This window comes from Pigmentiphaga sp. NML080357 (assembly GCF_002188465.1).
GTDB lineage: Bacteria > Pseudomonadota > Gammaproteobacteria > Burkholderiales > Burkholderiaceae_B > Pigmentiphaga.
This window is the reverse complement of sequence record NZ_NINW01000022.1, coordinates 226,293-281,412: the sequence shown is the minus strand read 5'-3', so window position 1 is coordinate 281,412 and position 55,120 is coordinate 226,293. Positions and strand designations below refer to the sequence as shown.

The following is a 55,120-nucleotide window of genomic DNA, read 5'->3' as shown; positions in this document are numbered from 1 at the left end:
GTCCTGCACCATGTCCATGATCCGGTCTTCGGATTGGTTGGCGAAACGCATGGCGGTCATGCCATTGCGCGCGGCCACCTTCTCGAACAGATACGGATCGGCCATCAGATCCTTGTGAGTCGTGAAGCTGTTGCTGTCGCTACGGTTGGCGCGGTCGCCAGTACCGAACTCACGGCGATCAGAGACATCACGCACGCGGGAAACTTCATCCACGTTTGTGAGGGCTGCATCGCGGCCGTGGCGGTCGTTTTGGGCCGATTGGTTGCCCGTCCCGGCCTGCTCGGTTCGTGAGCCGCGTTCAGCAAACGTGCGCTCGGTGCGCGCGGCTTCCTGGTTGCCATGAACCGTATCCACGCCCCGATCCCGGCCGTGCTCGGCGGTGTAGGTCTTCGCGCCGTTGTACCCCAGGCCCGCGTTGATGAGGCCGCCCGAAGGCTGGGCACCACCCTTGCCGCCCCGGTAGTTCTTCAGAGCTTGGTCGATCTGTTGCTGGTTCGCGCCGCCCTGCTTCATGGCGTCGGCAATGCGCTTTTCCTCGCGCGGATCAGGCGCACCGCCTGCACCGCCAGCACCAGGCGCACCGCCGCCGTTGGGGTTCCCACGGCCAACACCCAAATTCATGTGGAGCTGGTCATTGGCACCGGCCGCCGTGCGGAAGTGCGAACCCTCACGGAAGTTGCGATCCAAGTTCTGGCCGGTGGAGTGCTGGCCACCATAGCCCTGGATTAAAAAGAGGCTGGGTGAGCTGCGCAACCAGGCCCCACACTGCCGAGCCACCACCGAACAGGGTACCGGTGGTCAGCGCTTGAGAGCCAAGGTTGGCGCTCAGGTTGATCTGTGGGTAGAGCTTGGCGACAGCCACACCATAGTCTGCATTGGCCGCATGCAACAGCGCCTCTGACGCCTGGATATCCGGTCGGCGGCGCACCAGTTCTGAGGGCACGACGAGCGGCATCTCGACGGGCAGAGTGAAATCGGCCAGAGTGAAGGCCGGGATGCCACCCGTGCCTGGGGCACGACCGGCTAGCACCGCCAGTAGATGTTCGGTTTGTTGCAGTTGTTTACGCAGCGCAGGCAGTTCTGCCCGCGTTTGCTCCGCCTGAGCTTGTAGGCTCAACGCTTCATCAGGTGAGGCCTGACCGATACGCACGCGTTCATGGGCTAGGCGCAGTTGCTCATCCTGCACGCGCAAAATGGCAGTAGTGGCTTCTAGTTGCGCGGCGAGGCGTGCTCGGGTAATGGCAGCGGTTGCCATGTTGCCGGCAAGGGCCAGGCGCGCAGCATTCAGTTCGAAGCGACGGTAGTCGGCGCGAGCAGCCAAGGCTTCGAGTGCGCGCCGGTTGCCGCCAGCCAGATCGAGGTTGTAATGCGCGCCAACGCTGGCGTTGTAGAGGCTGAATTGACGTGCGTCTCCGCTCAACCCTTGGCTACTGGGACTCATTTGCTGGCGCTGAGATCCCAGTGCGACATCTACCTGTGGATATTGCGTCGAGCCCGCCTGTGCGGCAAGAAGCTCCTGCGCCTGTCGCAAATTGGCGCTGATGCTCGCCAGCGTCGGGCTGACATGGAAAGCTTCGTTGATCAGTCCGTCGAGTGTGGATGAACCCAAGCTTTGCCACCATTGCGTTTCGATCGGAAGCCCTTCGACTAGACGTTGTGTTTCGCCGAACTGCGTGGGAGCGGACGCGGTTCTATCAGCCACCGGTGTTGCAGTGTAGCGAGCCGTGGGACGCTGAAAATCAGGGCCGGCGGCGCAACCGGCCAGACCGGCGGTGACCAGACCAGCTACCAGGTAAGTTGCCGCAAGCCGTCTTTCGAGGCTGATGGGGCGCTGGCATGTTTTAGCGTGCTCCATAAAAATGCTCCACGAAAGGTTTACGGAAAGCTTGGTGGCAGCCCAAGCAGCTTTCCTGCACGTGGGCGAATGATTGGATCACCGCCTTGCCGTCGCTGCTCGCAGCAGCCAGCTTCATGGCCAGCGCCGCCTTGTGAGTCTGCGCGTCAAAGTTTCTGAACTTGGTCGCATCAGCGCCGAGGTAAGCAAGGATGCGCATTTTTTCAGTAAGCGGTGGCTCGGGGTGTGCAGCAACTTTTGGGGCGAGCTGAACGACCTGAACCCATTCCTCCTGCGAAATCGCACCGGTAATAGCCTGCATGTTGCGCCCGAGTTCCTGCATGATCTTGCGTAGCGCCAGTGGCTCAACCTGGGTAGCGTCACCAGCCCAAGCTGGCAACTGAAAACCCCATAAAAGCAGGCAGGCCGTAACGGTCAGGGTGATAGTTCCAAATGCGTGGCTGTGTTTGCGGTGGGTCATGAAATTCTCCTGTAATTCAATCGTTCTCTCATTCGAACTCCCGCCCTTCGCCAGCTTCCTCATGGGTCACACCGTCGCGGATGTGGTAGATGCGCTTGAAAGTGGGGATGATCTTTTCGTCATGGGTGACGACGATGATGGCGGTCTCGAACTTCCGAGCCATGTCATTGAGGATGCGGATTACAGCCATGGCGCGCTCACTGTCTAGTGGAGCTGTGGGCTCATCAGCCAGGATCACCGGAGGGCGATTGACCAAACCTCGCGCAATGGCGACCCGTTGCTGCTCGCCACCGGAGAGTTGCGAGGGCATGGCGCGAGCCCGGTGTTGCACATCGAGCGCGGTGAGCAGTTCCAGTGCCTTCGCGCGCGACTCCCCATTCGCGACGCCTGCGAGCATCGGCAGTAGCGCCACGTTGTCGGTGACATCGAGAAACGGAATCAGGTATGGTGCCTGGAAAACGAAACCGATCTTGTCGCGCCGCAAGGCGCGCAAGTCGCGGACTTTCCAGCCATCGTCGTAGATCACTTCATCGCCCAGCGTCATGCGACCGGCGGTCGGATCAATCACCGCGCCCAGACATTTGAGCAGCGTGCTCTTGCCGGACCCGGAAGGGCCAATCAGGCCCACCACCTCGCCGGGTGCCACCTGCATGTCCACGCCTTTCAAGGCATTGACCGCGGTATCGCCCTCGCCATAACGTTTTCTCAAACCTTCGATGCGAATGCCTTTGCCACTCATCTCAACCTCCAATGGCTTCGGCCGGGTCGACCTTGAGTGCCATGCGAATGGCGACGATGCTGGCTAGAACGCAGATCACGAGCACGGCGAAAAAACCGGCGATGGAGTCGAACGGCATCAGCAGTACGTACTTGGGAAACAGGGGCGCTGAGAAAGTGGCTGTGATCTTGCCGACCACGAAACCAATCACGCCCAGGGCGAGCGCCTGCTGCATGATCATCGCGGCGATGGTTCGGTTGCGTGTGCCGATGAGCTTCAACACCGCGATCTCGCGGATTTTGTCCATCGTCAGCGAATAGATGATGAAGGCAACGATGGCCGCGCTAACGATGGCCAGAATCACCAAGAACATGCCGATCTGCTTGGCCGACGTGGCGATCAACTTGCCGACGAGGATGTCTTCCATCTGTGCCCGTGTGTAGACCGTCAAACGTTTCCAGCGCCGGATGGATTCGGCAACCTCGTCCGGCGCATGACCAGGTTTCAGAGTGACCAGCACTGCATTGACGAACGCGTTGGTGCTCTGTGAAGCAATCACGGCATCCAGCAAACCAGTAACACCGGGTCGATTGAAGGCCGGGTTGGCTTCGGTGCGACGCCGGCTTTGCCAAATGGCGTCGTTGTCCTTGAGGAACTGAGCCTCTTGGGCATCCTTGAGCGGAATGAATACCATCGGGTCGCCGCTGGACGACACCATGCGCCGTGTCAGCCCCACGACGGTGTAATGATTTCGGCGAATGGCAAGACGATCTCCCAGTTTGAAGCCGGTGGCGATGTCGGCCACCGCCTCGTAGTGACCGCGCGTGATCTGGCGTCCAGCGACGAGATAAGGAGGCCATCCGGGTGTAGCCCCCAACGCACCGGGCGCGATGCCGACCACCATGGTGCGTACATCACTCTCGCCCTTGCGTACCTGCATGGTCAGGTAGGTCACGTTCGCTGCCTGTGAGACTCCCGGCATGGCGAGAATGGCGCGATACACGTCATCGTTGAGGCTGGACGACTCCGCATAAGGACCCAGAGTATCCTTTTGCACCACCCAAAGGTCAGCGCCACTGTTGTCGAGCAACGCCTTGCCGTCGTCCACCATGCCTCGGTACACCCCAGCCATGACCAGGGTGACGCCGATCAGCAGACCCAGACCGATGCCGGTGAAGACGAATTTTCCCCAGGCATGGAGAATGTCGCGGCCGGCCAGGCTGATCATCGTGACACTCCTGGGATATGGTCGACCACATGGATGCGGCTGCGCGCCGTCAGTGCCTTTTCGCTATAGGTCACAACCTGGTCCCCATTCTTGAGCCCTTCGCGCACCTGCACGTAACCATTGAGGTCGGAAGTGCCGAGCTTGACCGGGGAGAAATGCAGATCACCATCCACGATTTGCCAGACACCAACTTTGTCGCCCTCACGCTGGACGGCAGCGTTGGGGATCAGTGGAGCGGCCGGGAGCGCCGGCAAGTCAACCGTGACTTCGGCCAGTTCACCCACCGGTGGCAAAGGTTCTGGTTTGTTATCGAATGTCACCTTGGCAAGCGTTTCCTCGGTTACCGCGTCGGCCTTGGGTTCCACCCGCAGCACGCGACCTTTCAAGGTCTGGCCACCACGCGAACGCAGGACGATAAGAGTCGGCAACCCCCCAGCCAGCCCCGATGCGCTGATCTGGTCGAAGCGCGCATTGATCCACAAACTCTTGGGGTCGATCACTTCCACCACGGCCTGGCCCGCGACGATGGTCGTGCCGGGATCGGCATCGCGCACGGCGACTACACCGTCGACCGGCGCGATCAGGCGCAGATTGCTCCGCTGCGCGACGAGTCCTTCGCGGTCGGAGCGTGCCCGGACAATATCTTCCCGAGCGGCAGATAAGGCGGCATCGGCGATCTGCAGTTCCTGCCGCTTGGTGGTGACGATTTCCTCGCTGGTCGAGCGCACCGCAAACAATTGCTCGTAGCGGCGCGCCTGGGTTTGCGCGTAGGCTTGCCGGGCTTCTGCCTCGCGCAAAGCCGCTTCCGCACGCTTGAATGCCGACTCCTGTGAGCGCACCCGATCATCGAGGTCGACCGGCTCCATCTCGCCGAGCACCTGTCCGGCCTTGACCTGGTCGCCTACATGCACCTCCAGGCGTTTGACGCGCCCGGCAAACGTCGGCCCGATCTTGTAGGTGTAGCGCGCCTCCACCGTGCCGATGCCGAACAGCGCCGGTGTGATAGCCCGTGATTCCACGCTTGCCACCGTCACCGCGACCGGGGCGAGCGGCCCTGATCGCAGACCGACATAAATAAAAAGCACCAGCAAAGGAATGATGACGGCAAGCAGCGCCAGGGTGCGGCCTTGCAAGGGTAACTTTTTCATTGCGCACTCCTTATGCCACGCCGATAAATTGCAAAGACGCGCGGCGCATCGCCGTGCATACGTCCCACATCACCCGCCAACAGCGATTGCATGACCAAGCCCTGGATCGTGCCAATGAACAGCGTTGCCGCCGCCTCGTTGTCAAGCGAGGGAGACAACTCGCCGCTGGCCTTGCCTTTCTCGATGAGACGATGCAAACGTTCGCCGTAGCGCTGAATCAAGGTTTGCACCATGCGCTTGGCCGGTGTCGATTCGGCACGCTGAAGCTCACCAAACATCATTCTTGGCACGCCTGGGTGCTCAGCTACGAATTCGATATGACTCATGAACATCGCCTCCATGGCTGCCAAGGGCGACTCGATTCCTTGTGCGGATCGATCGATTCTGGCTAATAGGCGCTCTGCTACCCACTCCATGACCGCCTGCCAAATGGCTTCCTTGTTCGGGAAGTGCCGAAACAGCGCACCCTGGGTCAAGTTCATGTGTTTAGCGATAGCTGCAGTGGTTATCTCGCTTGGGTTTTGTGAACCGGCAAGCGCCACGACGGACTCGACAGTTACGGCACGACGTTCATCGGCCGGCAGATGCTTTGGATGGGTGTCCACGAGCACTCCTTGTAAGATAGTAATTGATTACTATCTTACCACAAGAGGCAACTCAAACAAGAGAAAACCCGACGTACTCGTCAATATCTAGCGTCTGCAATGGGCTTAACGTGCTTTATTTTCCGTTTTCTGAGACGTCCCCACGTACAAAGGTGTCGATCTGACCGGTGCAACCTATGCCACGGACATCCGGCTCTCCGACCCGGATGGCAATGAGCGCACGCTGGCGGACTTCCGAGGCAAGGCCATCCTGGTCTTCTTCGGCTTCACTCAGTGCCCAGATGTCTGCCCGACGGCCCTGGCGCGGGCGGCCGAGGTCAAGCGGCTTCTCGGCCCCGACGGCGAGCGCTTCCAGACACTGTTCGTCACGGTCGATCCCGAGCGCGACACGCCCGAGGTGCTCAAAGCCTACACGGCTGCATTCGACCCCAGCTTTATCGGTCTGTACGGCGACCTGGAACGCACCGCACAGATCGCCAAGGACTTCAAGGTCTACTACAAGAAAATGCCGACGGGATCGTCCTACACCATGGACCACACATCGCTCAGCTACGTCTACGACCCGCTAGGAAAGCTGCGCTTGGCCCTGCGCCATGAGCAACCCGCCCAAGACTATGCGGACGACATCCGCAAGCTCTTGAACCCTGCCTGACCCTCTATCCCCTCAAGGAGAACACCATGAAACTCGTCATCCGCACAGCCATCGTCGCCGCCTCGCTGCTCGCGGCCACCGCCCAGGCGCAAGTCACCGTCAAAGATGCCTGGGTGCGCGCCACCGTACCGCAACAGAAAGCCACCGGCGCCTTCATGCAGTTGAAGGCAACCAAGAATAGCAAGCTGGTCTCGGCCAGCTCGCCGCTTACGCCCGCCGTCGAGGTCCACGAGATGGCCATGCAGGACAACGTGATGAAGATGCGCCAGGTGCCGGCCGTCGAGCTGCCCGCAGGCAAGACCGTGGAACTCAAGCCCGGCGGCTACCACGTGATGCTGATGGACCTGAAGCAGCAGGTGAAGGAAGGCGACACGGTGCCTCTGACCCTCGTCATCGAGGGCCCGGACGGCAAGCGCGAATCGGTCGAAGTGAAGGCTCCCGTGCGTGCGCTCAACGCCAGCGCCCAGCCGGCTGGCCACGATGCCCAGGGCGGCCACAAGCACTGAAGCACTTGGCGGGTGGGTGAATGGCGCACCTGTAGCACACCCCACCGCTTGCAGCCCTCGAAATTCGAAGCCGCGATGCCAACTCCCGCAACCTAGGTCACGCATAGCCAAAAAGCTCACGGCGTACGGCAACCGGAGATGGTTACTCCACCAGCGTTTTGCAATGCGTGTTTACTAGCGCTGTTTCTCTGAAACCCACGGTCTCCTTGCATGAAGGCCTCTAGCATGTGCGGGATCAGCGTCGTGGCATCGACCGCTTCGCCGTACACCTGCGCGTGCAGCGCGGCGTAACGGTCGAGGTCGGCTTTCAGGCTGACCGGGCACGCAAAGGCCAGCTTGACGCTCTCGACCTTGGGCAGCGGCCCAAGCCGCAACTTCCTGGTGGTGTTCATTTCGCAATTCCACGGTTGAAGAACATAGGCTGGTACGGCCGCAGCACAAAATCGCGGTTGACGATGATCCGCACCGGCAGGCCCGGCCGCTCGGTCAGCGTCGGCTGGATGTTCATGTTGCGCCGGGTCATCTCTTGGCCGACCTGGTTGATGCTGTCCTGCGCGCTATCGCGCCCAGCGATCACGATGCGGTTGCCATCCTGCCGGTTTTCCGGTGCGGCCAACTCGGCACCCACGCCCAGCAGGGTCGTCAGCGCCGCACCCGCGAAGACGCGATCCCAATGCCAATCGACGCCATCCTCCAGGCCGGAATAGCCGGCAGGGTCAGTGCCCGCCAGGTTGTCTAGCTTCAGCGAGGACGTGTCCGGCAGGATGACGCGGTTCCACACCACCTGTACGCGGCTCTGCCCGTAGCTCACCTGGCTGTTGTACTTGCCCAGGATGCGCGATCCCTGTGGGATCAGCAGGAACTTGCCAGTGGCCGTGTCATAGACCGGCTCCGTCACCGTGGCTATCACGTCGCCCGGCAGATCGGACTTGATGCCCGTCACCAGCGCGCCCGCGATCACCGTTCCCGCCATGACCTGATACGGCGAGGCCGGCATCTGGAGATTGCCGGAATTGCGGGTTTCCGTAGAACCGCCTTTCAGGAAAGCCTCTTTCTGGTCTTGCCGGTTCTGCACGGCTGTCGGGTCGGATGGCTGGGCCGCCGTCGAGGCCGGGCCAGCGGCCAGCGGGTCGAAGCCCGCCAAGGCGCTGCCGGGCGCAGCCGCAGCGGCTTGCGCCGTGACCGGCGCGGTGGCCTTGCCTTGGTTGCCCGAGCGGAAAAACACCGACGAGTTCGCCGCCGCATCGGCCTCCTTGCGCCATGCATCCGCCGGATCATGTCCCGGCTGTGCGTAGGCCGGCGTCACCGGCTGCTGCGACTTCACGATGGCTGGGCCGAGATCACCCGGCAGCGGCGGCCCCAGCTCGGGCACCTTCGGCGGCAGCTTCGAGTAGTCGGCCGGCAGACCATCCAGCCCCTCGGACTTCGAGACGCGATCGACGTTGTAAAGCTCGGTCTGCTCGCCCGTGCCGCGCCGGTGCGGCTGCAATGACCAGATCGTGGCCCCGAGCACGGCGACCGACAGGACGCCGACGAGGATGGCCAGCGTGCGCCGGTTCAGGCGCGTGACCGGGCGCGGCTGGGCGCGCAGCGCCACCGCCTCGGGCGCGACCTTGCCCGCCTGCGCCGCAAGATCAGGGGAATCGTCCTGGCTCATGGTCAGTTCCTCCGTGTGCCGTCCGTGCGCTCAATCCGCACCACGTCGCCTTTGTCCCCGCCCAGGCGCAGTTCGGCCGCGCCGAACAGGCGATCAACGATGTAGTACGGCGCACGGAATCGGTAGTTCACCAGTTGCCCGTCGCCTTGCGCGCCGATCACGAACAGCGGCGGCAGCTCGCCCTGGGCGATGCCGGGCGGGAACTGGATGTAGACCTTCTCGCCGTCATCGAAAGCACGCAGCGGCTTCCACGGCGGATTGCTGCCGCTGATGGCATAGCGGAAACGGATCTTCTCCAGCGACAGGCCGCTATCGACCGGGGCGGCGGCGCTGGCCGCCTGCGCCTGGCGCTGCAAGGCCAGCATCTTGTCCTTCGGGTACTCCCAGGACACCGACGCCATCCACGTCTTTTCGGTCGAAGTCAGCTCCAGCAGATACGTCCGGCGGCTGGTGGTGATGACCAGATTGGTCTTCAAGCCCGAGCGGATCGGCTTGACCATCACGTTGACGCGCAGAGCCTCACCGCTGCCGCTCGACGTGTCCCCGACGATCCAGCGCACCGTGTCGCCGGCCGCGACCGTCACCAGTTCCTCGCCGGGCTGCAGCGAAACCACCGTCACGCGGCCCACGGCCGCGTAGAGCTGGTAAAGCGCGCCATCGGTAAAGGGCCAGACCTGGATCGCGTTGACGTAGCCTTCGCGCGTGGGCGCGACACGGGCCTCGGCATTGGCGCGCGAGACGCGCACTTTCTCATCCGCGGGTTCCGGCGCGGGCTTGGCCTCCTCGGTCTCTGGCAGTGGTTTCAACTGCGACGGCAGCGCGAGCGGCTGCGGCACCGTGACCACCTCCACCGGTTTTGGTGGCTCCGGCAGCGGCTGGGCCTGCACCGGCTCATCGAGCGAAATGGTCGGTGGCGGCTTGCCCTGAGTAGCGCAGCCAGAGAACAGCACGGTCGAAGCCAGAAGCATCACCGGCAAGGCGGATTTACGGAAAAGATCATTCATGGTTTTGCTCCTTCGTTAGCTTCCAGTTCGCGGCTCCACGACAGCCCGTTGACGTAGATGCCCAGGGGGTTCTTGCGCAGACGCTGCTCGGTGCGCGGGGTTTGCAGCACCGTGGAAATCACCGCGTTCCAGCGTTCGGTGCGATCCAGCGCGCCATTGACGAAGCGCGTTTCCGTCCAGCGCACGTTGAAAGACGTGTCGCTGGCGCGGGTCACGCTGGTGATCTGCACCGTCACCGACTCCTTGCCGATGCGCGCGAACGGGTCATTCGTGCGGGCGTACTCGTTGAGCACGACCGCGCCTTTGTCGGTCGTGTAGTCGTAGGCATCGAGCCAGTTCTGCCGCACCACGATGGGGTCGATGGACAGCGAGCGCACCAGGCCGATGAAGCGGCCCAGGTGGTAGGCGATCTGCGCATCGCTGGGCTTGTAGGGCGTGGCGGCCTCGCCGACAGCGCGCACCTGGCCCGCGTTGTCCACCTCAATGACGTAGGGCGTGACGATGGACTGCGCCGAGCGCCAGACTAGGCCGCCCGCCATCAGCACGGCCAGCGTGAGGCAGCCAAAGGCCATGAAACGCCAGTTTCTGGCCTGCACGCGGGCCGAGCCGATGCGCTCGTCCCAAACCTGGGCGGCGGATTGATACGGAGTAGCAGGCTGTGGCGTATCGGCGTAGCGCACCTGCGGTCGTTTGAATCGCATGGGAGTTCTCCTTGAAGATCAGGAATCGGAATCGCGCAGGCTCGGGCCTTGGCTGGAGCTGCCGCAATCGCCGCCGCGCAGCGTGTGGGCGGCGGTCGTCGCGGCATGGGTGAGCTGCTGCCTGCGATGCAGGCGCTTGGCCCAGGCGGGTTGCGCGGTGGATGGGGTTGGCTCGTTTGCAGCCTGTGCGGCACCGCCCCCTGACGCCGATCCGGCGTCATCGGGCCGGAAGGCGGCGGCGACACGCTCCTTCATCGAGCGCGCGCCCTCAGCCACCTTCTGCCCGGTCGCCTGCGCGCCGGTCTTGGCGACATTGCCGACACCAGCGGCAGCGCCCTTTAGGCCGCCGCCGGCGGATGCAGAACCCGCCTGAAACGCCGACCGCGCGCTGCTGGCGGCCCCAGTGGCGGCACGCGCTCCGCTACCGGCCAGCTTGGCGGCTGCGGGCGCCATGCGCGCCCCGGCGGCGACTGCGCCGCCGACGCCCGTAGCCGCAGCGCCCACGGCAACAGCAGCGCCGGCCGCGCCCAGCGCCGCACCGGCCATCGCACCTGCGCCGAGCTGCGGGCCGCCGGACACCAGCCCGGTTGCAATGCCCGGCCCGAAGATGCCCAAGGCCAGCAGCGTCAGCGAGGCCAGCATCACGACCACGGAGTGGTCGATGGATGGTTCGGCGGGCTGTACCTGAAACTCGGCGAACAGGCCCGAGCCGATGCCCACGATCACCGCCAGCACCAGCACCTTGATGCCGGACGACACCACGTTGCCCAGCACCTTCTCGGCGAGAAATGCGGTCTTGTTCCAGAGCGCGAACGGCACCAGCACGAAGCCGGCAAGCGTGGTCAGCTTGAACTCGATCAGCGTGATGAAAAGCTGGATCGCCAGCACGAAGAAGCACAGCAGGACGATCAGCCAAGCGAGGAACATCACGACGATGGGCGTGATGTTCACGAAGACTTCGGGGAAGCCCGCCATGTCGCCGATCTGTTTCAGGATCGGCGCACCGGCGTCGATGCCGACCTTCGCCAGCCGGCCCGGTTGCAGGAAGTTCTCCATGCTCAGGGTCGAGCCGCTGGCCGTCAGGCCCAGCCCGGCGAAGGAGCGGAACACGATGCCAGCCAACCAGTTGAAGTTGCCGATGATGTAGGCGAAGGCGCCGACGTACAGCACCTTGCGGATCAGCTTGGCGATCACGTCCTCGCCCTGGCCGGTGGCATGGCTCATCGCCCAGAACAGCCCGGCGAGCGTCATGTCGATGACGATCAGCGTGGCGGTCAGAAACGCCACTTCGCCGTGCAACAGGCCAAAGCCCGAGTCGATGTAGCGCGAGAAGGTGTCGAGGAAGCGGTCGATGACCGTCACGTCGTTCATGGCGAGTCCTCCTGCCCAGGCAGAGCGATTGCCGCGCTGCCATCGGCGGGTTCATCGAAGCTGGGCGGGATCGGCGGCAGGTCGGCCAGCGTCTGGTACTCATTCGGCCCGGCCTGGCCGGAGAGAAAGCGCCGCAGGTCGGCCTGGGCCACCTGCGCGCAAAGCGCGCCGTCGTGCTCGCCCGCGCGGCACTGCGCGCGCAGCGCGTGCAGCCGGGCCGGTTCGCTGGTGAGCGCATTCACCGGCACCTGCTGCGGCCGGTCACAGCCGGCCAGCACAAGCGCATGGACGGCGAAAGCGAACACGATGGGCGTGCGTTGCATGGCAGCCTCCATCAGCGGTTGTAGAAATTGACGGGCTGCGGCGTGTACGGCGTGCCTTCGCCCAGGAAGCGGCGCGTCACCTCGCGCCCGCGCTCCGTGGCCGCCGCTTGCCGCGCTAGCTCCAGCGAGGCCGCGCGGTCTTGCGTGATCTGAAGCCGCTGCGTCTGGATCGACTGCTTGGCCTGCAAGGCCAGCAACTGGTTCATGGCCTGCATCGCTTGCAACGCACCCTCGGCCGACTGGCTCTTGCCCACGAGGTCGGCCAGCACGCTTTCGTCGTCGCTCAGGTTCTGCGACGCCTGTGCCTGCATCTGCATGGTGGTTTGCAGGCCGTTGAGCGTGTTCTTCCAACGCTCCTGCGCATCGAGGTATATCTGATTGCCGCTCACAGTGGCGGCGTACTTCTCGGGATACAGGCGCGCGAACTCCCGGTCGATGCTCGTCACGTCATAGGCCAGGCCCTTGGCCTGCGCGATCAGCCGCTGGGTGGTCGCCAGATTGGCGCGCAATTGGCCGACCACGCTGGACGGCAGGCTGGCCAGATTGCGCGCCTGGTTGATGAGCATCTGCGCTTCGTTCTGGAGCTGGCGGATCTGGTTGTTGATCTGCTCCAGCGTGCGAACCGCCGTGAGCGTGTTCTGCACAAGATTGGTCGGGTCGAGCACGATGTCGCCGACGCCGAACAAGGCGTGCGCGGGTTGCGCGATGCCGAAGGCGAGCACACAAGCAGCGGTCAGCGCGGCGAGTTTGGAGGCATGGGTTTTCATGGCAGGTTCTCCTGGGGGTGGTCAGCGGTACGGAGGGAATCCGGCGTGAGGCCGGGGAACGAGGGCAGCAGGTCTGCCGCCCAATCGAGGCCGCGATGGCGCAGCCAGGCGCCCGCGAAGCCGGGCACGCCGGCGTCCTGCGGCACGCGGCCAAGAACTTCATCAATGGCGCGCTGGTCTTGTGGCGTGGAAGCGCCCGCGAAGGCCAGCGTCGCCGGCCCCAGGTCGAGGTCGAACACGCGGTTGCCGAGGCGGGATTGGTAGTAGTAGTCGCGCTTGGGTTGCGCAGTGGCGACGATCTCGATCTGCCGGCTGTTGAGGCCGAAGCCCTCGTAGATCGTGCGAATCTGCGGTTCGGTCGCTTGCGGGTTCGGCAAGAAAATCCGGCTCGCGCAGCTTTCGATGATGGCCGGCGCGATGGCCGAATCCTTCACGTCCGCGAGCGACTGCGTGGCGAAGATGACACTGACGTTCTTCTTGCGCAGCGTCTTGAGCCACTGGCGGATGCGCGCCGCAAACACCGGGTCATCGAGGAACAGCCAGGCTTCATCGAGGATCAGCAGCGTGGGCGCACCATCCAGCCGCTCCTCGAAGCGCGCGAACAGGTAGCGCAGCACCGCGAGCACAGCAGCCTTGCTGTGCATCAGCTCCTCCATCTCGAACGCCTGCACGTCGGATGTGCCGAGGCGGTCGTGGTCGGCATCCAGCAGCCTGCCGTGCGCGCCGCCCAGGACGTAGGGCGCGAGTGCCTGGCGCAAGGTGTTCGATTGCAGCAAGGCCGTCAGGCCCGTGAGCGTGCGCTGCTCCACCGGCGCGCTGGCCAGGCTCCCCAGCGCAGACCAGATGGCCGCCTTCTCGTCCGGGCCGACGGCCGCGCCTTCGTGCAGCAGGCGGCCTTCCACCCATTCGCTGGCCCAGGTGCGGTAGCCCTCTCGGTCGATGCGCGCCAGCGGCTGGAAGGCGATCTCGTCGTCCGCGCCCAGGTCGTAGTGCTCGCCGCCCATGCCCAGGATGGCCGCGCGGATCGAGCGCCCCATGTCGAAGGCGAAGATGCGCGAGCCGCGATAGCGGCGGAACTGCATCGCCATCGTCGCCAGCAGCACCGACTTGCCCATGCCGATGGGGCCAACCACCAGCGTGTTGCCCACGTCGCCGATGTGCGTCACCAGCCGGAACGGCGTGGCGCCGTCTGTGCGCGTGACGATCAGCGGCGGCCCATCGAGATGCGCATTGCGTTCCTGGCCGGCCCATACCGCCGACACCGGCATCATGTGCGCCAGGTTCAGCGTCGAGACGATGGGCTGGCGGACATTGGCGTATGCGTTGCCCGGAATGGACGACAGCCACGCATCCACGGCGTTGAGCGTTTCGGGGATGGTGACGAAGCCGCGCCCCTGGATGACGCGCTCCACCATGCGCAGCTTCTCGTCGGCAACGGCGGCGTCCGCGTCCATGACGGTGACGGTCGCCGTCAGGTAGCCGAAGGCGACCTGATCGCTGCCCAGCTCCTGCAAGGCAGCATCGGCGTCGGCGGCCTTGTTGTTGGCGTCGGTATCGACCAGCGGGCTTTCCTGCTGGAAGATCGTCTCGCGCAGCAACGCGATGACGTTCTTCCTTTTCGCAAACCACTGGCGGCGCAGTCGGGCGAGTTCTTTTTCCGCCTCGGCTTTGTCGAGGCACAGAAAGCGCGTACTCCAGCGATACGCGAAGCCCAGGCGGTTGAGGTCGTCCAGAATCCCCGGCCAGGTCGAGGTCGGGAAACCGCGCACCGACACCACGCGCAGGTGCTGGTCGCCCAGCATCGGCGCCAGGCCACCGACCAGCGCGGAATCGGTCAGCAGCGCGTCGATGTGGAACGGCACTTCGGGAACGCCGACGCGGTAGCGGCGCGTCGAGACGGTCGAATGCAGGTAGGTCAACGTCTGGCTGTCATCAAGCCAGGCGATCTCCGGCATCACGCCATCGAGCAGGTCGAAGATGCGATCCGTTTCAGCGACGAAGGCGTGCAGCCGCTCGCGCCAATCCACGCCTTCGGTGGGCCGGTTTTCGTACAGCAGGCCCGCGGCCCGAGCACGGGATTCCTCGGACGGCAGGTAGGCCAGCGTCAGGTGATAGCCGCTCTCGAAGTGGTTGCCCGAATCCTCGAAGGCGGCGCGGCGTTCTTCATCGACCAGCCAGGACAGCGGTTCGGGGAAATCGGAGTGCGGGTAGTCGGCGGCAGACCGGCGCTCGGCTTCGATGAACAGCGCCCAGCCCGAACCCAGGCGGCGCAGCGCGTTGTTCAAGCGCGCCGATGTGGCGATCAGCTCGCCTTGCGTCGCGCTGTCGAGGTCGGGGCCACGAAAGCGCGCCGTGCGCTGGAAACTGCCGTCCTTGTTCAAGACGACGCCCGGTGCCACCAGTCCGGCCCAGGGCAGCCAGTCGGCGAGCAAGGCCGGTCGCTGGCGGTATTCGGCGAGGTTCAGCATCGCGGCGTCCTCCCCTACACGTCCAGCAGCGGGCGGTGCTTGATGTGCCGCGCGAACACGGCCATGAACTGCGGATCGACGCGCGCGCCCCGCATCGCCAGCGAATGGCCGACGATCCAGAGCACGACACCGGGAATCCACAGTTGCAGGCCCAGCCCGACAGCGGCGGCCAAGGTGCCGTTGGCGATCGCCACGGTGCGCGGTGCGCCGCCCAGCAGGATCGGCTCGGTGAGCGAGCGATGCAGCGGCACCTCGAACCCGGCCGCGAAGGTGTCCGGGGCACTCATACGACGGCCCCGCCCGAGAAGCTGAAGAACGACAGGAAGAACGAGGACGCGGCGAAGGCGATGCTCAAGCCGAACACGATCTGGATCAGCTTGCGAAAGCCGCCCGACGTGTCACCGAACGCGAGCGCGAGGCCCGTGGCGATGATGATGATGACCGCGACGATGCGCGCCACCGGCCCCTGGATGGATTCGAGGATGGATTGCAGCGGGCCTTCCCAGGGCATCGAGGAGCCGGCGGCCTGCGCAGTGCCCGCAAGCAGCAGCATGAAGGCAGCGAGCATCAAGCCTTGCATGGCCGGGCGAGCCAGGCCATCCAGCCGTGCGGGCCGAGGAAGCGGATTTGCGGAAATACGGAAAGCATCAACGTGCGTCATGGCAGTTCTCCAGAGTGGTCAGGGGACAGGGAGGAAAAGTCGGACTGCGGCAGCAGCTCCGGGAATGGAGCCTCCAGCGCATCCGCCAGGTGGTAGCCCACGCCATCGAAGCCGACGACGCGGGCGATGCTCTCGATGCGGCGCTTGCGCCCGCGCCCGGCGATGTGGATGACCACGTTGACCGCTTCCGCGATCAGCGCACGGGGCGGGTTCACCGCCACTTCGAGAATCAGTTGCTCTAGGCGCAGCAGCGCGCCCAGCGCGGAACCAGCGTGGATCGTGGCGATGCCGCCCGGATGGCCCGTGCCCCACACCTTGATGAGATCCAGCGCCTCGGCGCCGCGCACCTCGCCGACGACCACGCGATCCGGCCGCAAGCGCATGGACGAGCGCACAAGCTCGGTCATCGACACCACGCCTGCGCGGGTGCGCAGCGGAACGTGGTCGCGGGCCGCGCATTGCAGTTCCACCGTGTCTTCGAGCACCAGCACGCGGTCGCCCGTGGCGGCGATCTCGGCCAGCAGCGCATTGGCGAGCGTGGTCTTGCCGCTGCTGGTGGCGCCGGCGATCAGGACGTTCTGCCGCTCGCGCACGGCACGAACGAGAAAGCCCGCCTGCGCGCTGGTCATCATCCCGTCGATGACGTACCGCTCCAGCGGAATCACACCGATGGCGCGCTTCCGCAGCGCGAAGGCCGGCCCTGGCGCGGCGGGCGGCAAGATACCCTCGAAGCGTTCGCCGGTTTCGGGCAGTTCGGCGGACAGTAGCGGCTGGCCGCGATGGACTTCTGCGCCAACGTGGGCGGCGACAAGGCGGATGATTCGCTCGCCGTCCGCCTCGGACAGCTCCACGCCCATCGGTGCGCGGCCCGATGAAAGCCGATCCACCCAAAGGGTGCGATCAGGATTGAGCATGACTTCCACCACGTCCGGGTCTTCGAGCGCGGCGGCGATCAGCGGCCCCATCGCCGTGCGCAGCATCTGAATGCGGCGGTCGAGCGAGGTGGCGAAGGACGAAGGCGCGGCGCTCATGAGGCACGCTCCTGCGCTTCGGCAACTGCCGCCGCGTCATCCATCCGCATCGGGTCGGGGTGCAGTTCCTCTACCACGTCGCGCACCAGGCTTCGACCGCGCAGCAGGTGGCGACCCAACTGTTCAACGAACTGCTCGAAGCGCGCTTTGCCCTGTGCGCGTGCCGCGTCTTGGTGCGCCTCGGGAACTGGCGTGCTGACCGTGAGGTAATAGCGGATGAACAGCGCCAGCGTTTCGATGGCGATGTTCTGGTCGCGCTCCATGCGCTCGGCCTGGCGCGAGAGGCGATCAAGCCGCTTGGCAATCGCTGCCTCGCGCTGGTCGGCAGCATCGGGCGACAGCCACGATGCGAGCGCCGCCGCGACGATGCTGGATTTCGATACGCCTTTCTTGGCGGCCAGCTCGTCCAGACGCTTGGCATGCTCCGGCTGGATGAACAGGTTGAGGCGGTAGTGGCTCATAGCTCGATTCCGTCGTTGGGGTCGAGGGAAGCCAGCCGGGCCGTGCGCTGCATGGCCGGGTCAAGCTGGCGAGGAAGGGGAAGCGGCAGGTCGTCATCGTCATCGAGCAACCCGAGGTCGGCTGCGGACGCGGCCAGCTCGGGGTCGTAGGCGACGGCTTCGGAAAGTTCGGGCTGACGGCGCGGTCCGCCGTCGTCGGCCGAACCCAAGTGCTCCAGGCCATCAGTAGGTGCAGTGGCCGGTGCGGCAGGCACGGCGGGAATCGCCAGCCCGCTCCAGTCGTCGGCTCGCGAGGGCGGAACGTCGGCATAGCGTCCGGCCGCAAGCACGGGCGGCGGCAGCACGCGCCGCTTGAAATTGGTGTCCGCGTAATAGCGCAGCTTTTTGGCCTTGATCGGCGCCACGCTGGACACCATCACCACGGCTTCATCCGGCGGTAACTGCATCACTTCGCCCGGCGTCAGCAGTGGGCGCGCGGTCTCCTGGCGCGACACCATCAGGTGGCCCAGCCACGGCGCGAGCCGGTGGCCTGCGTAGTTGCGCTGTGCGCGCAGCTCGGTTGCAGTGCCCAGCGTTTCGGAGATCCGCTTGGCCGTGCGTTCGTCGTTGGTGGCGAACGTCACGCGGACATGGCAGTTGTCCAGAATCGAATGGTTCTGCCCATACGCCTTGTCGATCTGATTGAGCGACTGCGCGATGAGAAAGCTGCGAATGCCATAGCCCGCCATGAAGGCCAGTGCCGTCTCGAAGAAGTCGAGCCGCCCGAGCGCCGGGAACTCGTCAAGCATCAGCAGCAGCTTGTGGCGGCGCTCGATGCCGTCGGAGCCATCGAGCGATTCCGTCAGCCGTCGCCCGATCTGATTGAGGATCAGGCGGATCAGCGGCTTCGTCCGCGAAATATCTGAAGGCGGCACCACAAGGTACAGCGATACCGGATGCTCGGCCGCGATCAGGTCGGCAATGCGCCAATCGCAACGCGACGTGACTTCGGCCACCGTAGGGTCGCGGTACAGGCCGAGGAACGACATGGCCGTGCTCAACACGCCGGAACGCTCGTTGTCCGACTTGTTGAGCACTTCGCGCGCCGCCGATGCGACGACCGGATGCGGGCCATAGCCGAGATGCGGCGTGGTCATCATCCGGTGCAGCGTCAGCTCGAATGGGCAAGCCGGATCGGAGAGGAAGTTGGCGACGCCGCGCAGCGTCTTGTCCTCGCCCGCATAGAGCACGTGCAGGATGGCGCCGACCAGCAGAGCATGGCTGGTCTTCTCCCAATGGTTGCGCCGCTCCAGCGCGCCTTCGGGATCGACCAGGATGTCCGCGATGTTCTGCACGTCGCGCACCTCATGGGCGCCGCGACGCACCTCCAGCAGCGGGTTGTAGGCCGCTGACTTCGCATCGGTCGGGTTGAACAGCAGGCAATGCGAGAAGCGCGAGCGCCAGCCTGCGGTGATCTGCCAGTTCTCGCCCTTGATGTCGTGGATGACGGCCGAGGCCGGCCAGGACAGCAGCGTCGGCACCACCAGGCCAACGCCTTTACCGCTGCGCGTGGGTGCGAAGGTCAGGACGTGTTCCGGCCCTTCATGCCGCAGGTACTGACGGTCGTGCTGGCCGAGGAACACGCCGGCCGGCTGCGTGAGTCCCGCCTTGCGAATGTCATCCGCGTTCGCCCAGCGCGCCGAGCCGTAGGTCGTGACCAGGCGCGATTGCCGCGAGCGCCAGATCGACATGCCGATGGCCACCAGCACGGCCACCAGGCCGCTGCCACCCGCAATGGCGCCGCCGATGTCAAAGACGCTGGGCGCGTAGGCATCGAAGAAGAACCACCACTCGAACAGCCGCCACGGGTGATAGACCGGCGTACCGAAGAAGTCGAACCAGGGCGAGCCAAGGCGTAGCTGATAGCCCAGGGCGGCGGCTGTCCATTGTGTGGCTGCCCACACGCCGGCGATCACGATGCCGAATACCACGGCGATCTGACCGAACAGCACGTTCGTCCCTTGCATGATCCCGCCTCCAATCACGGCACAACAACGTGCCGCGTGCATCAGGATCAAGGCGTGTGCATAGGTCGGTCAAAGACCGTTATGGCGGGGATTTAGGCCGAAAAAGCCTGATTTCTTGCAGGAGCGAAGGCAATAAAAACGCCGCAGACGGGAGCGCGTTGCGGCGTAGTGAGGTGTCAGCGAGAACTTTGTCGCTGCGAAGCGACTACAACAGAGCTATTTGGACTTCTGCTCAGGTCGGTCACCGAAGAAACGCCGATTGGCGGCTTCGGCAGCACGGCGGCAAAGTTCATCACCGACTTTTGTGCGATCTTCCTTGCATTGCCGTTGAATCTCCTTGATGCGCTCGGGATGCGCCGCGAGGAAATCCACGGTTTCCGAAGGTTGAGACGAGCCACATGCGGTCAGTGCGACGGTCAGCATCAGTAGCATCACTCTGTTCATGATTCCAGTCCTTTCGTCGGATGGTTCAGGCATCGTCGGCAGCGTCGATACCGTCTGCCGAATCAATGAAGGCCACACGCTCGATGAACCGAGCCAGCATCTCGGACGGCTCCGCATCGCGGCGTAGCAGATAGGTCGTAAGCATGTATGGCTTGCCTGCCAAGCGGCGGGCCACGACACCCGGCTCGCGGCTGGAGGCGATATGCGCCTCGCCCGCTAGGCCCAAAGCCAGGCCAGCGGAAACCAGCGTCATCATCACGTCGAAGGTTGCCACGCGCTGCGCAATCAGCGGCTCCTGATCGAGCTTGCGCAGAAAACGATCGATCTGCCGCGCGTGGCCTTCGCAGACCGCCGGGTCGCCCAGTGCCAACGGATAGCGCAGCACTTCTTTCAGCGGAACCTGTTTGAAGGCGAGCACGGGATGGCGGGCTGGCACCGCTACCATCAGTTCATCTTCCCAAGCAGGTGTGACCAAGATACCATCGCCTCCATCCTCTGCCATCGAAAAACCTACGTCATACAGATCTTCATGCAAACCCTTGATCTGCAGCCCGAGCGGCACCTCAAACAGACGCATCTCAACTTCAGGGTCCTCTTCACGGCATCGCGCCAGCAAAGTTGACAATCGTGTGGGTGTTACACCATCAGACAAGGCAATGCGTAACTGGCCTAAAAATCCGTTGGTGGCCGACTTGACGCCATCACGGGCCTGATCCAATGCGGTAAAAATGCGCGGGACATGCTCCAAAAGCTGTCGCCCGGCACGGGTTAGTTGAGTGCTTCGGGTAGTACGAATGAATAAACGAGCACCAAGTTCCTCTTCTAATTCTTTGATAGTGCGTGAAAGTGGAGATTGGTCGATATGTAGTCGTTCAGCGGCGCGAGCGAAATGAAGTTCCTCCGCAACGATGAGAAAGCAGCGAAGATGTCGAAGCTCCATTGTGCTCACTCCACTTTAATTCGTCTAATTTCATTTGCGCGGCTAATTAATCAGCCTTTGCCAGAGTGCTGACAGCCAAACCCCCCCGGTCAGCAAAGTGGCTAACAGCACGGCAGCGCTTCCCATGTCCTTTGCACGCTTTGATAGCTCATGCCATTGAGGGCCAATACGATCAATCGCCGATTCCACAGCAGTATTGAGTAGCTCCACAATCATCAAAATAAGGATACTTCCTGAGAGAAGAGCGACTTCGACCCATCCCTGCCCCAACCAGAAGGCCAATGGGACCAACACAAAGGAAAATACTGACTCAAGTCTAAAGGCCGGCTCATTCCATCCAGCGCGCAATCCCTGAATTGAGTAATGGGACGCATGCCAAATTCTCAATATTCCTCGGCGAGATTTTTGTTTATTTTCGAATGCGGACATGGAATCAGCTGCGATTGTGTGTTTTTTATCTTTCATGAGAACAACTCTTATATATTCTTATCATCACAGCCAAAGAAAAAATCGAAATTCCTATCGTACTCACTTGTTTTAACCTGCATTAGCCCCAAGACAGACGAAAACAATGCGTCGTGATCCGCATAAGAGCGGGCTCGCTCACTCAAACAGCCAATATTCAGCCCGCGACTTTGCGTAAACGTTGAAGAGAACCACATAACCAAAGGAACACGAGTCTGCTCTTGTGGAGCAATCGCATAAGGCATGCCGTGCAGAAAAAGACCCTTCTCGCCCAGGGATTCGCCGTGATCCGAGACGAATATCATAGCTGTGTCGTAGTCGGAAAGCCCCTGCAATTGTTTGATGGCTCGGCTTAGGAAATGATCTGTGTAGAGAATAGCGTTGTCGTAGCTATTCACGATCTGTTCGCGGGTGCATTTCCCCATTTCCGGTGTGTCGCATGTTGGGATGAATTTGCGATACGCTGCTGGGTATCGTTGAAAGTAGCTGGGGCCATGATTTCCAATCTGGTGCAAAAAAATCACACGATCACCGGGAATTTTGCGAGCCTGAGCTGGTAAGTCTTCAAGCAAAATCTCATCGAAACACCGACCATCAACGCATAAAGAGGGACTTTGTGCGTTCCCTAGACGTTGATTTTCGAGACCATCGCACACCCCTTTGCAACCTGACTGGTTATCCCTCCATAAGGTGGTAATACCAGCACGCTCCAGAACATGCAGTAAGGATTGGTGTGAACGAATCTTGTCCTCATCGTAGTTTCGGCGACCAAAGGACGAGAACATGCAAGGCACAGAAACCTCGGTGTTAGTTCCACAGGAGTGCATGTCGGAGAAATTGATCACACCTATCTGAGCCAATTGAGGCGTTGTTTCGCGTGCATAGCCGTTCAATCCCCAGTTTTGGGCGCGAGCCGTCTCGCCTACGACAAAGACTAATAAACGTGGCCGACTGCCTTCGGGCCTGACTGTTGCAACGGCATCAGCTCCAATGGTTTTCTTTTCGGCGGACTGCGTGATAGAGGAACCTTTTAGTGCCTTCGGTAAGCCCACCAGATAGTTTCCCGGTGTAATCAAGTATCGAACTTCGCGATGATTTCTCATCAGTGCGGACATGTCCTGAAATGACAGCATGACACCGACCGAAATCATCAGTGCCGAAAACAGCATTAATCCCATACGCCACACGGTTGCTTTCAGCCAAGTACGCCCGACCAATCGGATTCGCCAAAGCAAAATAATCGGCACTACTGCCAGTTGGCTTAGTGGAGCAATCAATGCAGGCGTCAGTAGCTCGCGACTTTCCTTGAAGTCTGTGGCTAGAACATTGCGCAACATGCTCGAATCGAGGTAGATATGAAAGCTGCGCATGTAGTGTGTTGCGAGGGCAGAGGCAACAAACAGCACCGCAAGTAAAACCCTGGCATTCCAGCGCCATACAACCAAACTCAACAGCAGACTGTGAATTCCCACCAGAAACAGCAGTACGGATGTGCCCATGCGTAGACTGGACTGGACGCCTAAGGCGCTACTCCAAAATAGACCATTGCAGGCCAGTGCAAAGAAAATACTGGTCATCAAGATCAGCCACTCGACGCTGCATTGTGGTCGCCAATGGCTTAGGTTCTTGAGGTTTGCAGTTCTGAATCGCGGCACCAGACCGAGAGCCTGTTTGAAAGTTCTCATGCTTGGAACCCCGATGAATGGACATCGCCTGAGCCACCAACAAACCAGCGTTGCCAGACCATGAAAAGACCCAAGGCAACGACCCAACAAATCAGGAGTGTCCACAAGTCATGAGAAAGGAAATGGGCTCCGCGCACCTGCTGGGTCCATCCAAAGATGGCACCTATCATCAAACCTGCGGCCAAGGCCATCCAACGCCAGGCAGGACGAACCATCAAGGTAAAGAAATAGAGGCTGACCCATGCATATCCGGCACTTGCATGCCCTGCGGGAAAGCACACACCGCGCGGCATACCGGGCGGGCGTGTTTCAAACAGGCCCACAAACACTCGCGCTCCGCCATAGCGCACCAAGTTCCAGGGGCAATCCATGTTAGTGAACGATTTCAGCGCCGAAACCGTCAGTGCCGCGATCACGTACGCACAAAAAAGATACAGTAGCGGCCAGCGTAGGTGTGCTGTGCAATTGTTGCTACGTTTTTTTCTCCAAGCCCAGATGCACGTTGCTGCAACCACAATTGCCAGCAAGGTGGAAAGATTCTTCCCACCCCGATGCAGCAGGTTGTTGGTTAGCCAGGCATCCCGCAAAGCCCATCGGCTGCCCTGCAAGCGATAGAGATGATCGGCGACCCAGAAGTCCCCACCGCCATCCATCAATAGACTGCTGATGATCAGCGCCGCACCCGCTGGTAGCGCTAAATGAGTGATTAAGAATCGAGGTGCGAATAGTGCGTTGGATAGTGGGGCGTTGCCCAGTAGTCGGAATTCATTGGGGGGCATCGGCATGTGCCTCCTTCGAATGCCACAGCGCATGCGCATCGATACGCACCAGTGCCGATGCTTGCAGCGCATCGACGCGAACCTGTGCCTCGGCTAGTCGTGTCTGGCGCAGGTTGCGCAGCGTCAAAAGGTATTCGGCCAAGGGGGCCTCTCCCAATTCCCAAGCCCGCCGCGTGCGGTTGCTGGCCGTGGTCTGCGCGGCCAGCGCCTGCGTGAATGATTGCCACTGCGTGCGCTTACTATCCGCTGCTTGCACGGCGACCCACGCACCTTGCTCCACCGCGCGCCGCACGCCGAGCGCCTCGGCCTCTGCGGCCGCCGCGTTGGCGCTTTCCGTGGCGGCCATTGCACTGCGATAGTCCGTGCCAAATGGCACCGTCAAGACAACGCCAATGACACGTTCCGCCCCGCCGCGTTCAGACATCATGCGTACCCCGACGGTGGGGTCGGGCGTGCGGTTGGCGCGAGCGCGCTCGGCCACCTTGGCAAGGCGAGCCGCCTCTCCATCGGCAATGCCGATTTCGACGCTTTGTCGCACAATTCGCGCCAGCCACTCCTGTACCCCGCCCGGCAAGGGATCGGGATCTGGCAGGGTGGATGGCCGTGCGGGAATCTCAATGCCGGGGAACTCAATCACCAACGTCTGTCGTGCTTCCCGTTCTGCATCGCGCGCGGCGCTAACCTGGGCCGCAAGCAGTGCGCGTTCGGCTTGCAAAACGTCGCTGTCCCGCCGCGCGGCATCGCCCAGGGCCACGCGCCGGGCCATTGCTTCCTGCTCACGAATAAGCAACTTTTCCTGCGCTTGCATCTCGTCAGCCACGATGAAACTGCGCAGCCATCCGGCCCAGACTTCCAGCAGTCGCCTTGCCATCTGGTGCTCGGCATCTTCAAGGCGCATACCGGCCACGCCGCGGGTGCGGCTGCCGATCTCCCGATCCAGACGCGCCTTGTTTGGCAAGCGAACAGCACGGCTGAGCTGGATTTCCCATTCGTTGTAGCGATGCGCTTCGTTGGTCACGTTGCGACGTTGTAGGCCGCTACTGAGTTCAAACTCGTGGCTACCGGCTTCAAGGGCGCTTTGCGTGGCAGCAGCCGCGTCCAAGCGAGCGGCTGCGGCATTCACGACCGGCTGGGTTTTCATCGCTGCTTCGACTTGCACCTGCGCAGGTAGCCAGGAGAGATCATCGGCGCGCGCTTGCGCGGGATGAAATGTCAAAACCGCGATAGCCACCATGACGGCACCAGCCGGTAGTACCAGGCTGCATCCTTTGTTTTTACTCGTCATACCAGTCTTCCACTTGCCAACACCGACTCCACCCACCAGCGGACATCGCTAGACGCGATGCGCTGGCGCAGATGCGCCAGGACCTGTTCCAGTTGTTCGTATTCGATCAACACCCAGATGACGCGCCGATCCACACGGCCGCGAACCTTCTCGCGAATGGACGCGCGCGCGAAGTCGCCGGTATGCCCTTCGGCGTGCAACAGGGTGAACCCTGGCAGCACCGGGTCGGCCATCAGGGCATCGGTGACGGCGTCTTCGAGCGTGGGTGGAAACACCAGATTCAGGCGCACCAGTTGCGCTTCTTTCAATCCGTTCATGCGTGGACTCCTTGTTGTGAGGAGATGGCCTGGCCGAATCGCCGGTACAGCACCGGCAGCAGGACCAGGGTCAGCGCCGTGGAACTGACCAGTCCGCCAATCACCACGATGGCGAGTGGGCGCTGGATCTCAGAGCCAGGGCCACTGGCCAGCAGCAGGGGCACCAGGCCAAAGGCGGTGATGGAAGCCGTCATCAGCACGGGGCGCAGCCGTCGCAGCGAACCTTCGCGCACCACCTGTTCCATGGGCAGGCCTAGCGCGTGCAGGTGGTTGAAGTGCGTCACCAGCACCAATCCGTTGAGCACGGCGATGCCCAGCAGCGCGATGAAGCCGACCGAAGCAGGCACCGACAGGTACTGCCCCGACAGCCACAGCGCTGCCACGCCGCCGACCATGGCAAACGGCACGTTGCCGAGGATGAGCGCGGCCTGCCGCACCGAGCCGAAGGTCATGAACAGCACGAAGAAAATCAGCCCCAGGGCCACCGGCACCACCATGCCTAGGCGGGCCGCTGCACGTTGCTGGTTCTCAAACTGCCCGCCCCATTCGACGCGGTAGCCGGGCGGCAGCGGCACGTCGCGCGCCACGGCTTCGCGCGCTTCATCTACGAAGCCGACCAGATCGCGCCCGCTCACGCTGGACTGGATCAGCGCGAAGCGCGAACCGTTCTCGCGCCGCACCAGCACGGGGCCATCGGTGGTGGCGATGCGCGCCAGCGAGGCTAGGGGGATCTCGCCCTGATCGCCACGGGCGAGCTGCAAGTCCTTGAACCGCTCGGCCGATCCGCGCAGCCGGGCATCCCCGCGCACCACGATGGGCGTGCGCCTGTCCGGCTCGATCACCAGCCCGGCCGGCACGCCTTCGAGCTGCGCACGCAGCTCGTCCTGAACCTGCGTCACGGCCAGTCCGGCGCGACCGGCCGCCTGCGCATCCACCTTCACCTGCAGGTATTCCACGCTGTCGCTGGCCTGGGTGAGCACGTCGCGCACACCGGGCACTTTCTCGATGCGAGCGGCCATGCGCTGCGCCAGATCGCCCAGCGTTTGCAGATCAGGGCCGAACAGCTTGACGGCCACGTCGCCCCGGCTGCCGGTGAGCATTTCCGAGATGCGCATCTCGATGGGCTGGGTAAAGCCGAATTCCAGGCCGGGGAAGGCATCCATCACCTTGCGTATCTCGGCACTCAACGCGTCCTTGTCGGCTGCATGCCAATCCTTGCGCGGTGCGAGCTGCATGAACAGGTCGGTTTCGTTCAGGCCCATCGGGTCGAGCCCCAGCTCGTCCGAGCCCACCCGCCCGATGCTGTGCCGCACCTCGGGCACCGCCGCACCGATGGCCTTCTGCACCGCCAGGTCAATCTCCAGCGAGCGCTGCAACCCAATGGACGGCGGCTTTTGCAGTTGCAGCAGGATATCGCCCTCATCCATCGTCGGCATGAACGCCTTGCCCGTGCCGAGGTAGGCCACCACACCCAATGCCAGGGCCGCGATAGCGACCGCCGATGCGCGTAGCGGGTGGTGAAGCGCAGCCTCCAGCAGCGGTTGGTACAGGCGCGTGGCCCAGCGCATCACCCACGGCTCGGTGTGCGCGTGTTCCTTGAGGAGCAGCGAGGCCAGCACCGGCACCAGCGTGAGCGACAGCAGCAGCGAGACGCCCAGGGCGAACACGATGGTCAGCGCCACCGGCACAAACAGTTTGCCTTCCAACCCTTGCAGCGTGAGCAGGGGCATGAAGGTCAGACAGATGATGAGGATGCCCGAGGCCACAGGCATGGCGACCTCGCGCGCCGCGGCGAATATGCGGTGCAGGCGCGGCTGGTGCGCACTGGGCGCGTGCGGGTCGAGCCGACTGACGGCGTTTTCCACCACCACCACGGCAGCATCCACCAGCATGCCGATGGCGATTGCGAGCCCACCCAGGCTCATCAGGTTGGCGCTCATGCCGACAAGGCGCATCAGCAAGAAGGTACCCAGCGCCGCCAAAGGCACCATCACCGCCACCACCAGCGCGGCGCGAAGCTCGCCGAGGAACAGAAGCAGCAGGATGACGACCAGTACCGTCGCTTCCAGCAAGGCGCTTTCCACCGTGCCCACGGCGCGCTCGATCAGCGTGCTGCGGTCATAGAACGGCACCACCTTGACGCCGGGCGGCAGGCTGGGAGCCACCTCGTCCAGCCGGGCGCGAATGGCCTTCACGAGCGCCGAAGCATCGGCCCCGCGCAGCGCCACCACGATGCCTTCCACCGCTTCGCCCGCGCCGTCCCGGGTGACTGCGCCATAGCGAGTCACGCCTTCGATGCGCACCTGGGCCACGTCGCCCAGGCGAACTGGGGCCGTGCCATTGGCCCCCGCGCGCAGGATCAGACGGGATAAATCGTCCAAAGTGTGGATCGCGCCTTCGGCGCGCACGATCAGCGTGTCCTCGCCCGCATCCAGGCGGCCCGCGCCGTCGTTGCGGTTGTTGCGGCCGATCGCAGTGATGACGTCCGAGAAGCCGAGGCCCGCAGCGGAAAGCCGCGCGCGATCAGGCACCACGGCAAAGCTCTTGGCTTCGCCGCCCAGCACGTTGACATCGGCAACGCCGGGCAGCGTGCGCAGGGCCGGGCGCAGCGTCCAGTCCAGCAGGGCGCGCCGCTCGCTCAGCGTGAGGCTGCCGCCTTCGATGGTGAACATGAACACGTCTGACAGCGGCGTCGAAATCGGTGCCAGCCCGCCGCTGACGCCGTCGGGCAGACTGCCCGAAACACCGGCATAGCGTTCAGCCACCTGCTGACGCGCCCAGTAGATGTCGCTGCCTTCGGCGAAGTCCAGCGTGATGTCGGCGATGGCGTACTTGGCCGTGGAGCGCAGCATCACGCCCCGCGGCACGCCGAGCAACTCCATCTCCAGCGGCGTGATCACGCGCGACTCCACCTCCTCGGGCGTCATGCCAGGGGCCTTGATAATCAGCTTGACCTGCGTTGGGGAAATGTCCGGATAGGCGTCGATCGGCAGTTGCAGGAAGGCCGCCAGGCCCGCACCCGCCAAAGCCAGCACGCCAAGCAGTACCAGCGCACGTTGGCGCAGGGAAAATTCAATCAGACGGGACAACATGCGTGGTCGCCCCTCATTGCAATGGAATGATGGATTTGAGCAGTGCCGTACCGCGCACGACGACCTGCATGCCTGCCGCAAGCGGCGCAGTGTCTGGCGAGACGGCACGCACGGCGCTTGACGCCTCTGATTCGTCTTGCCCCAGCAGTTGCACCGGAACAGCGCGGACGTGTAGGTCGCCTTGCTTGTCTTGCGATGACGGCTCAGCAACGTAGAGCACGTGGGCGCTGCCCGCTGGCAGCAGTGCGGACGATGGCACGCTCAAGGTGCCCTGCGGTGCTGGCAGCAACAGCGCGACACTGATCTGCTGCCCGGCCGCATAGCGGTCTGCCCCTGCCTGATCTGCATCGACGCGGGCACGTACCCGCAGGCTCTGACTACTGAGGTCAGTGTCGCCACCAACAGCCGTCACGCGAGCGATCGTGCCATCGGGAAGACGCACTTCCAAGCCTGGGTGGAGATCCGAGCGCCAGCGCAGCGGAACCGCGACGCTGACATCCAGCGGACCAGGCTGAGCCACTATAAAGGCGATGTCGAGCGGCGCAACCGCCTGCCCGAGGCTCAGGTGACGACGCATCACTCGCCCGGACAAAGGCGCCAGCAATTCATACTCGCCGGCCTGCCCGCCGCTAACGGGTCGAAGCCGTGCGAGGGCGCCATTGGCCTCTTGCAACGTACTTTGCGCAGCCGCCGCGCGCGCCTGGGTTTGCTCGTTGCGCGTGGCTGGGATGATGCCCTCGGCCAATAGCGTGGCATCGCGCCGGGCCTGCGCCGCGGCCACCGCCGCTTCGGTGCGGGCACGCGCCAGATCAGCCTGCGAAGCCAGAACGTCCTTGCTCTGGATGCGCGCCAGCGCCTGTCCTTGGCGCACTGCGGTGCCTTCATCGACCAGAACGCGCGTCACCACACCGCCATAGGGCGCCACGACCTGCGCGCTGGCCGAGAGTGGTGCCACCGTCTGCGCGGGTAAGCCATCCAGCGGTATCACTGCGGCATCCTTGACGAGTGCGGTTTCCACACCCTGCGCGTGAAGCTGAGCGGCGTTGAGGTGAACGCCGCCAGCGTTCGGTTGGGCGACAGCCTCGCTCGCGTCTCTATCGGCCACGGTTGTCTGCTGCGTTGTCCAAGCCCACCAGCCGTACCCTACGGCAGCTAGAACTGCCACACTGACGGCGGACAGGGCCAAGGTCTTGGTTCGGCTGGCGGTGCCCGCCGCTTTCAAGGTCGGGAAGCTCATGCTTGTGCCGCCCCAAACGACGTAGAGCAGAGTAGAAAGCACACAGCGCGGATTGAAAATCCGTCGCATATGAAGCGGTGCGCGAGGTTAATGAGGCGAAACATGCGGTCGATCTCTTGTAAAAGATCGGCTCATGTTCTTCGGTGAAGCTTTGAGAAAGCTTTGGAGAAAGCGAAATTTGCTCAGTACGATGTATTTCGGCGAAACGCCTGCTTTGAGCAGCAAGCAATCGATAAACTGACTTTTCAGTAACTTGCTCTGATATGCTAGCGGTGCGCCTTTGCTACCTCAAACATCGGAGCTATACACCATGAATGTCAGGAATTCCGAATACCGTTTCAGTCCTTTGGTCATAGGACTGCATTGGCTGACTGTGCTTCTCATCATCGCGGTCTATGCGAGCATGGAGCTGCGCGGACTGGCACCCAAGGGCGCCTTGAGAGACGCCATGAAGTCCTTGCACTACCTGCTGGGCCTCAGCGTTCTGGTGATCGTCGTGATCCGTATCGGGGTGCGCATCCAGGCGGGCGTGAAGCCCGCGATCCAACCACCCATGCCACGCTGGCAGGCCACGCTCGCCGATGTCATGCACTATGCGCTCTACAGCTTCATGCTCGCCATGCCGCTGCTCGGATGGCTCACCTTGAGTGCGGCGGGCAAGCCGATTGTTCTGTTTGGCTTGCCCATTCCCTCTCTGATCGGCACCGACGTTGCTTTGTCGCGCCAACTCAAGGATGTCCATGAGGCGCTGGCGACATTGGGCTATGTCTTGATCGGATCGCATGCGATGGCGGCGCTGTTGCACCACTACGTCATGCGTGACAACACACTGGTTCGCATGCTTCCCGGTCGTCGCCCCTGACCTACTGGCCTCAGGCTGCTTTATATGGATTCGAATCTCCAATGACCAAATTTCACCACCGCGCCCACCCTGAAAGTCACCGCACTGAACATATCGGATGGCTGCGCGCCGCTGTTCTGGGTGCCAATGACGGCATCATTTCCACGGCCAGCCTGGTTGCAGGCGTGGCTGCTGCCCATGCAAGCCATGCCAGCATCATGACCACGGCCATCGCGGGGTTGGTAGCCGGTGCCATGTCCATGGCTGCAGGCGAGTTCGTGTCGGTCTATTCACAAGCTGATACGGAGAAGGCGGATTTGGCGCGGGAACGTGATGAACTGGAAAACAGTCCGGAAGCAGAGCATCGGGAACTAACGGCCATCTATGTCCGGCGTGGCCTGGATCATCGACTCGCGGATCAGGTCGCCACGCAATTGATGGCGCATGATGCGCTGGGCGCGCACGCGCGCGATGAATTGGGCATTTCTGAAACCTTGAGCGCTCGCCCGCTGCAAGCCGCCATGGCGTCCGCTGGGAGCTTCGCGGTGGGTGCGGCCATGCCGCTGGCCGTGGTTCTGTTGGCGCCGGAGCAGAGCCTGCTCTATTGGATCGTCGCGACGGCGATTGTCTTCCTGGCCCTTCTCGGCGCTGCGGCCGCTGCCGTGGGTGGTACGCCGCTCTTCAAAAGTGCGCTGCGCGTCGCGTTCTGGGGCACATTTGCCATGGCGGTGACAGCGGGCGTGGGAGCCATGTTCGGCACTGCGGTGTAGATCTGCGTCAATCTCAGAGCAGCGGTGGCCAAGGGCCAAGCCGCGCGGACAGCCGACCGTTGTCCAGTGAGAACGCCAGCGGCAGGTCTATGGCATGCGCGAGCGCCAGGGCCAGTGCAAGTCCCAGCCCGGCGTGGTGCGCCGTGCCACCTTCGGAATCCTTGCGCCAGAAGCGAAGTCCGAATTGATCCAGATCGGATGCCTGCAAATTGGGAGCTGTGTTGACGATGGTCAACATCCAGCCGGAAGCCGCGCGCTCCAGCCTACATTGAATGTCGTCGCCTTCGGGCGCGTATTCGATGGCATTGCGCAAGAGGTTGGAGACGATGCGTTCGATCACGCCCTGATCGCTTTGCACCCATGCCGATTCAGGCAAAGTCACACGGATAGGTGACTTGGGTGCCATTTGCTGGACGTTGAATCCCGCCAGCAACTCTTGCAGCAAAGCTGTTAGATCCAGAGGATCAAGCGCAAGTGTGTGTTGGCCGGATTCAAGCCGCGCCAACAACAGCAGAGTGTCCACACTGCGCTGCATGCGTGAACTGGCCTGGATCGTTGCATTCAGGGCGCGCTGGATTTGGGTCGGGTCGGCATCGATCAAAGCGCTTTCTGCGCTGATGCGGATTTCTGCCAAGGGCGTGCGCAACTCGTGGGCCACGTCGCGGGAGAAGCGGCGCTCGCGGGCAATGGCCGCATACAGGTGATGCAAGCCCTGATTGAAGGCTTCGGCAAACGGCCGCAGTTCGCGTGGAAAGTCCGCTCCGATCCGCGCAATCGGCCGATCCGAACGCAGGTCGGCCAGTTGCACGCCGACGCGCTCCAGCATGACCACGATGCGCCGAACCATGAGCAGCGCCAGGCCTGTGGCCAGGAGCGTCGCCAGCACGATACCGCCCAGGAGCGTGAAGTGGATGCGCCGTTCGGTTTGATCCCAATCCCGACGTTCTGTTGCCACAACCAGCAATCGAGATTCCTCACCTCTTACCGGCACGCGCGTCGCCAGCGCGCGGCCCGCGTGGCCGTCCGGGAGTATCACGTCGTAGTAGCGTGGGGTGCCTTGCTCCACCGGTCCAAGCGCCAGCTCGGCCCCAGCACTGCTGGGCGAACGCAGCAAGGTCCGGTGGGTCTGCGAATCGAAGACCGTGAAGAACTCGGTATGCCCGCCAGGCTCGTATTCCGGCATGAGGCTTTCGAGCTTTCTCGCATCCAACTCCTGCAGCACGCGCCCCACCGCCGCTGATCGTTGCATCAGGGTGGTATCCATCCGTCGGTAGATTTCGTGGTCGATCCAGTAGTCGAGGACGGGAAACAGGATGGCGAAGGTTCCTCCAATGCAGATCACCAGGCTGGCAGCCAGCCGCCGCTGCAAGGACCAGGATCTGCCTTGACTCGCATCAGAGAGGGCTTCGGAATCGGGACGTACCATCGTTCAGGGCAGTATGTAGCCGAAGCCACGTCGTGTCACGATCAGTTCATCCAGGCCGCACTGGGCGAGCTTGGTTCGCAAGGTGCTGACGATCACCTCCACCACCTTGTCCGATGCATCGCTGCGGCTGTCGTACAAATGTTCAAAAATCTGCGGGCGCGACAGCGTGGCGCCGCGCCGACGCAGCAGCAAGTCGAGCAGTCCATATTCCTTCGGCGTGAGCCCAAGATCAATGCCCTTGAACCTCGCGGTGCGCGAGCGCGGATCGACCTCCAGATCGCCGTGGCGCAGAACTGGAACGTCCCGTTGCGGCGGACGCCGCACCAGCGCCCGCAGGCGAGCCAGCAGTTCGGCCAGCTCGAAGGGTTTTGTCAGGTAGTCATCGGCACCCGCATCCAAGGCCCGCACCCGGTCGTCAAGCAGTTCGCGCGCGGAGAGCACCAATACCGGTGCGGCATGGGCCTCCCGGCTCAATGCGCGCAACACGCCAAAGCCGTCCAGCCGGGGCAGCATCAAGTCCAGAATGATGGCGTCGTACCGGTAGCTGGCAAGAAACTTCAGCGCGGACACGCCATCGGCTGCTGTATCGCAGGCATAGCCTTCCGACTGAAGGCTCTGGCTCAGGGCTTCGGCCAGCGTTTGCGAGTCTTCCACGATCAATACGCGCATATGCTTTCTTCCATTCAGCGCATCTCGAAAAGCTCTTGGTGGAAGGCTTCTGGCTCCAACCCCTGGGCCAGCAGGTCGGCGCGCAACGCGCGGCCGAAGGCCGTGGGGCCGCAGAACCAGACGCTGGCGTCTTTCCAACCCGGCACCATGGCACGCAGGCGTTCACCCGTCAGGCGACCGTTCTGCTTGTCGATGAGCAGGTGCAGCACAACGCCGGCCGCCTGGCTGTCGGCGCGCAGTTTCTCGATGGCCTGCGGATCAACGTCGCTCGTAGGATGAAACAAATCGACCGGGCGTGCGTCTTGGCCTTTATGCTGCGCCAAATACTTCATGCGCGCAATGAATGGCGTGATACCGATGCCGGCGCCGATCCAGATCTGGCGGGCCTTCTCGTCGTCGAAAGTGAAGCAGCCGTAAGGCCCCTCGACCGTTACCTGGTCGCCTACCCGTAGGCGCTCAGGCAGCCGGCGGGTGTGGTCGCCCAGCGCCTTGGTGATGAAGGTAATGCGCCGGTCTTCCGGCACCCAGGCTGAGGCTAGCGTGTAGGGGTGCGGGCCTTCTTTCGGGTTGGACATGGCGAAGGCAAACTGTCCGGGCCGGTGGCCGGGCCAGGCCGGGTCCATTCGCAGGGTGGTTTCCAGCACGTTCAGCGCAGAGTAGGTCTGCAGCGATTCGATGACACCGTGCGTGGTGCGCTGCGCACCGACCCGGCCCAGCAGCACCCACACCGCCGATACCGTGCCGCTCGCCAGCAGCATAGCCAAAGCCCAGCCCACGGGCTGCGCCCAGTAGGAGAACTGAACCAGCACCAAGGTGTGGAAGGCCAGCACCAAGTAGATCGCTGCCATCCAGTGGTGCGTCTTGGCGAACAGCCGGTATGGAAAGCGCTTGACCAAAGCCAGTACCAGTAGCACCGCGACGGCGTAGAAGGCCCATTCGCCCAAGTCCTCGGCCAGTCCGCGCCAGCCACGCAGCGCCGATTCAATGGAGCCCATTGAATCAGCCGCTGCGCGGGGCTTGCGCGCCGGGCGCGTCAGCCAGCCCCAGCCTACGGCCCACTTGGTACCCTGCGCCCACAGCCAGTGTACTGTCGCAGCGGCCAGAGCGGCGATGCCGAGCCACTTATGCAGGCGGTACATCTTGTCCAGTCCGTTCAAGCTGGGCTCCAGCCACGCAGGGCGCGTGGCCAGCACCATCGCCACGGACATCGCGCCGATGGCCAGTACGCCGCTGTATTGAATCCATACCGTTCGCAGGGCGAAGTAGTTGGACTGCGCAGGCCAGAGCGTATCGGTAAAAAGCCATAGAGCGCTCAATGCCAGCGCAAAAAACCAGAACGTCCAAATTATTCTCTTCATCGTGGATTTGCCCCAAATTCTGCGGAAGGCGCATGCGGTGCTGGTCTGAAACCATCAATCCAGATACGCGATAGCGTGCCTTTGAATGTGACCATGTATCCGAAATTACAGAAAATTTTAATTCTGGCATCCCAACCTTTGGTAATGCTTTGGATTGATCAACCATCAATAAATAGGATCTAATTTTTCCCACCGGCTTGTGGCATTACCTTGACTCAAGAAATGGTTGGCCCCCGATGCCGCCCAATCTCCCATGACACCGCGCCGCCGCGCACCGTCCCGGCAAGCTGCTGCCCCATTCGCTGCTCGATCACCGGTTTCCACGGCACCAGGCTGAACCCCATGCCGTCATCGAGCATCGCGTAGCGCCCGCTGGCAAGCATGACGGAGCGCCGGTAGATGCCGGCCACGCGCTGCCCATCGGACACGGGTCGATGCTCCAAGCCAGTTTCGGCCGCAATGTCTTTGGCGACCTGCGCCAGTTCCCGGTTGCGCAGTGTGCCCAGCAGGTTGCGCGCCAGGATCACGCGCTGGCCGCGCCGCACGGCCAATCCCTGTTCGGCCAGGAAGTCGGCGCGCTGCTGCATCGCCTGTTTGGCCTCGCTGCCAAAGCCGAGGTCGCCCAGGCCCGAGCCGCCGCCGATCAATTGCTGGTCGAGCCAAGTGGCCCCAATCACGCGGGCCTGCCGCTCGATGGGCAGGTGCGATTTCAGTTCCACCGCCACGCCGCCCAGACGCTGCGCGTCGTAGCGGCGGCCCTGTTCGGCCAGGTCGTCCGGCACCTTCCAAAGTCCCTCGGCCACGCGCTCCACGATGCCGGCGCGGCGCAGGGCTTCCAGCCGGCGGACGTGGACCGCGACGACTTCCTGCGGATCACGGCCCGGCACTGTCTGCCCCTGCGCGACGGCCAGATGATGGTCGGTGCGGTACAGGCCACCGCTCGCCAGTGCGGCGATGTTCTTGTCGGCCGCACGCACGTCGGCCGATCCCTTCACCGCCACCACGGCGCCGGTCGGATAGTTCGCCAGCTCGTCGCGGGCATTGAGCGCGACGTAGTGGGCCTTGCCGTCCACGCCGTCGATGACCAGATAGCCCCGGTCGCGCAGCTCGTCGGCCAGCCCCTTCGCGGCTACGCGCCCGAGAATGGTTCGGCCATCGTCGCCCGGCTCGAACACTGCCAGCTCGCGCGGCTCGCCGCGCATGGCCCGCTGCATGGTGCGGATGATGTCGCCACGCTCGCCCAGGGTGCGCAGGGTCTTTCCCGCGTCGGCGTGGACGGCCCAGGTGCCGGGCTGCATTTCGTCGGCCAGGCCCAGGCGCTGCAAGCGTTGCAGCCGGCCAACCAGCAACAGGCGCTGGCGTTGCAGTCTCGGTTCGTTGAAGCGTTCGATCTGCACTCGGCCGTCGTCGCCGGCCTCGCGTTGCAGGGTGCGATCCAGGCTCGTCCACCGCTCCTGCTTCACCTCGCGCTGCAAGGTCTGCTGGATCTCCAGCTCGGTGCGCGGCCCCAGCCATTCGGTCGCCAGCTCGGCGGCGCGATGGCGGAAGCCATCGGCGATGTAGTCGCCCGCAATGATGAGGTCTTTGCCGGTGTCGTCGCGCCCGCGCACGACTATGTGCGTGTGCGGGTTGTCGGTGTTCCAGTGGTTGACGGCCACCCAATCGAGGCCCGTGCCCAGGTCGGCTTCCATGCGGCCCATGAGGTGCCGCGTGTAGGTGCGCAGGTCTTCCAGCTCGGCGCCATCCTCGGGCGAGAGGATGAAGCGGAAATGGTGTCGGTCGTCGGCGCAGCGTTCCTTGAAGGCGTCGAGGTCGGCGGCATCGGTCTGCGGCCCGTAGGCTTGGCCCGGCTCGCCATCGCGGCCCACGCCATCGCGCTCGATGTAGCGCAGGTGCTTGGCGAGCGACTGCGGGCTGGCCTGGCGCTGGTTGACCAGCAGCGTCTTGATGGTCACGCGCCGCGACATGGGCGTGAGCTTCGCCCCCGCGAAGCGCGCCGCCGTGTGGCCGCGCCCCAGGCGCGAACCGGGCCGCTGGCCGGTGTCCGCGCCCTTGCCGGTTCCGCCTGGACGGCGCACTGAGGACTTGCCGCTGCTGGCCTTGCCTGCCTGCTTGAGTACCTTGGAAACGAAGCTCTGACCTTGGCCCTTGCCTCGGTTCTTCGGGGCGCTGGGGCGGATGCGGAAATCTTCATCGCGGCGGTTGCTCATGGCTGCGCTCCCTGAAGGCTGTGGCGTGTCCGGTCGTGCAAAGCACGCGGACATGCCTGTACCGGCGCGGGCCTCGCGCCCCAAGCGGCACGGCGGCGAAGCCGCGCCGTGCCGCGCCACCCCCACGTGCAGACAGGCTTTGCGGGCCGACAGGTGCCGCCCCCTTTTGTCTTGCCTTCCGCATTTGCCTCCCGCATCCGCTCCCGGCAATCGCGGCCCGGTGGCGCTGCTGCACCAGCAGCCAGCGCGCCGGCGAACGCGGATACGGCCGCAGGCCGGGCGCGTTCGAGGCAAGACGCCTGCACGTTGGACGGCTGCGCCGGAGACAGCGCGAAGTGCGGTGCGAATGCACCCGCACTGCACGCGCGACGACACGGCGACGACCAGCAGGACGACACGCCCGATGGCACGATGAGATGCATGGCAACGTGCAGCGAATCGACGGCCATCATGGGCGGGATTCCAGCCAGATCGGATGCGCGACGCCGATCACGGCGGATGCGCTGACCGGCCCGAAATACCGGCTGTCGAACGACGCCGGGTTGGTCACGCTCAAGAGGAACAGTTCGCCAGGCCGAAGCTGGCGGCACTGCCGCCAGGAAGGCAGCGGACGGCCCAGCCGGTCGGCGGGCAGCACGGCGGCCACCGGCACGCCGTCGATCCAGACCAGCGCATCAAACACGCACACCGTTTGCGGCGCGACGGCGCCCACGCGCTTGAGCAGCGGCACGCGCGCCGGCAGGTAGCGGCGCTGCGCGGCCAGCGCGGCGGTGTCTGCCGGCAACGTGGTCAAGACGATGCTGCCAACGGACAAAGGCTGGTGCAGCGAGTCGGTACGCTGGTGGAGCGGTTCCACGCGATACCAGCCGACCGCCACGCTGTCGGACGGGTTGTAGATGATGCGCGGCAGCGGATGCACGAAGGACGCCCAGGCCAGCGCAGCGAGGCCGCAGGCAGACAGGCACGCGAGCACGATGCGAGCGCGCAGGCGTGAGCGAGGACGCGGCGCGGTGCCGACAGTCGAAACGGCGGTCATGGCAGCGCCCTCCCGATGAGCCATCCGGCGTGCCGCTCGGCGGTGTATTCGGGCAGCGGCAGGCGCGCAGCGAGCCGGTTGGCGAGCGTGCGCCAGTACGCGGGTGAAGCGGCGGATGGCGCGATCCCCAGCGCCTCGATGGCGTCGATGCGCTCCAGCACGGCGCGCACCTGGTTCTCGCCCTCGGTGTGCAGCAGCAGGCGTGCGCCCGGCTGCACACCGGGGATGCGCTGCGCCGCGTCCAGCGGCGTGCAAGCCTGCATCACCATGAGCTGCCAGCGAACAGTGCCGTAGTCGGTGGACTGCCAGCGAATGCGGCAGAACATGGCATTCGGCATGAATACGGCGAGACTGCGCCAGCGGTCGAGCCGCAGCGTGCGCGCCGGTTCGCCGAAGCGCAGGTAGAGCTTGAAACGGTGCTCCAGGAAGGCCAGCGAAACGCGCGTTAGCGGCGTTGATGTTGGCCCCGTCGCGTGTGCTAGGAGTGGCGGCGACGGTGCAGCCGTGGCCGCGAAGGCAACAGGCGCGGGGGCAGACGAAGCGGATGCGGTCATGGTGTGTTCTCCCTGCGTTGTTCTGGAAACTCGCGCTCCAGCAGGCCGCGCAGCAGTTCGGCCACCGTCACGCCTTGCGTGAACGCCGACACCTTGATGCGCGCCCGCATTGCGGGCGTGATGTCGAGCGTCAGGCGTGCGGTGTAGAGGTCGCCCTTGCCCAGCGCATCGGCGTCGCCCTGGCGAATCCACGCCTCGGCGTGCGGATTCGCGGGCGGACGCGCGCCGATGCCGACGCGCTTTGTCGTGCGCTTGCTGGCGGGGCTGCTCATGTCGGCCACCGCAGCAGTTCGTCCACCAGTGCGGTGATTTCGCGCGCGGCGACGCTGTCCGGCGCCGTCTCGCGTGCCAGCCGGCCAGCAGCCACGCTGTCGGCGAACACGATGCGTTGATGCACTTCCGCGCGCAGCGCAGGAAGCGGCTGCTCGGCCAGCGCGCCGCGTGCTTCGCGTCCGATCACCGTGGTGCTCACGCGCCGGTTGATGACGAAGGCCGCGCGCAGCGCAGGCCGAAACACCTGCGCCTCGCGGATCAGCGCCACCATCTCGGCGCTGGCCCACAGGTCGTAGGGGCTGGGCTGCACCGGGATCAGCACGCGCTCGGCCGCCAGCAGCGAGGAGCGCGCCAAGGCGGCGATGCGCGGCGGCCCGTCGATGACGACGTGATCGGCCCGCCTGGCGAGTTCTGGCGCTTCCTGGTGCAGCGTTTCGCGTGCGAGGCCCACGGCGCTGAACAGCCTTGGCAAACCTTGCTGGCTGCGGCGCTGCGTCCAGTCCAGCGCGGAGCCTTGCGGGTCGGCGTCCAGCAACACGACGTGTTGGCCGCGCATCGCCAGCTCGCCAGCGATGTGGGTAGCCAGCGTGGTTTTGCCGACGCCGCCTTTCTGGTTGAGCAGCGCGACGATCATGGCCTGGCCCTCCCTGTTGGAAAGCCCGGTTGTTGCCGCTGTGCTTCGCGCCGCGTGGCGGTTTTCCACCGAGGTGCGGCGCTTCTACTACCAGTTAGATGTTTTAAGTTAGGGAAGTTAGGGGAGGCCGAAACCCGCGCCGTTATTGGCTTTGCGGCCGATCCGTACTCCTGATAGCACGAGAGTCGTACTCCCGATAGCACGATACCTCGTACTCCTGATAGCACGAGCCCGTCCACAAGCTGCGCACCGTTTATCCCCGTGCCGCGAACGGCACGGGCCGGAAGGTCAGCAGCTCGGCGCTGTTGTCCGGCATCCGCTCGATGCCTAGGACGTAGCCGGGCAGCGACTGCCGCGCGACCAGTGCGCGCAGGTCGTAGGCGAAGTCTGAGAAGCGCGTGGCACTGCCCGATTTCCGATACAGGTGTCGGAAATCGAATTGCCAACCACCCGGCTGTCGCCCGCCGTGTTTGCGCACCAGCCGGTACAGCCATCGCTCGATGCCGCCCGTGAGCCGGAAATACGCTGGGTCGATGGTCAGCACCAGCGCGGCATCCATGACGCCCGCGTAAAACCAGTCCGGCAGGATCAGCTCCAGCCCTAAGGGCGTGCCCTTGGTATCGGCCAGTTCCTTCCATTCGTTGATCCACGAGAAGCGGTGCAGCCGTCTTCCCGTGGTCTCCCGAATGGACGTGGCCACCGTCGTGGATTGCAGGCGATCCAAGGCCGCCTTGAGGCGCTGGTAGTCGCGCAGCGACGTACCGCGCCCAATGAATCGCTGGATCTCGTAGGGCGTGGCCTGCATGAGCCGCGATGGACGCAAGCCCGCGTCGCGCGCCTCCACAATCTGCGAAGCCGCCCAAATGAGCACATCTGCATCCCAAATCGTGGCGATGCCATGCTCCTGCGTTCCCTCCACGCGGATCGTGATGCCGCTGGCGCGGAAGTCGATCGGCGCCACGCGCCGCGACTTCGCCAGCGAGAAGAACGGAAAGGCCATCAAATCCTGGCTGTCGCGCGGCGCCATGTCGCCCGGCAGGGCACGGAACAGGTCGAGCTGTTCGCGCTCTGGCACGAGCCGCTGCCGGGACGGCAGCGCAGGGCTGGACATGGCGAAAGCCACCCGCGCGCCAGCGGTCAGCGCGCACGGCTGTCCGCCGAATGCTGCTCGGCGTACTCGGGATCGGATGTGCTCTCGAAGCTGCGCTCGGAAGCCCAGGCATCGAGATCGGCCACGGCGTACATGACGCGGCGGCCGAATTTGCGGAACTTGGGGCCGCCGCCCAGCACGCGCTGCTTTTCCAGCGTGCGCGGTGACAGTCGCAGGTAGTCGGCGGCTTCGTCGTTGGTGAGATAACGCTGCGGTTGCGCGACAGCGGCCGAGGTGGTTGCGGGAGCGGCGGCAGGCCGCAAGGGAGCAGGACGCATGGTGAGAACCTCCATCGGTTGCAGGGCTCCGGCCACACAGCGCAACCGGATGGAGGCAGTCTCAGAAAATGAAGCTCTCTTGCTCAGGGTCGTTTTGCGTGGCCTTCAAAACGACCCTTCTCAAGCGGCGCAAGCTGTGCTAGGCGGCGATAGCCGCCGCGCATCAGCGCATCGCCGCGCCGCGTCAGGCGGCGCACCTTGGAGCGCAGGCCGCCGTCGCTGTACCAACCGGCTGCGGCATCCACGCCGAACAAGCCTTCGGCCACATCGCGCAAGGACGCACCCGCCAGGGTTGCGTCGAGCGCCTGCAAGGTGTGCAGTTCCAGCAAGGCCGAATGCGATGGCCGGGGCCGAGCATTGGCCAGCGCCGCACCGGGCGCATGGCCGCGTGCAGGTGCGGCAGCACCGCCGTGATGGGCATAGGCGACAGCCATGCCGTCCTCCAGGCCGGGTGCCAGCGCGAAGCGCAGGCAATGGCCAGGGCTGCGCGCGATCAGCACCAGCCGCTTGCCATCGTGGATCAATTGCTTGTGACCAGGGATGCGCCAGAACGCGAAGGCGGTGGCATTCTGCGGTGGGTCGGCATCGGGGTAGAGCTGCACCACGCCGGCATGGCCGGGGAGCCAGGCCGGATGCGCGTCGCGCGCATCCAAGGCTGGGTCTTCCAGCAGGCGTAAGCCCCAGCGATGCGCCGCGTGCTGTGCCGCCTGCGGCCGGCGATGACGGTGCAGCCAGTCGAGCCGGTAGTCGGGATGGCGCCGCAGGTACTCACAGGCCAGTGCGAGTGCATCGAGCCGCAGAACGTAGAGGTAGGCGGCGGTGGGATACCAGTGCGGGAAATGGTGAGGGCTGACCATGACGAAAGCTCCTGTCGAACAGCAGGAACGTCGCCACGGGCCGATCAAAACGAAGCTATCGCATCCAGATCAAAACCATCATCTGCATCAATTCAAGCATGTAACATGCGGTGTCAAGACTGATTGGCTCCGGTGTATTGCGAATCCCGTCCGAATGCGACGACCGCCCGACCCGACAACGTCATGCGGCACAAAACACCGTGCCCGTACCCGCATAAAAGATCGTGACTGATTGGGTCACACCAGCACGGGTTGAATGCAAGAGTGCGGATTCAGACCGGACAGGTCTGGAATAAGACTGAAATAGTCCCAATACGCCCCGCTTGGCCGCAGTGCGAACGGTTCAATCGAGGATGGAACCATTCTCCTGGGCCAGCCGCAGATATTCCGACAGCGGGCGTGCCGCCTGAAAATACCGATCCCGCATCACGGGCTGCTTGCGTGGCCCGACGATGGATTCCAGATCGGACAGCTTCACGGTGCCCAGCTCGGGCATTCCCAGCCCCAGGTCGATCAGGCCAAAGGCCGTATCGCCATCGGCCGGATCGAGCGCGGCCAGCAGCCAAGTGAGATGCGCGTCCGGCGTGAACAACCGCACCACGGGCAACGGGTCGATGGAGCCGCCAGCGGCGCGATTCTGGCCGTGGGCCAGCAACTGCCTGCGCTCGTCCTCGGTGATGAGTCGGTTCATGGGCAGCCCTTTCTTGGAACAAATCCACCGAAGCGTGAAAGCGTAAAGCCGTATCGGCGGATTTGAGGAAATGCACGGATTCGGTTTTGTGCTTCCGTGAAAAACCGCAAATGCGTATTTCTGTAAAGACGTAGAAGCACGAAAAAGGATTGATTCGGAATGAATGAGTTAAAGATAACGTGGTTTTAATTGTGCTGCGAATTGACGCTTCTGTCTATGCAGAAGCGAACCGTCCAGCGCGGCCGACCGGCCGGCTCCACCACCCATGACGCCGAGCTGGCCCACGCCTTCGGCGCGGCGGTGCGTGCTCTGCGGATGGAGCGCGGCATCGCGCAGGAATCGCTGGCACACCAGGCCGGCATCGAGCGTTCCCACATGGGGAAGATCGAGCGCGGCGAGCACATGCCCACGCTGGCGATCATTTTCAAGATCGCTGGCGCGCTCGAATGCAGCACGGCAGTGCTAATGAGCGAGGCTGAAAGCCAGCTCGCAGCGGCGGCCCCGCCGTAGGCGCTGGCCCGGCCGATCCGGCGCAAGCCGGTTCGGCGGTGTTCAAGGGGCGCCAAGTGCAGCGCGGCGGGGATGGGCCTTGCGCCGATCCCCTGGAGCAAGCGACGCGCGCAGCGCCGCAGGCGCGAAGGCGTGAGGGATTGGCGCCGAATGGCCGTGACGACAAAGACGGCACGGGGCGCAGCCAGCTAAGCCCGGCGGTGCAAGGCACCGACACGCCCGGCCGTTCTTGCAGCCGCAGACTCGCCCCATGCCTCAACAGAAGCGGCCCAACATGGGCCACGCTCCTGCAATGACCAGGCTTCCATGCAGCTCTGCGAAAGCGGCACGGCGCCCCGCCGCGTGGGCGGGGCGCTGGCGGCCATCAGGCCGCCTGGGGCTTGCTGCGCGACCAGATCAGCGTGTGCGTGCCGTCCTCTTCCTCGATCAGCCGGGCATAGACCGTTGCTGGGAACGAAGGATCGTCGAGGGTCACGGACACGTAGGGCCGTTCGGCCTTGCTGACTTTCTTCCACGCCGCGCCGATGTCGAAGCCCGCCGCCTGCACGCGGAAGTCGGGGGCGTGTTCGTTGTCCCCCTTGTCGTTGGGAACCAGCTTGGCCTTGACGTTGAGGGTCAGGGTGCGCAGCGTGCCGGTGAAGCCGTCTTTGTCCGCGGTGAAGGTGCCGATGGTTGCCATGATGAATCTCCTTACGATTGAACAAGGTTCGCGCCCATCGCGTCCTTGTTGTGATCCGACCGGCGGGAGACGGGCTGGCTGCACCGCTTGCGGTCGCAACGCAGTGGAGAACCGGGAGGCGAAAAGAATTTGTCCCGCGAGGAATGCGCGCAGCGCAGGGGGAAATTGTTTTCGCCGGACGGTTGCAGCCATAAAGCCCGAGGCGCAGCCGTGCCACCGCCAGGATTCACAACAAGACAAGGACGCCTTGGGCCGAACCGCTTCGAAAGGAGACAGGGCTGACTCGGCATCCCCGCACGAACGCTGCACTGGCTCGCTCCCAGACGCGGGCCAGGTCAACACCCCAATGACGGGCGAGAACGCCCCGGTCACACCTTGCGGCGCCAGTCTTGAGGCGTGGCATGGAAGCTCCATAGCGATGCCGGGCGGGATGCCCGTGAACCGTCCTTCGTAACGTGATGGGCAGGAACCGTCAGCGTCGGGGACGGCACGCATCCGTACAACCTGCCGCAGCAAGCTCCAGCGTATTCGCCAGTTCCCCGCCCATCGCGGCGGGGGCGCCGGCTTGGCCGATCCGGCGTTGCCGGTTCGGCGGTATTCGACGGGCGTCAAGCACCGCGCGGCAGGGATGAGCCTTGCGCCGATCCTCAGGAGGCAAGCGCAGGCGCGAAGGCGTGAGGGATTGAAGCCGAATGGCCGTAATTCGGCACGAAGCACGGGACGCAGCTCGAAAGCCCGGCGGCGCTTCGCGCCGACACGCCCATGCCATTCAATATGCCCTCAGGAAAAACTAAAGATGCGGCATGAGCCAGAACCACAATGCCACCCCCATCACCAGCCACAGCGCCACGATCATCACTGCCCCGAACCGGCTCCGCGGCTTGGCGCCTTCCGCCAGCATCCATTCATCGGCCTGAATACGGCATTGCGCCAGCACATCGGATGGCAGCAGCTTCACAGTCAACCAGATCAGCACGGGCAACAAGATCACATCGTCCACATAACCCAGCACCGGAATGAAGTCTGGAATCAGGTCAATGGGACTGAGCGCATAGGCCACCACGAACAGCCCCAGCGCCTTGGCATACCAAGGCGTGCCGGGATGCTTGCCGGCAAACCACAGCGTCACGCCATCACGCTTGATCCGCCTGGCCCAAGCCTTCAAGGTGACGCCGATGCTCATGCGGCCCCGCGCTGCACTTCGATCGTGACATGCGACAGTTCGTGAATATGCGCGAGCAGTGCCTTGTAGTGCGCGGGCTCCTGGGGCTCCCGAGCCACCAGTGAGACGATGGCCGCGAAATGCCCTGGCCCCACCTGCCAGACATGCAGATCTGTAACCTCGCTTCCCGTCGGCTCCACGGCCTCCCGAATCTCCTGCCGCACTTCCTCGCCCTCGACTGCCGCATCGAGCAACACGCTGCCGGAGTCCCGGATCAGCCCCCATGACCAGCGGGCAATCACCAGCGCGCCCACCACACCCATGACCGGATCAGCCCACAGCCAGCCGTAGCTGCGGCCGAGCAGCAGCGCGACGATGGCGAATACGGATGTCAGCGCATCGGCCAACACATGGATGTACGCGGCGCGCAGATTGTTGTCGCGGCTCTTGCCTGGCACATGATGGTCGTGATCGTGGTGGTGATGTCCATGATTGTGACCGTGATGCGCATGGTCGTCCTTCAGCAGCCAAGCGCAGACCAGGTTGACGCCCAGGCCCACGACAGCCACGGCGATCGCCTGGTTAAAGTCGATATGGATGGGTTGGGTGAGCCGTACCAGACTTTCCCAAGCGATCAGCAGGGCAATCAAGGCCAGGACGATCGCGCTGGCGAAGCCGGCCAGATCGCCGAGCTTGCCCGTGCCGAAGGTAAAGCGCGGATTGCCCACATGCTGGCGCGCAAAGCGGTAGGCCAGCGCGGTAATCAGCATCGCGCCCGCATGGGTGGACATATGCCATCCATCGGCCACCAGCGCCATGGAGCCGTAGATCGAACCGGCCACGATTTCCACCAGCATCATGCTGGCCGTGAGAGCGATCACCAGCCACACCTTGCGCTCATTGCGCTGGTGGTCGCTGCCGAGAAAGAAATGGTCGTGGCCTGAGGCCGAGGGGGTATAGGTCATTGTCATCGGGGAGTCCCTGTCATCTGGAAAAGGTCGCCGGCGGGCGGCGGGTTTATTTCATGTAGGCTCGGATGACCTCGACCATTTCCTCGCCGCCCTGGCGGCGCTCCTTGTCCGTTTCAACTTCCAGGACGTGCTCGCGCAAATGGTCTTCCATCACCTCGGCGGTCAGGCCATTGACCGCGCCGCGCACTGACGCGATCTGGCGTAGCACTTCCACGCACGCCGCGTCTGATTCCAAAGCGCGCTCGATGCCTTCCAACTGCCCTTTGATGCGGCGAACACGGGCGACCAGCTTGTCTTTCTGGCGAGAGGTATGGGACATGACAGCCGACAATTAATATAGTCTAGGGGGCTATATTATAACAACAGCAAAGACGGCATGAGGCGCAGCCGGAAAACCCGACAGCGCGTTGCCGGGCGTGACGCCCGGCAATTTCAACGCCGCCGCCTGAGTGCCAGCGAAGGCGGCGGCGTTCTGATGGAGCTGTTGGGCCTTCAACACCGGGCGCGGCCACCGCCGCGCCCGGATTGGGCTTTTACCGCGCCCAGGACGGAACGGCCTGGGCGCGGTGCTGATCGCGGTTATTCCTTCGTTTTGATGAGCCACCACACGGCGCGCGGCAAGGCGCGTCCCGTGATGGGGTGAATGTCGGCGAGGTCGGCGCGCGTCGTCCAGCCCGAGGGCGGGAGGTAGCCGCACACGTCGCCATCGCCGCGCCAGCGGCGGGCGCGCACCGTGCCGGGCGCGTAGATCGCCGCCATGCGCGGGCGGCTGGTCGTGGTGCGGGTCATGGGGCGGTTCTCCTTCCAGCGAAGCGCCCCGGTCAAGGCCGGGGCGATTGCCATTGGCGCGGGTCAAGCAGCCAGCGCCTCGGCGGGTTCATCCGCCATTACCTCGGCATCCTCCGGGGCGTCCTGTTCCGGGCCTTCCTCCTGCGCAGCTCCCTGCGAGCCTATGGCCTTGAAGATGGCGGGCATCCAGCCCGTACCATCGGCCAGTCGTTCGGCTTCGCTGGCAATGTCGGCTTTCTTCAGCTTTGCCAACCGGGTGACGTGCTCGGGCGCGTACTCGCCCACGGCTCGCAGAATCACGGCCTTTGGAACATGCCGGAAATACCCCTCGGCAGTCGGCTGCCACCACGCGGCCATGTCCAGCCCCACGGCCTGCGCTAGTTCCGCGCCCGGCTGCTGCACCGTGGCACGCGGCGTCACCACGTCCACCGTCGAAGCCACGCACACGGCCAGCAGCTTGACCAGTTCGCCTTGCTCCATCGCCAGCAGCGCAGCGAACAGTTCGGCGCTGTCCTCGGGCAGCTTCTCGCCCCATGCCTGCTGCGCCTCGTGCAGAGCCACAGCAGCAGGCGATTCCGGCCAGTCCGGGGCCATGCCTTCCAGCCTGTCCTGCACCGTGAGGCGAACCCCCAGCGGCAGATCGTGGCCGTAGTGACTGCCCTGCAAGATGGTTTGCACCATGCCATGCACCAGCGCCGCCAGCGCCACCTGCGGATGCCGGGCGACTTCGGTTTGCAGCGCGGCGGTGCGGTGGGCGCTCAAGCGTTGGGCCAGCCGGTCGGACATGGCTGCGGCCTTGGGTGCTTCGTCGGCATCTTCGCCGTCGTCGTCGCCTTCGATTTCCGCGCCGCTAAAACCTTGGCGCAGCTTCTCCAGCGTGCGCAGCGCCTTGGCCTCGGCTTCGCGCAGCAACCCGCGATGAATGACGGCTTCGCCGTTGCGGTCGATGGTGACGATGGCACCGGCTGCGGCCTTCACGCTCGCGGCATAGTCCAGCAAGCCATCCTCCAATGCCTGCAACTGCTCGCCCAGGCGCTCGCCTTCTTCCTGCAAGGCTTCGGCCTTGTCCTCGTCGTCGGCGTCCATCGCGGCATCAATGGCTTCGGCCACTTCCTGCATCTTGGCCTGCAACTTCTCGATGCGCTGTGCGTCGCGCTTGCCCGGTGCGCGGCGCTCCCTCGGCGCACGCTGAAAGGCGTGCAGGTCGGCATGGGTCACGCCCGGCGTGGCATCCACCCATGCCCAGCCCTCGGTGCGGATTGTGTCGGCAATGCTCGCCAGCTTCTGGCGCACCAGCGTTTCCAGCAGAGCGGCATCGTTGAGGTACACGCCCGCATCGCCTTCCGCGAACAGGTCGCGGCGGATGCCTCCGCCTGCCTGCTCGTAGGTGTCCAACCCGACAAAGCGCACCAGCGGATGCGATGCCCCAATCTCGCGCTCGGTCAGCCGCTCGCGCAAGTTGGACGGGTTGCGCTGCCACTGTGGCGCATCATAGAACGCGGCCTCCTGCGCGGCGTGGTCGTCGGTGATGGACAGCGCCATCAACTGATCCAGCGTCACGGCATCGGCGCGATAGTCGGCCATCAGGCGGGGCGAGACATTCGCCAGCTTCAAGCGGCGCTGCACCACCAGCGGCGTGACGGAGAAATCCGCCGCAATGTCCTCGATGGGCCGGCCCTCGGCCACCAATGCCGCAAACGCTTCAAACTGATCTGCGGGGTGCATGGCTTCGCGCTGCACGTTTTCGGTGAGGCTGGCCGTGCGGGCCGTGCCATCGGCCACCTGCAGGCAAGGCACCTCCCAATCCTTGGCGATGCGGTGTTTCTTCGCCAGCAGCTTGAGGGCTGCAAGGCGTCGGCCACCGGCCACCACCTCGTAATGCTCGCCATCAGCGGCGGGAATCACGATCAGGTTTTGCAGCAGGCCAACGCCCTGGATGCTCGCGGCCAGTTCGGGGATGGACATGCGCGGGGTCTTGCGCACATTGCGGCCCGTGGGGCGCAGCACCAGCCGCGACAGCGGAACCAGAATCATGTGCTTGCTCGGGTCGGCGGCTTGCAGCACGTTCGCTGCGCTGCTGGCTGCGGTGTGGACGGCGCGGGCTTCGGTAGTGGTAACGGCGTTCATGGTGAATCTCCAATAAGTGAAACAAGGAAATGGAGGGGAACCGCCCCTCCGGCGGGGGAACGGTTCAAGCCTTGAGCTGGCGCATACCATCGGCCAGCAGCCACAGGGCACGGTTCAGCCGAATGTCGGAATCAATGCCCTGCACGGGGCGGGTCTGCTGCCTGCGTCCGTTGGTGCTGCGCCCGGACAGGCCGCCTTTGGTGAGGTTTTCTTGAGTGCGGTTGAACACGCTCCACAAGTCCGGGCGGCGGTCGTCGAAGCGGCGCGGCATCAGAATTTGCGATTCGGTGACAGGCGCTGGCTTGTCCGGGTCGTCGTACTTCAACGCCAGCGCAGCACGGGCGAACACCTCCGATTCGCCATCGTCCAAGGTGATGCCGCGCATCAGGTCGCGCGATTCCTTCACCCGCTCGAAGCCGCTCAACACCTCATAAGCGCCTTCGATGACGTGCCCGGCCACGTTGCCTTTGTGGGGTACGCGCACATCGGCCACGGTGTCACCGCACACCAGCCCATTGCTGCACACGAAGCGGAACATTCCGGCCAGCATCTGGTAGCTGCTCGTGCCGTCATGGGAGTTCAGCAGCACGATTTCGTTAGCTTCCGCGCCGTTGATCTGGCTGGCATGGCGCAGGCGCAGCATGTGTTTCGTGTGCTCGCGCTTGCCTTCATCGCGCACGCGGGTCTGCGTCACCATGAAGGGTTGAAACCCCTCTTTGCGCAGTTCGGTCAGCACGGCGGCGGTGGGGATATAGGCGTACCGCTCGGAACGGCTCTCATGCGGTGCATCCGCGAAGATGGACGGGGCCACCCTGCGAATCTGGTCATCGGACAGCGGGTAGCCGCTGCGCAGCGCCGGGGAGTGGGAAGCGAAACGGGTTGCAAGCATGTCGTTCTCCTGAACAAAAAGGCTGTTGAAGAAAACCGCACACCGGATTCCTAGATTCGGAGCCCAGCCTTTCGGCTGTTCGGTGCGGTCGGCACGAGGAACCCGGTTGGCCCTGTTGCCACCGTCCTTCCTGAGTTCATCGCCCGCGACGGTCAGGAGCGCGCGGACGGGGGCCGTCAAGGAGACAAGCGCAGGGTTGGTGCGGCCCGCAGGCGCAGCCGAGGACACGGCCCTGCGCGCCTTGACGGCACACAGCCGCGGGCTACAGTCGCGGTGAAGGTGATGAAGTCAGGGAAGACGGCTGGACATGGCAACGGCCGTCCCTACACACCGACCGCACGGCAAGCGAAGCGCGCAGGCCCGAAGCTGGAAGCCGGGCCGGAGGCGTCAGCCGAGCGGAGCGAGGGAACGATGGAAGCCCGAAGGGGCGAGACGCCGCAGGCGGCTCGATGCGCCACGCGCACGACAGCGCGACCGGCTATCTCCCAGGTGGCCGGGGACGCCCAGCCTTCAAAGTGGAATGAACAACTGGATCAGGATGAGCAAACGCGAGGCATCGTCGATCTGCGGCTGATGTTGTCTGGCCGATCCGGCGCAGCCGGTTCGGCGGTCTTTGAGGGGTGCCAAGCATCGCGCGGCGGGGATAGCCCGCAGGGCTTTCCCCTGGAGGCAAGCGAAGCGCGCAGCGCCCCGTCAGGGGCGCGTAGGCATCATGCCGAGTCGTCAGGACGCAGGCTGGATTCCGCAACCGGCATCCACGGCGATGACGAGTCCAGCAGGTATCGCGCACCGCGCGCGTACAGACCCGACAGCCCGGTGGGCTGGTAGAACCCGGTGACGCGGCGCCGGAACTGTGCGCCGTACTCGTTGGTGTAGATCACCGCGTCGCCGATCTTGAAGCGCAAGGGCTGGCCGTTCTCCGGCGCGAACGGCTTGAGCGCATCGTGCTGCGCCGTGATTTCGATGATGTAGTCGTGATGGCTGCTCATGGCATTGATCTCCTTCGATGGTCGAGAAAGCACAAGGAGCGCCTTGCGGCGCTCCCAAGGCCAGGTCAGACAGCGATCCGCCCGGCCAAGCGCGCATCGCGCGCATAGGCGCTCAACCGCTTCTCGGCGCGGAAAGACAGGTCACGCTCGATCGGCAACCCCAGCCGCCCGCGCACCGCTGCCAGCTCGCCCAGGCTGACCCAGCCGATTTCCGGCATCCCCAGGCCCAGGTCGCAAAGACCAAAGACGTGGTCGTGGTCGTCGGGATCAATCTCGGTCAGCAGCCAGGTCGCGCCCGCATCGGGCGTGAACAGCTTGACTACGGGCGCCGGATCGAAGTCCGGGTTCTCCAAGGATGCGCGGCCGTTGGCCAGCAGCAGCGCACGCTGCTCGTCGGTGATGAATGCGTAGTTCATGCTGAACTCCTGAAAGGATGCCGGGCGGAATTGCCCAGCCCCTGCGGGTCACGGCGCAGCGCAAGCCGTCAAGGGGCACGACGGCCGCAGGCCGCAAGCGCCCATGGCGCGCCGCCCTTTACGGCGCGAACGCCGTGGCACCATGGGGAGACAGCAAGCCGCCACACCCCACCATCCAGCTACACCCGGTCTTGGCAAGCGCAGCGCGCAGGCCCTGGTCAGCAAGTTGGGCCGGAGGTGTCAGCGATGAGAGCCCGCATGGGGCGAAACCCGCAGGGGTTCAATGCGCAGCACGACAGCGTGGCCGGCCATGCTCCAGTGGCCGGGATCGCCCTGCATCTGCGGTGAAACAGAAAAACGCCTTGGGTGACGATGCTGATCACCTTGATCAATTTGCAGGAAGGATGCGACTACGAAACGCGTGCGCGTTCACCGTAGTCGCAGGCTCACATCGTCTGCGGCGCGTTATTTGACCGAGGTCACGACGTAGCCGTCACCCTCTTTCTTGAACCCGACGTGGACTTTCGCGCCCACGGCGAGTTTGTCGTACAGGGCCTTGTCCTTGACGCCAAACGCCATGGTCATCGCGGGCCACCCCAGGCTCTTGACGGGGCCATGCGCAAGGGTGACCTTGCCCTGGACCGCGTCAAATTCCTTCACCACGGCATCGGCCTCATGGGCCGCGGACTTGGCGGTGCCTTTGGCGTCCATGCCTTTCATCATGTCCTGGCACTTCTTGGCATCCATGTCCTTCATGTCCATGCCCTTCATTCCCTTCATATCCATGCAGTTCTGCATGCCCTTGCCCTCCATCTTCATGCCGCCCATGTCACCGGATTGAGCGAAGGTGATGGCGGAGAAAGACAAGGCTGCGATCAGCGTTGCGGTTGAGACGAGTTTCATGATGAGTTTCCTTTTCTGAGCTTTAAAAATGGGCCGGCCTTCTGGCAGGCCCCGGATGGAACGCGGTCACTTGGGATGGCCCGCGTTGGAGAGTCATGCGCTGGCGCTCACGACTCGGGATTCGCGCATGCCTTGACCTGGGCTTCGTAGCGTGCCTTTCGCATCCGGTTTTCTCCGGGCGTCGTTTGAGCACGCGGCCCATGATCCAGCGGCAGCACCAATGGGGCAGGCAGACATTTCACCCGCTGGCCGGAGGCGCTGTCGACTCTGGTGGTGACCGCTTGCGCAGCCCCGGCCGCTTGCCGGGCGGCACGTGCTTTCTCGATGGCCTGGAAGTCGGGGCCGGCCAGCGCGGGCAGAGAGACACCCAGCGTCAGGGCAGCAATGAGGGGGAGATACGATGTTTTCATGATGGTTTCCTCAGGTTGGCTGGATTCAAAAGTTCGAGAGGGCCTCATCGGATCAATCCAGCCACCGGCAGAACGCAACGCGCACAGGCCATCGCAGCCGTGCGTCTCCAGCATCGAAGAACCAGGTTGGAATCGGCGCCGCCGTCGCGTGCGCGAGCCAGGCCGCCGGCGCTTGTTCTCGCGCTTCGCCCTCGCCGGTGAAGGCATGGGCAACAGGAGCCGGTGCGATGACACAAGCCGCGCAGGTCTGACAATCGCCGGCGCTGCTGGACAGCGGGCGCGAGACCGCCGCCGTCATCACCGGGCCGGCATGCTGAATCTCCGCGACGGAAACGGCAGCATGCGCCACCGTGCCCAGCAGCAGTGACAGGCACAGGCAAAGCGCCGCCGCACCCCACGCGCGGTAGCCACCGGAGGAGCATTCAAGCGGCCGCACGATGACGCCTCCAGAACATCCACGGCGATGCCTTACGTTCGCGCGACCGGCGCATCAACAGGTAGGCCGCGGGAATGACGAACATCGAGAGCAACGGCGCCGTGACCATCCCGCCCACCATCGGCGCGGCGATGCGTTGCATCACCTCCGAGCCTGTTCCCGTGCCCCACATGATCGGCAGCAGGCCGGCCAGGATGACGGCCACCGTCATCGCCTTGGGGCGCACGCGCAGCACGGCGCCTTCGCGAATGGCATCCAGCAGATCGGCCTCGCTGGTCTTACCCTGGTCGGCACGCTCTTGCCAGGCGTTCTTGAGGTACAGCAGCATGATCACGCCGAATTCGGCGGACACGCCGGCCAGCGCGATGAAGCCCACGGCGCCCGCGATCGACAGGTTGTAGCCCAGCAGATACAGCAGCCAGATGCCGCCCACCAGAGCGAACGGCAGCGCCGCCATGATCAGCAGCGCCTCACCGAACGCGCCGAAGGTCAGGTACAGCAGCACGAAGATGATGAGCAGCGTGAATGGCACCACCACCTTGAGCTTGGCGGTGGCGCGCTCCAGGAACTCGAACTGGCCCGACCAGGAGATCGAGTAGCCCGGCGGCAGCTTCACTTGCTTTTCGACGGCCTGCTGCATGTCCTGCACGGCGGAGCGCAGATCCCGATCCCGGATATCGACATACACCCAGCCCGACAGGCGCGCGTTCTCGCTGCGCAGCATCGGCGGCCCGTCGGCGACGCGGATGTCGGCCACATCGGAGAGCACCAGCCGCTGGCCGCTTCCTGTCAGCACGGGCAGGACGCGCAGCTTTTCCAGCGAATCGCGCATCTCGCGCGGATAGCGCAGGTTGATCGGGAAGCGCTGCAGGCCTTCCACCGTCTCGCCGATGTTCTCGCCGCCCACGGCGGATGAAACCACCGACTGCACGTCGGCGATGTTCAACCCATAGCGCGCCGCGTCGTCGCGCCGGATGTTCACATCCACATAGCGTCCGCCGGTGAGCCGCTCGGCCAGGGCGCTGCTCACGCCCGGCACGTCCTTGAGCGTGCGCTCGATCTCGCCAGTGAGGCGGTCGATGGTCGCCAGGTCCGTGCCCGCCACCTTGACACCCACCGGACTCTTGATGCCCGTGGCCAGCATGTCGATGCGATTGCGGATCGGCGGCACCCAGATGTTGGACAGGCCCGGCACCTTGACGATGCGGTCGAGTTCCTCAACCAGCTTGTCGGTCGTCATGCCGGCGCGCCACTGGTCGCGCGGCTTGAATTGGATCGTCGTCTCGAACATCTCCAGCGGCGCGGGGTCGGTCGCGCTCTCTGCGCGGCCCGCCTTGCCGTAGACGCTCGCGACCTCCGGCACCGTCTTGATCAGGCGATCGGTCTGCTGCAGCAACTCGGCCGCTTTCCCTGCCGACAGTCCTGGCAGTGCCGAAGGCATGTACAGCAGGTCGCCTTCGTCCAGCCGCGGCATGAACTCGCCGCCGATGTGCCGCAGCGGCCACAAGCTGGTAGCCAGCACCACGAGCGCCACCACGAGCGTGAGCTTCGGGGCGCGCAACACCCTGTCGAGCAGCGGCCGGTAGACCGCGATCAGCAGGCGATTGAGCGGATTGTTCTTCTCGTCGGGGATGCGGCCACGGACCAGGTAGCCCATGAGCACCGGGATCAGGGTCACCGACAGGCCTGCCGCAGCCGCCATGGCGTAGGTCTTGGTGAACGCCAGCGGGGAGAACAGGCGTCCTTCCTGCGCTTCCAGTGTGAACACAGGCACGAAGGACAGCGTGATGATCAGCAGCGAGAAAAACAGCGCCGGCCCCACCTCCGCCGCCGATTCGCCGATGACGTGCCATCGGGCCGTCCCTTCAAGCGTCTCGCCAGGGTGTTCATGGCCCCAATGCTCCAGATGCTTATGGGCGTTCTCGATCATCACCACCGCCGCGTCGACCATCGCACCGATGGCGATCGCGATGCCCCCCAGCGACATGATGTTGGCGTTGACGCCCTGGTAGTGCATCACGATGAACGCCGCCAGGATGCCCAGGGGCAGCGAGATGATGGCGACCAGCGCCGAGCGCAGGTGGAACAGGAAGAGGAAGCAGACCACCGCAACGACGATGAATTCCTCAATCAGCTTGTGCGTGAGGTTCTCCACTGCGCGTTCGATCAGCCCCGAGCGGTCGTAGACCGGCACGATCTCCACACCTCGCGGCAGGCTGGACGCCA

The 55,120-nt window shown here is 64.1% G+C and carries 59 protein-coding genes (2 of these 59 only partly in view); 5 read left to right on the top strand and 54 right to left on the bottom strand.

The window, feature by feature from the left end; genetic code table 11:
- The 7 genes in view from CDO44_RS07040 to CDO44_RS07010 are tightly spaced (at most 28 nt apart) and all read right to left on the bottom strand, a layout consistent with a single transcriptional unit that may run on beyond the window.
- Nucleotides 1-687, bottom strand: the 5' portion of a protein-coding gene (locus tag CDO44_RS07040) for a hypothetical protein (RefSeq protein ID WP_233146065.1). The gene continues 531 nt to the left of window position 1, outside the view; only the first 687 of its 1,218 coding nucleotides appear in the window; it begins with the start codon at nt 685-687; the stop codon falls past the left edge of the window.
- Nucleotides 668-1,855 (bottom strand): efflux transporter outer membrane subunit, encoded by a 1,188-nt coding sequence (locus CDO44_RS07035; protein ID WP_233146064.1) that lies wholly within the window; start codon nt 1,853-1,855, stop codon nt 668-670. The genes CDO44_RS07040 and CDO44_RS07035 overlap by 20 nt, the downstream gene beginning before the upstream one ends.
- Nucleotides 1,842-2,315 (bottom strand): cytochrome c, encoded by a 474-nt coding sequence (locus CDO44_RS07030; protein WP_012204556.1) that lies wholly within the window; start codon nt 2,313-2,315, stop codon nt 1,842-1,844. Before CDO44_RS07030 ends, CDO44_RS07035 begins: the two co-directional genes overlap by 14 nt.
- Nucleotides 2,316-2,343: 28 nt before the next feature.
- Nucleotides 2,344-3,054, bottom strand: a complete 711-nt coding sequence (locus CDO44_RS07025; protein ID WP_003056107.1) for an ABC transporter ATP-binding protein — start codon at nt 3,052-3,054, stop codon at nt 2,344-2,346.
- A 1-nt stretch (nt 3,055) separates the two neighbouring features.
- The gene (locus CDO44_RS07020; protein ID WP_003056108.1) at nt 3,056-4,261 is read right to left on the bottom strand and encodes an ABC transporter permease; all 1,206 of its coding nucleotides are present in this window, start codon (nt 4,259-4,261) and stop codon (nt 3,056-3,058) included.
- Nucleotides 4,258-5,409, bottom strand: coding sequence for an efflux RND transporter periplasmic adaptor subunit (locus CDO44_RS07015; RefSeq protein WP_003056109.1), 1,152 nt, complete (start codon nt 5,407-5,409; stop codon nt 4,258-4,260). Before CDO44_RS07015 ends, CDO44_RS07020 begins: the two co-directional genes overlap by 4 nt.
- The gene (locus CDO44_RS07010) at nt 5,406-6,014 is read right to left on the bottom strand and encodes a TetR/AcrR family transcriptional regulator (RefSeq protein WP_012204557.1); all 609 of its coding nucleotides are present in this window, start codon (nt 6,012-6,014) and stop codon (nt 5,406-5,408) included. Before CDO44_RS07010 ends, CDO44_RS07015 begins: the two co-directional genes overlap by 4 nt.
- Nucleotides 6,015-6,174: 160 nt before the next feature.
- On the opposite strand from CDO44_RS07010, the gene CDO44_RS07005 reads away from it, so the two are divergent.
- Both CDO44_RS07005 and CDO44_RS07000 read left to right on the top strand, forming a co-directional pair.
- The gene (locus tag CDO44_RS07005) at nt 6,175-6,666 is read left to right on the top strand and encodes an SCO family protein (protein ID WP_076841736.1); all 492 of its coding nucleotides are present in this window, start codon (nt 6,175-6,177) and stop codon (nt 6,664-6,666) included.
- A 26-nt stretch (nt 6,667-6,692) separates the two neighbouring features.
- On the top strand, nt 6,693-7,172 hold the full coding sequence (locus CDO44_RS07000) for a copper chaperone PCu(A)C (RefSeq protein WP_003056114.1): 480 nt from the start codon (nt 6,693-6,695) through the stop codon (nt 7,170-7,172).
- Nucleotides 7,173-7,288: 116 nt separating this feature from the next.
- On the opposite strand, the gene CDO44_RS06995 is transcribed toward CDO44_RS07000, so the two are convergent.
- From CDO44_RS06995 to CDO44_RS06890, 22 genes are all read right to left on the bottom strand, one after another.
- Nucleotides 7,289-7,564 (bottom strand): DUF2274 domain-containing protein, encoded by a 276-nt coding sequence (locus tag CDO44_RS06995; RefSeq protein WP_003056116.1) that lies wholly within the window; start codon nt 7,562-7,564, stop codon nt 7,289-7,291.
- Nucleotides 7,561-8,829: a TrbI/VirB10 family protein gene (locus CDO44_RS06990; RefSeq protein ID WP_012204558.1), complete on the bottom strand. Its 1,269-nt coding sequence runs from the start codon at nt 8,827-8,829 to the stop codon at nt 7,561-7,563. Before CDO44_RS06990 ends, CDO44_RS06995 begins: the two co-directional genes overlap by 4 nt.
- A 2-nt stretch (nt 8,830-8,831) precedes the next feature.
- Nucleotides 8,832-9,833 carry a P-type conjugative transfer protein TrbG gene (gene trbG / locus CDO44_RS06985; RefSeq protein ID WP_003056120.1) on the bottom strand — a complete coding sequence of 334 codons (1,002 nt, stop codon included), beginning with the start codon at nt 9,831-9,833 and terminating at the stop codon, nt 8,832-8,834.
- Nucleotides 9,830-10,534 carry a conjugal transfer protein TrbF gene (gene trbF, locus CDO44_RS06980; RefSeq protein ID WP_003056121.1) on the bottom strand — a complete coding sequence of 235 codons (705 nt, stop codon included), beginning with the start codon at nt 10,532-10,534 and terminating at the stop codon, nt 9,830-9,832. Before trbF ends, trbG begins: the two co-directional genes overlap by 4 nt.
- 18 nt (nt 10,535-10,552) lie before the next feature.
- The gene (gene trbL / locus CDO44_RS06975; RefSeq protein ID WP_012204559.1) at nt 10,553-11,905 is read right to left on the bottom strand and encodes a P-type conjugative transfer protein TrbL; all 1,353 of its coding nucleotides are present in this window, start codon (nt 11,903-11,905) and stop codon (nt 10,553-10,555) included.
- A complete protein-coding gene (locus tag CDO44_RS06970; protein WP_012204560.1) occupies nt 11,902-12,228 on the bottom strand; it encodes a hypothetical protein in 327 nt (108 codons plus the stop codon). Before CDO44_RS06970 ends, trbL begins: the two co-directional genes overlap by 4 nt.
- 11 nt (nt 12,229-12,239) lie before the next feature.
- Nucleotides 12,240-12,995, bottom strand: a complete 756-nt coding sequence (gene trbJ / locus CDO44_RS06965) for a P-type conjugative transfer protein TrbJ (protein WP_012204561.1) — start codon at nt 12,993-12,995, stop codon at nt 12,240-12,242.
- Nucleotides 12,992-15,463, bottom strand: a complete 2,472-nt coding sequence (gene trbE / locus CDO44_RS06960; protein ID WP_012204562.1) for a conjugal transfer protein TrbE — start codon at nt 15,461-15,463, stop codon at nt 12,992-12,994. Before trbE ends, trbJ begins: the two co-directional genes overlap by 4 nt.
- Nucleotides 15,464-15,477: 14 nt before the next feature.
- Nucleotides 15,478-15,750 (bottom strand): VirB3 family type IV secretion system protein, encoded by a 273-nt coding sequence (locus CDO44_RS06955; protein ID WP_003056130.1) that lies wholly within the window; start codon nt 15,748-15,750, stop codon nt 15,478-15,480.
- Nucleotides 15,747-16,124: a TrbC/VirB2 family protein gene (locus tag CDO44_RS06950; RefSeq protein WP_012204563.1), complete on the bottom strand. Its 378-nt coding sequence runs from the start codon at nt 16,122-16,124 to the stop codon at nt 15,747-15,749. Before CDO44_RS06950 ends, CDO44_RS06955 begins: the two co-directional genes overlap by 4 nt.
- On the bottom strand, nt 16,121-17,155 hold the full coding sequence (trbB, locus tag CDO44_RS06945; protein WP_012204564.1) for a P-type conjugative transfer ATPase TrbB: 1,035 nt from the start codon (nt 17,153-17,155) through the stop codon (nt 16,121-16,123). Before trbB ends, CDO44_RS06950 begins: the two co-directional genes overlap by 4 nt.
- A complete protein-coding gene (locus CDO44_RS06940) occupies nt 17,152-17,616 on the bottom strand; it encodes a ribbon-helix-helix protein, CopG family (RefSeq protein WP_012204565.1) in 465 nt (154 codons plus the stop codon). The genes trbB and CDO44_RS06940 overlap by 4 nt, the downstream gene beginning before the upstream one ends.
- Nucleotides 17,613-19,622 carry a conjugal transfer protein TraG gene (locus CDO44_RS06935; protein ID WP_012204566.1) on the bottom strand — a complete coding sequence of 670 codons (2,010 nt, stop codon included), beginning with the start codon at nt 19,620-19,622 and terminating at the stop codon, nt 17,613-17,615. Before CDO44_RS06935 ends, CDO44_RS06940 begins: the two co-directional genes overlap by 4 nt.
- Before the next feature lie 216 nt (nt 19,623-19,838).
- Complete coding sequence (locus CDO44_RS06930) at nt 19,839-20,066, bottom strand: EexN family lipoprotein (protein ID WP_003056142.1); 228 nt, start codon at nt 20,064-20,066, stop codon at nt 19,839-19,841.
- A 25-nt stretch (nt 20,067-20,091) separates the two neighbouring features.
- Nucleotides 20,092-21,006, bottom strand: a complete 915-nt coding sequence (locus CDO44_RS06925) for a LysR family transcriptional regulator (RefSeq protein WP_012204568.1) — start codon at nt 21,004-21,006, stop codon at nt 20,092-20,094.
- 42 nt (nt 21,007-21,048) lie between these two features.
- Entirely contained in the window at nt 21,049-21,471 is a 423-nt protein-coding gene (locus CDO44_RS06920) for a diacylglycerol kinase (RefSeq protein WP_012204569.1), read from the bottom strand.
- 11 nt (nt 21,472-21,482) lie between these two features.
- On the bottom strand, nt 21,483-23,156 hold the full coding sequence (locus CDO44_RS06915) for a phosphoethanolamine transferase (protein WP_012204570.1): 1,674 nt from the start codon (nt 23,154-23,156) through the stop codon (nt 21,483-21,485).
- The gene (locus tag CDO44_RS06910; protein ID WP_061872682.1) at nt 23,153-23,941 is read right to left on the bottom strand and encodes a phosphatase PAP2 family protein; all 789 of its coding nucleotides are present in this window, start codon (nt 23,939-23,941) and stop codon (nt 23,153-23,155) included. The genes CDO44_RS06915 and CDO44_RS06910 overlap by 4 nt, the downstream gene beginning before the upstream one ends.
- A complete protein-coding gene (locus tag CDO44_RS06905) occupies nt 23,922-25,220 on the bottom strand; it encodes a TolC family protein (protein WP_225971084.1) in 1,299 nt (432 codons plus the stop codon). The genes CDO44_RS06910 and CDO44_RS06905 overlap by 20 nt, the downstream gene beginning before the upstream one ends.
- The gene (locus CDO44_RS06900; protein ID WP_003056157.1) at nt 25,217-25,537 is read right to left on the bottom strand and encodes a DUF3240 family protein; all 321 of its coding nucleotides are present in this window, start codon (nt 25,535-25,537) and stop codon (nt 25,217-25,219) included. The genes CDO44_RS06905 and CDO44_RS06900 overlap by 4 nt, the downstream gene beginning before the upstream one ends.
- Nucleotides 25,534-28,629, bottom strand: a complete 3,096-nt coding sequence (locus tag CDO44_RS06895) for an efflux RND transporter permease subunit (RefSeq protein WP_012204573.1) — start codon at nt 28,627-28,629, stop codon at nt 25,534-25,536. Before CDO44_RS06895 ends, CDO44_RS06900 begins: the two co-directional genes overlap by 4 nt.
- Nucleotides 28,630-28,642: 13 nt before the next feature.
- A complete protein-coding gene (locus tag CDO44_RS06890) occupies nt 28,643-29,866 on the bottom strand; it encodes an efflux RND transporter periplasmic adaptor subunit (RefSeq protein ID WP_012204574.1) in 1,224 nt (407 codons plus the stop codon).
- Between the two features lie 310 nt (nt 29,867-30,176).
- Here CDO44_RS06890 and CDO44_RS06885 point away from each other — a divergent pair, with 310 nt between their 5' ends.
- Nucleotides 30,177-30,728, top strand: coding sequence for a cytochrome b (locus CDO44_RS06885; RefSeq protein WP_012204575.1), 552 nt, complete (start codon nt 30,177-30,179; stop codon nt 30,726-30,728).
- Nucleotides 30,729-30,769: 41 nt separating this feature from the next.
- Nucleotides 30,770-31,477 (top strand): VIT family protein, encoded by a 708-nt coding sequence (locus tag CDO44_RS06880; RefSeq protein ID WP_012204576.1) that lies wholly within the window; start codon nt 30,770-30,772, stop codon nt 31,475-31,477.
- A gap of 13 nt (nt 31,478-31,490) precedes the next feature.
- Here the strand turns inward: CDO44_RS06880 and CDO44_RS06875 are convergent, their stop codons facing one another.
- The 12 genes from CDO44_RS06875 to CDO44_RS06810 form a co-directional block, all read right to left on the bottom strand.
- Nucleotides 31,491-32,846 (bottom strand): HAMP domain-containing sensor histidine kinase, encoded by a 1,356-nt coding sequence (locus CDO44_RS06875; protein WP_225971085.1) that lies wholly within the window; start codon nt 32,844-32,846, stop codon nt 31,491-31,493.
- A gap of 60 nt (nt 32,847-32,906) precedes the next feature.
- Nucleotides 32,907-33,572 carry a response regulator transcription factor gene (locus CDO44_RS06870; RefSeq protein WP_012204578.1) on the bottom strand — a complete coding sequence of 222 codons (666 nt, stop codon included), beginning with the start codon at nt 33,570-33,572 and terminating at the stop codon, nt 32,907-32,909.
- Nucleotides 33,573-33,586: 14 nt separating this feature from the next.
- Nucleotides 33,587-34,930 (bottom strand): ferric reductase-like transmembrane domain-containing protein, encoded by a 1,344-nt coding sequence (locus CDO44_RS06865; protein ID WP_012204579.1) that lies wholly within the window; start codon nt 34,928-34,930, stop codon nt 33,587-33,589.
- A 215-nt stretch (nt 34,931-35,145) separates the two neighbouring features.
- Nucleotides 35,146-37,140: a relaxase/mobilization nuclease and DUF3363 domain-containing protein gene (locus tag CDO44_RS06860; RefSeq protein WP_043781416.1), complete on the bottom strand. Its 1,995-nt coding sequence runs from the start codon at nt 37,138-37,140 to the stop codon at nt 35,146-35,148.
- Between the two features lie 448 nt (nt 37,141-37,588).
- Entirely contained in the window at nt 37,589-38,176 is a 588-nt protein-coding gene (locus CDO44_RS06850) for a S26 family signal peptidase (RefSeq protein ID WP_012202386.1), read from the bottom strand.
- On the bottom strand, nt 38,173-38,730 hold the full coding sequence (locus tag CDO44_RS06845; RefSeq protein ID WP_012202387.1) for a DUF2840 domain-containing protein: 558 nt from the start codon (nt 38,728-38,730) through the stop codon (nt 38,173-38,175). Before CDO44_RS06845 ends, CDO44_RS06850 begins: the two co-directional genes overlap by 4 nt.
- Nucleotides 38,727-39,002, bottom strand: coding sequence for a hypothetical protein (locus CDO44_RS06840; RefSeq protein WP_012202388.1), 276 nt, complete (start codon nt 39,000-39,002; stop codon nt 38,727-38,729). The genes CDO44_RS06845 and CDO44_RS06840 overlap by 4 nt, the downstream gene beginning before the upstream one ends.
- The gene (gene parA, locus CDO44_RS06835; protein WP_012202389.1) at nt 38,999-39,637 is read right to left on the bottom strand and encodes a ParA family partition ATPase; all 639 of its coding nucleotides are present in this window, start codon (nt 39,635-39,637) and stop codon (nt 38,999-39,001) included. The genes CDO44_RS06840 and parA overlap by 4 nt, the downstream gene beginning before the upstream one ends.
- Before the next feature lie 253 nt (nt 39,638-39,890).
- Entirely contained in the window at nt 39,891-40,748 is an 858-nt protein-coding gene (locus tag CDO44_RS06825; RefSeq protein ID WP_012202390.1) for a replication initiator protein A, read from the bottom strand.
- A gap of 26 nt (nt 40,749-40,774) precedes the next feature.
- Nucleotides 40,775-41,065, bottom strand: a complete 291-nt coding sequence (locus CDO44_RS06820) for an AlpA family transcriptional regulator (RefSeq protein WP_016451569.1) — start codon at nt 41,063-41,065, stop codon at nt 40,775-40,777.
- A gap of 83 nt (nt 41,066-41,148) precedes the next feature.
- Nucleotides 41,149-41,922 carry a DUF2285 domain-containing protein gene (locus CDO44_RS06815; RefSeq protein ID WP_012202391.1) on the bottom strand — a complete coding sequence of 258 codons (774 nt, stop codon included), beginning with the start codon at nt 41,920-41,922 and terminating at the stop codon, nt 41,149-41,151.
- 343 nt (nt 41,923-42,265) lie between these two features.
- Nucleotides 42,266-42,613 carry a DUF2958 domain-containing protein gene (locus CDO44_RS06810; RefSeq protein WP_012202392.1) on the bottom strand — a complete coding sequence of 116 codons (348 nt, stop codon included), beginning with the start codon at nt 42,611-42,613 and terminating at the stop codon, nt 42,266-42,268.
- Between the two features lie 216 nt (nt 42,614-42,829).
- Between CDO44_RS06810 and CDO44_RS06805 the strand changes: the two genes are divergently transcribed.
- On the top strand, nt 42,830-43,123 hold the full coding sequence (locus CDO44_RS06805) for a helix-turn-helix domain-containing protein (RefSeq protein WP_012202393.1): 294 nt from the start codon (nt 42,830-42,832) through the stop codon (nt 43,121-43,123).
- A gap of 364 nt (nt 43,124-43,487) precedes the next feature.
- Here the strand turns inward: CDO44_RS06805 and CDO44_RS06800 are convergent, their stop codons facing one another.
- The 13 genes from CDO44_RS06800 to CDO44_RS06730 form a co-directional block, all read right to left on the bottom strand.
- On the bottom strand, nt 43,488-43,802 hold the full coding sequence (locus CDO44_RS06800; protein WP_016451571.1) for a DUF736 domain-containing protein: 315 nt from the start codon (nt 43,800-43,802) through the stop codon (nt 43,488-43,490).
- 790 nt (nt 43,803-44,592) lie between these two features.
- Entirely contained in the window at nt 44,593-44,985 is a 393-nt protein-coding gene (locus CDO44_RS06790) for a YkvA family protein (RefSeq protein ID WP_012202395.1), read from the bottom strand.
- Nucleotides 44,982-45,935, bottom strand: a complete 954-nt coding sequence (dmeF, locus tag CDO44_RS06785; RefSeq protein WP_012202396.1) for a CDF family Co(II)/Ni(II) efflux transporter DmeF — start codon at nt 45,933-45,935, stop codon at nt 44,982-44,984. The genes CDO44_RS06790 and dmeF overlap by 4 nt, the downstream gene beginning before the upstream one ends.
- Nucleotides 45,936-45,981: 46 nt before the next feature.
- On the bottom strand, nt 45,982-46,254 hold the full coding sequence (locus tag CDO44_RS06780; RefSeq protein ID WP_012202397.1) for a metal/formaldehyde-sensitive transcriptional repressor: 273 nt from the start codon (nt 46,252-46,254) through the stop codon (nt 45,982-45,984).
- 260 nt (nt 46,255-46,514) lie between these two features.
- The gene (locus CDO44_RS06775; RefSeq protein ID WP_012202398.1) at nt 46,515-46,724 is read right to left on the bottom strand and encodes a hypothetical protein; all 210 of its coding nucleotides are present in this window, start codon (nt 46,722-46,724) and stop codon (nt 46,515-46,517) included.
- 63 nt (nt 46,725-46,787) lie between these two features.
- On the bottom strand, nt 46,788-48,851 hold the full coding sequence (locus CDO44_RS06770; protein WP_012202399.1) for a ParB/RepB/Spo0J family partition protein: 2,064 nt from the start codon (nt 48,849-48,851) through the stop codon (nt 46,788-46,790).
- 64 nt (nt 48,852-48,915) lie between these two features.
- Complete coding sequence (locus CDO44_RS06765; protein ID WP_012202400.1) at nt 48,916-49,740, bottom strand: DUF932 domain-containing protein; 825 nt, start codon at nt 49,738-49,740, stop codon at nt 48,916-48,918.
- A 710-nt stretch (nt 49,741-50,450) separates the two neighbouring features.
- Nucleotides 50,451-50,729 (bottom strand): hypothetical protein, encoded by a 279-nt coding sequence (locus tag CDO44_RS06755; protein ID WP_012202401.1) that lies wholly within the window; start codon nt 50,727-50,729, stop codon nt 50,451-50,453.
- A 65-nt stretch (nt 50,730-50,794) separates the two neighbouring features.
- On the bottom strand, nt 50,795-51,145 hold the full coding sequence (locus tag CDO44_RS06750; RefSeq protein ID WP_012202402.1) for a DUF2958 domain-containing protein: 351 nt from the start codon (nt 51,143-51,145) through the stop codon (nt 50,795-50,797).
- 465 nt (nt 51,146-51,610) lie between these two features.
- Nucleotides 51,611-52,048, bottom strand: a complete 438-nt coding sequence (locus CDO44_RS06745) for a copper-binding protein (protein WP_012202403.1) — start codon at nt 52,046-52,048, stop codon at nt 51,611-51,613.
- A 107-nt stretch (nt 52,049-52,155) separates the two neighbouring features.
- Complete coding sequence (locus tag CDO44_RS06740; RefSeq protein ID WP_033945460.1) at nt 52,156-52,458, bottom strand: hypothetical protein; 303 nt, start codon at nt 52,456-52,458, stop codon at nt 52,156-52,158.
- A gap of 52 nt (nt 52,459-52,510) precedes the next feature.
- Entirely contained in the window at nt 52,511-52,894 is a 384-nt protein-coding gene (locus CDO44_RS06735) for a hypothetical protein (RefSeq protein ID WP_059038862.1), read from the bottom strand.
- Nucleotides 52,881-55,120 carry the 3' portion of an efflux RND transporter permease subunit gene (locus CDO44_RS06730; protein ID WP_012202405.1) on the bottom strand. It continues 931 nt past the right edge of the window, so the window shows 2,240 of its 3,171 coding nt (coding positions 932-3,171); its start codon lies off the right edge, out of view — the gene reads right to left on this strand; its stop codon occupies nt 52,881-52,883. The genes CDO44_RS06735 and CDO44_RS06730 overlap by 14 nt, the downstream gene beginning before the upstream one ends.

Coding starts and splice junctions, on each gene's coding strand:
- CDO44_RS07025 (WP_003056107.1), bottom strand. CDS start 3,054: ATGAGTGGCAAAGGCATTCGCATCGAAGGTTTGAGAAAACGTTATGGC.
- CDO44_RS06955 (WP_003056130.1), bottom strand. CDS start 15,750: ATGAGTGCCCCGGACACCTTCGCGGCCGGGTTCGAGGTGCCGCTGCAT.
- CDO44_RS06940 (WP_012204565.1), bottom strand. CDS start 17,616: ATGAGCCACTACCGCCTCAACCTGTTCATCCAGCCGGAGCATGCCAAG.
- trbE (WP_012204562.1), bottom strand. CDS start 15,463: ATGCTGAACCTCGCCGAATACCGCCAGCGACCGGCCTTGCTCGCCGAC.
- parA (WP_012202389.1), bottom strand. CDS start 39,637: ATGATCGTCGCGCTGCTCAACCAGAAAGGCGGCGTCGGCAAAACCACG.
- CDO44_RS06780 (WP_012202397.1), bottom strand. CDS start 46,254: ATGTCCCATACCTCTCGCCAGAAAGACAAGCTGGTCGCCCGTGTTCGC.
- CDO44_RS06860 (WP_043781416.1), bottom strand. CDS start 37,140: ATGAGCAACCGCCGCGATGAAGATTTCCGCATCCGCCCCAGCGCCCCG.
- CDO44_RS06740 (WP_033945460.1), bottom strand. CDS start 52,458: ATGAAAACATCGTATCTCCCCCTCATTGCTGCCCTGACGCTGGGTGTC.
- CDO44_RS06745 (WP_012202403.1), bottom strand. CDS start 52,048: ATGAAACTCGTCTCAACCGCAACGCTGATCGCAGCCTTGTCTTTCTCC.
- CDO44_RS06995 (WP_003056116.1), bottom strand. CDS start 7,564: ATGAACACCACCAGGAAGTTGCGGCTTGGGCCGCTGCCCAAGGTCGAG.
- CDO44_RS06990 (WP_012204558.1), bottom strand. CDS start 8,829: ATGAGCCAGGACGATTCCCCTGATCTTGCGGCGCAGGCGGGCAAGGTC.
- CDO44_RS06905 (WP_225971084.1), bottom strand. CDS start 25,220: ATGACGAGTAAAAACAAAGGATGCAGCCTGGTACTACCGGCTGGTGCC.
- CDO44_RS07015 (WP_003056109.1), bottom strand. CDS start 5,409: ATGAAAAAGTTACCCTTGCAAGGCCGCACCCTGGCGCTGCTTGCCGTC.
- CDO44_RS06925 (WP_012204568.1), bottom strand. CDS start 21,006: ATGGAGCTTCGACATCTTCGCTGCTTTCTCATCGTTGCGGAGGAACTT.
- CDO44_RS06890 (WP_012204574.1), bottom strand. CDS start 29,866: ATGAGCTTCCCGACCTTGAAAGCGGCGGGCACCGCCAGCCGAACCAAG.
- CDO44_RS06845 (WP_012202387.1), bottom strand. CDS start 38,730: ATGACCGCATCCGCTTCGTCTGCCCCCGCGCCTGTTGCCTTCGCGGCC.
- trbG (WP_003056120.1), bottom strand. CDS start 9,833: ATGAATGATCTTTTCCGTAAATCCGCCTTGCCGGTGATGCTTCTGGCT.
- dmeF (WP_012202396.1), bottom strand. CDS start 45,935: ATGACAATGACCTATACCCCCTCGGCCTCAGGCCACGACCATTTCTTT.
- CDO44_RS06815 (WP_012202391.1), bottom strand. CDS start 41,922: ATGGTCAGCCCTCACCATTTCCCGCACTGGTATCCCACCGCCGCCTAC.
- CDO44_RS06935 (WP_012204566.1), bottom strand. CDS start 19,622: ATGCAAGGGACGAACGTGCTGTTCGGTCAGATCGCCGTGGTATTCGGC.
- CDO44_RS06885 (WP_012204575.1), top strand. CDS start 30,177: ATGAATGTCAGGAATTCCGAATACCGTTTCAGTCCTTTGGTCATAGGA.
- CDO44_RS06920 (WP_012204569.1), bottom strand. CDS start 21,471: ATGAAAGATAAAAAACACACAATCGCAGCTGATTCCATGTCCGCATTC.
- CDO44_RS06750 (WP_012202402.1), bottom strand. CDS start 51,145: ATGAACTACGCATTCATCACCGACGAGCAGCGTGCGCTGCTGCTGGCC.
- CDO44_RS06790 (WP_012202395.1), bottom strand. CDS start 44,985: ATGAGCATCGGCGTCACCTTGAAGGCTTGGGCCAGGCGGATCAAGCGT.
- CDO44_RS07000 (WP_003056114.1), top strand. CDS start 6,693: ATGAAACTCGTCATCCGCACAGCCATCGTCGCCGCCTCGCTGCTCGCG.
- trbL (WP_012204559.1), bottom strand. CDS start 11,905: ATGAACGACGTGACGGTCATCGACCGCTTCCTCGACACCTTCTCGCGC.
- trbJ (WP_012204561.1), bottom strand. CDS start 12,995: ATGAAAACCCATGCCTCCAAACTCGCCGCGCTGACCGCTGCTTGTGTG.
- CDO44_RS06775 (WP_012202398.1), bottom strand. CDS start 46,724: ATGACCCGCACCACGACCAGCCGCCCGCGCATGGCGGCGATCTACGCG.
- CDO44_RS06840 (WP_012202388.1), bottom strand. CDS start 39,002: ATGAGCAGCCCCGCCAGCAAGCGCACGACAAAGCGCGTCGGCATCGGC.
- CDO44_RS06805 (WP_012202393.1), top strand. CDS start 42,830: ATGCAGAAGCGAACCGTCCAGCGCGGCCGACCGGCCGGCTCCACCACC.
- CDO44_RS06970 (WP_012204560.1), bottom strand. CDS start 12,228: ATGCAACGCACGCCCATCGTGTTCGCTTTCGCCGTCCATGCGCTTGTG.
- trbF (WP_003056121.1), bottom strand. CDS start 10,534: ATGCGATTCAAACGACCGCAGGTGCGCTACGCCGATACGCCACAGCCT.
- CDO44_RS06825 (WP_012202390.1), bottom strand. CDS start 40,748: ATGTCCAGCCCTGCGCTGCCGTCCCGGCAGCGGCTCGTGCCAGAGCGC.
- CDO44_RS06765 (WP_012202400.1), bottom strand. CDS start 49,740: ATGCTTGCAACCCGTTTCGCTTCCCACTCCCCGGCGCTGCGCAGCGGC.
- CDO44_RS07030 (WP_012204556.1), bottom strand. CDS start 2,315: ATGACCCACCGCAAACACAGCCACGCATTTGGAACTATCACCCTGACC.
- CDO44_RS06930 (WP_003056142.1), bottom strand. CDS start 20,066: ATGAACAGAGTGATGCTACTGATGCTGACCGTCGCACTGACCGCATGT.
- CDO44_RS06950 (WP_012204563.1), bottom strand. CDS start 16,124: ATGACGCACGTTGATGCTTTCCGTATTTCCGCAAATCCGCTTCCTCGG.
- CDO44_RS06880 (WP_012204576.1), top strand. CDS start 30,770: ATGACCAAATTTCACCACCGCGCCCACCCTGAAAGTCACCGCACTGAA.
- CDO44_RS06915 (WP_012204570.1), bottom strand. CDS start 23,156: ATGAGAACTTTCAAACAGGCTCTCGGTCTGGTGCCGCGATTCAGAACT.
- CDO44_RS06865 (WP_012204579.1), bottom strand. CDS start 34,930: ATGAAGAGAATAATTTGGACGTTCTGGTTTTTTGCGCTGGCATTGAGC.
- trbB (WP_012204564.1), bottom strand. CDS start 17,155: ATGAGCGCCGCGCCTTCGTCCTTCGCCACCTCGCTCGACCGCCGCATT.
- CDO44_RS06810 (WP_012202392.1), bottom strand. CDS start 42,613: ATGAACCGACTCATCACCGAGGACGAGCGCAGGCAGTTGCTGGCCCAC.
- CDO44_RS06900 (WP_003056157.1), bottom strand. CDS start 25,537: ATGAACGGATTGAAAGAAGCGCAACTGGTGCGCCTGAATCTGGTGTTT.
- CDO44_RS06820 (WP_016451569.1), bottom strand. CDS start 41,065: ATGCGTCCTGCTCCCTTGCGGCCTGCCGCCGCTCCCGCAACCACCTCG.
- CDO44_RS07035 (WP_233146064.1), bottom strand. CDS start 1,855: ATGGAGCACGCTAAAACATGCCAGCGCCCCATCAGCCTCGAAAGACGG.
- CDO44_RS06910 (WP_061872682.1), bottom strand. CDS start 23,941: ATGCCGATGCCCCCCAATGAATTCCGACTACTGGGCAACGCCCCACTA.
- CDO44_RS06870 (WP_012204578.1), bottom strand. CDS start 33,572: ATGCGCGTATTGATCGTGGAAGACTCGCAAACGCTGGCCGAAGCCCTG.
- CDO44_RS06850 (WP_012202386.1), bottom strand. CDS start 38,176: ATGACCGCCGTTTCGACTGTCGGCACCGCGCCGCGTCCTCGCTCACGC.
- CDO44_RS06770 (WP_012202399.1), bottom strand. CDS start 48,851: ATGAACGCCGTTACCACTACCGAAGCCCGCGCCGTCCACACCGCAGCC.
- CDO44_RS06895 (WP_012204573.1), bottom strand. CDS start 28,629: ATGTTGTCCCGTCTGATTGAATTTTCCCTGCGCCAACGTGCGCTGGTA.
- CDO44_RS07020 (WP_003056108.1), bottom strand. CDS start 4,261: ATGATCAGCCTGGCCGGCCGCGACATTCTCCATGCCTGGGGAAAATTC.
- CDO44_RS06755 (WP_012202401.1), bottom strand. CDS start 50,729: ATGAGCAGCCATCACGACTACATCATCGAAATCACGGCGCAGCACGAT.
- CDO44_RS06800 (WP_016451571.1), bottom strand. CDS start 43,802: ATGGCAACCATCGGCACCTTCACCGCGGACAAAGACGGCTTCACCGGC.